54 protein-coding genes, 1 tRNA gene and 1 pseudogene (1 of these 56 running past the window's edge) are annotated in these 55847 nt (G+C 68.4%); 31 read left to right on the top strand and 25 right to left on the bottom strand.

All coding sequences use genetic code 11. The features are described 5' to 3' along the window. Positions 1 to 566 carry the beginning of an ATP-dependent DNA helicase RecQ gene (locus DEJ33_RS12920; RefSeq protein ID WP_258374809.1) on the bottom strand. 1588 nt of this gene lie to the left of the window's left edge, so only the first 566 of its 2154 coding nucleotides appear in the window; it begins with the start codon at positions 564 to 566; its stop codon lies beyond the left edge, outside the window. Between the two features lie 128 nt (positions 567 to 694). Beyond that, the gene (locus tag DEJ33_RS12915; protein WP_111078891.1) at positions 695 to 2170 is read right to left on the bottom strand and encodes a hypothetical protein; all 1476 of its coding nucleotides are present in this window, start codon (positions 2168 to 2170) and stop codon (positions 695 to 697) included. 70 nt (positions 2171 to 2240) lie between these two features. Between DEJ33_RS12915 and DEJ33_RS12910 the strand changes: the two genes are divergently transcribed. The 3 genes from DEJ33_RS12910 (at position 2241) to DEJ33_RS12900 (ending at position 3889) form a co-directional block, all read left to right on the top strand. Then, complete coding sequence (locus DEJ33_RS12910) at positions 2241 to 3077, top strand: endonuclease/exonuclease/phosphatase family protein (RefSeq protein WP_111078892.1); 837 nt, start codon at positions 2241 to 2243, stop codon at positions 3075 to 3077. Further along, entirely contained in the window at positions 3074 to 3676 is a 603-nt protein-coding gene (locus DEJ33_RS12905; RefSeq protein WP_111195177.1) for a hypothetical protein, read from the top strand. Before DEJ33_RS12910 ends, DEJ33_RS12905 begins: the two co-directional genes overlap by 4 nt. A 139-nt stretch (positions 3677 to 3815) precedes the next feature. Then, positions 3816 to 3889, top strand: a tRNA-Pro gene (locus DEJ33_RS12900). Between the two features lie 367 nt (positions 3890 to 4256). Here DEJ33_RS12900 and DEJ33_RS12895 read toward each other — a convergent pair. The 4 genes from DEJ33_RS12895 to DEJ33_RS17310 form a co-directional block, all read right to left on the bottom strand. Then, on the bottom strand, positions 4257 to 6356 hold the full coding sequence (locus DEJ33_RS12895; RefSeq protein ID WP_111078893.1) for a hypothetical protein: 2100 nt from the start codon (positions 6354 to 6356) through the stop codon (positions 4257 to 4259). Then, the gene (locus tag DEJ33_RS12890; protein ID WP_181432962.1) at positions 6353 to 7264 is read right to left on the bottom strand and encodes a site-specific integrase; all 912 of its coding nucleotides are present in this window, start codon (positions 7262 to 7264) and stop codon (positions 6353 to 6355) included. Before DEJ33_RS12890 ends, DEJ33_RS12895 begins: the two co-directional genes overlap by 4 nt. Positions 7265 to 7401: 137 nt before the next feature. Next, positions 7402 to 8160 (bottom strand): hypothetical protein, encoded by a 759-nt coding sequence (locus DEJ33_RS12885; RefSeq protein ID WP_111078895.1) that lies wholly within the window; start codon positions 8158 to 8160, stop codon positions 7402 to 7404. Between the two features lie 1110 nt (positions 8161 to 9270). Continuing rightward, the gene (locus tag DEJ33_RS17310) at positions 9271 to 9435 is read right to left on the bottom strand and encodes a hypothetical protein (protein WP_181432961.1); all 165 of its coding nucleotides are present in this window, start codon (positions 9433 to 9435) and stop codon (positions 9271 to 9273) included. 549 nt (positions 9436 to 9984) lie between these two features. Between DEJ33_RS17310 and DEJ33_RS16970 the strand changes: the two genes are divergently transcribed. Beyond that, a complete protein-coding gene (locus DEJ33_RS16970) occupies positions 9985 to 10167 on the top strand; it encodes a hypothetical protein (RefSeq protein WP_146234129.1) in 183 nt (60 codons plus the stop codon). Here the strand turns inward: DEJ33_RS16970 and DEJ33_RS12870 are convergent. Further along, entirely contained in the window at positions 10140 to 10613 is a 474-nt protein-coding gene (locus tag DEJ33_RS12870; RefSeq protein WP_111078898.1) for a VOC family protein, read from the bottom strand. The genes DEJ33_RS16970 and DEJ33_RS12870 overlap by 28 nt on opposite strands. A 269-nt stretch (positions 10614 to 10882) precedes the next feature. On the opposite strand from DEJ33_RS12870, the gene DEJ33_RS17780 reads away from it, so the two are divergent. Together DEJ33_RS17780 and DEJ33_RS12860 are read left to right on the top strand one after the other, a co-directional pair. Continuing rightward, on the top strand, positions 10883 to 11191 hold the full coding sequence (locus tag DEJ33_RS17780; RefSeq protein WP_181432960.1) for an NUDIX domain-containing protein: 309 nt from the start codon (positions 10883 to 10885) through the stop codon (positions 11189 to 11191). Positions 11192 to 11588: 397 nt separating this feature from the next. Further along, on the top strand, positions 11589 to 11861 hold the full coding sequence (locus tag DEJ33_RS12860) for a hypothetical protein (protein WP_146242627.1): 273 nt from the start codon (positions 11589 to 11591) through the stop codon (positions 11859 to 11861). A gap of 282 nt (positions 11862 to 12143) precedes the next feature. On the opposite strand, the gene DEJ33_RS12855 is transcribed toward DEJ33_RS12860, so the two are convergent. Then, positions 12144 to 12881: a DeoR/GlpR family DNA-binding transcription regulator gene (locus DEJ33_RS12855; RefSeq protein WP_181432959.1), complete on the bottom strand. Its 738-nt coding sequence runs from the start codon at positions 12879 to 12881 to the stop codon at positions 12144 to 12146. Further along, on the bottom strand, positions 12868 to 13785 hold the full coding sequence (locus tag DEJ33_RS12850; protein ID WP_111078902.1) for a ribokinase: 918 nt from the start codon (positions 13783 to 13785) through the stop codon (positions 12868 to 12870). Before DEJ33_RS12850 ends, DEJ33_RS12855 begins: the two co-directional genes overlap by 14 nt. Before the next feature lie 187 nt (positions 13786 to 13972). On the opposite strand from DEJ33_RS12850, the gene DEJ33_RS12845 reads away from it, so the two are divergent. From DEJ33_RS12845 to DEJ33_RS12835, 3 genes are all read left to right on the top strand, one after another. Then, positions 13973 to 14932, top strand: coding sequence for a sugar phosphate isomerase/epimerase (locus DEJ33_RS12845; RefSeq protein WP_181432958.1), 960 nt, complete (start codon positions 13973 to 13975; stop codon positions 14930 to 14932). Between the two features lie 109 nt (positions 14933 to 15041). Beyond that, positions 15042 to 16319 carry an MFS transporter gene (locus tag DEJ33_RS12840; protein ID WP_220034049.1) on the top strand — a complete coding sequence of 426 codons (1278 nt, stop codon included), beginning with the start codon at positions 15042 to 15044 and terminating at the stop codon, positions 16317 to 16319. Positions 16320 to 16928: 609 nt separating this feature from the next. Continuing rightward, positions 16929 to 17558, top strand: coding sequence for an NADPH-dependent F420 reductase (locus DEJ33_RS12835; RefSeq protein WP_146242625.1), 630 nt, complete (start codon positions 16929 to 16931; stop codon positions 17556 to 17558). On the opposite strand, the gene DEJ33_RS12830 is transcribed toward DEJ33_RS12835, so the two are convergent. After that, positions 17553 to 18227 carry a hypothetical protein gene (locus DEJ33_RS12830; RefSeq protein ID WP_111044989.1) on the bottom strand — a complete coding sequence of 225 codons (675 nt, stop codon included), beginning with the start codon at positions 18225 to 18227 and terminating at the stop codon, positions 17553 to 17555. The two genes, DEJ33_RS12835 and DEJ33_RS12830, sit on opposite strands and share 6 nt — an antisense overlap. 113 nt (positions 18228 to 18340) lie before the next feature. Further along, the gene (locus DEJ33_RS12825; RefSeq protein WP_111195176.1) at positions 18341 to 19090 is read right to left on the bottom strand and encodes an SDR family NAD(P)-dependent oxidoreductase; all 750 of its coding nucleotides are present in this window, start codon (positions 19088 to 19090) and stop codon (positions 18341 to 18343) included. Between the two features lie 233 nt (positions 19091 to 19323). Between DEJ33_RS12825 and DEJ33_RS12820 the strand changes: the two genes are divergently transcribed. After that, positions 19324 to 19911 (top strand): TetR/AcrR family transcriptional regulator, encoded by a 588-nt coding sequence (locus DEJ33_RS12820; RefSeq protein ID WP_111195175.1) that lies wholly within the window; start codon positions 19324 to 19326, stop codon positions 19909 to 19911. On the opposite strand, the gene DEJ33_RS12815 is transcribed toward DEJ33_RS12820, so the two are convergent. Further along, a complete protein-coding gene (locus DEJ33_RS12815; RefSeq protein ID WP_181432957.1) occupies positions 19871 to 21097 on the bottom strand; it encodes an MFS transporter in 1227 nt (408 codons plus the stop codon). The genes DEJ33_RS12820 and DEJ33_RS12815 overlap by 41 nt on opposite strands. Positions 21098 to 21293: 196 nt before the next feature. Here DEJ33_RS12815 and DEJ33_RS12810 point away from each other — a divergent pair, with 196 nt between their 5' ends. Genes DEJ33_RS12810 through DEJ33_RS17770 form a run of 3 tightly spaced genes read left to right on the top strand, consistent with a single transcriptional unit; the run spans position 21294 to position 22904 of the window. After that, on the top strand, positions 21294 to 22253 hold the full coding sequence (locus DEJ33_RS12810) for an alpha/beta hydrolase (RefSeq protein ID WP_111078945.1): 960 nt from the start codon (positions 21294 to 21296) through the stop codon (positions 22251 to 22253). Between the two features lie 56 nt (positions 22254 to 22309). Beyond that, complete coding sequence (locus DEJ33_RS17775; protein ID WP_181432956.1) at positions 22310 to 22648, top strand: GNAT family N-acetyltransferase; 339 nt, start codon at positions 22310 to 22312, stop codon at positions 22646 to 22648. Then, positions 22641 to 22904, top strand: coding sequence for a (4Fe-4S)-binding protein (locus tag DEJ33_RS17770; protein WP_111195172.1), 264 nt, complete (start codon positions 22641 to 22643; stop codon positions 22902 to 22904). The genes DEJ33_RS17775 and DEJ33_RS17770 overlap by 8 nt, the downstream gene beginning before the upstream one ends. Before the next feature lie 12 nt (positions 22905 to 22916). Here DEJ33_RS17770 and DEJ33_RS12795 read toward each other — a convergent pair whose 3' ends face one another. Continuing rightward, positions 22917 to 25652 (bottom strand): AAA family ATPase, encoded by a 2736-nt coding sequence (locus DEJ33_RS12795; RefSeq protein WP_220034483.1) that lies wholly within the window; start codon positions 25650 to 25652, stop codon positions 22917 to 22919. A gap of 63 nt (positions 25653 to 25715) precedes the next feature. Between DEJ33_RS12795 and DEJ33_RS12790 the strand changes: the two genes are divergently transcribed. Continuing rightward, complete coding sequence (locus DEJ33_RS12790; RefSeq protein WP_111044983.1) at positions 25716 to 26387, top strand: GntR family transcriptional regulator; 672 nt, start codon at positions 25716 to 25718, stop codon at positions 26385 to 26387. Positions 26388 to 26467: 80 nt separating this feature from the next. Further along, complete coding sequence (locus DEJ33_RS12785; RefSeq protein ID WP_220034047.1) at positions 26468 to 27397, top strand: NADP-dependent oxidoreductase; 930 nt, start codon at positions 26468 to 26470, stop codon at positions 27395 to 27397. Between the two features lie 66 nt (positions 27398 to 27463). On the opposite strand, the gene DEJ33_RS12780 is transcribed toward DEJ33_RS12785, so the two are convergent. Further along, positions 27464 to 28480 (bottom strand): LLM class flavin-dependent oxidoreductase, encoded by a 1017-nt coding sequence (locus tag DEJ33_RS12780; RefSeq protein WP_111195170.1) that lies wholly within the window; start codon positions 28478 to 28480, stop codon positions 27464 to 27466. 175 nt (positions 28481 to 28655) lie between these two features. Here DEJ33_RS12780 and DEJ33_RS12775 point away from each other — a divergent pair, with 175 nt between their 5' ends. The 4 genes from DEJ33_RS12775 to DEJ33_RS12760 all read left to right on the top strand — a co-directional run bounded on the left by DEJ33_RS12775 (position 28656) and on the right by DEJ33_RS12760 (position 32200). Next, entirely contained in the window at positions 28656 to 29222 is a 567-nt protein-coding gene (locus tag DEJ33_RS12775) for an RNA polymerase sigma factor (protein WP_111044980.1), read from the top strand. After that, positions 29219 to 29971 carry a hypothetical protein gene (locus DEJ33_RS12770; RefSeq protein ID WP_111078913.1) on the top strand — a complete coding sequence of 251 codons (753 nt, stop codon included), beginning with the start codon at positions 29219 to 29221 and terminating at the stop codon, positions 29969 to 29971. Before DEJ33_RS12775 ends, DEJ33_RS12770 begins: the two co-directional genes overlap by 4 nt. A gap of 250 nt (positions 29972 to 30221) precedes the next feature. Beyond that, entirely contained in the window at positions 30222 to 30881 is a 660-nt protein-coding gene (locus DEJ33_RS12765; RefSeq protein WP_258378167.1) for a GntR family transcriptional regulator, read from the top strand. Positions 30882 to 31063: 182 nt separating this feature from the next. Next, positions 31064 to 32200, top strand: coding sequence for a low temperature requirement protein A (locus DEJ33_RS12760; protein ID WP_181436600.1), 1137 nt, complete (start codon positions 31064 to 31066; stop codon positions 32198 to 32200). A 49-nt stretch (positions 32201 to 32249) separates the two neighbouring features. Here the strand turns inward: DEJ33_RS12760 and DEJ33_RS12755 are convergent, their stop codons facing one another. From DEJ33_RS12755 to DEJ33_RS12740, 4 genes are read right to left on the bottom strand one after another with little or no spacing between them, the layout of a single operon-like run. Beyond that, positions 32250 to 32912: an ABC transporter ATP-binding protein gene (locus DEJ33_RS12755; protein WP_111078915.1), complete on the bottom strand. Its 663-nt coding sequence runs from the start codon at positions 32910 to 32912 to the stop codon at positions 32250 to 32252. Then, positions 32909 to 33811, bottom strand: a complete 903-nt coding sequence (locus DEJ33_RS12750; protein WP_111078916.1) for an ABC transporter ATP-binding protein — start codon at positions 33809 to 33811, stop codon at positions 32909 to 32911. Before DEJ33_RS12750 ends, DEJ33_RS12755 begins: the two co-directional genes overlap by 4 nt. After that, positions 33808 to 36540, bottom strand: a complete 2733-nt coding sequence (locus DEJ33_RS12745) for a hypothetical protein (protein WP_111078917.1) — start codon at positions 36538 to 36540, stop codon at positions 33808 to 33810. The genes DEJ33_RS12750 and DEJ33_RS12745 overlap by 4 nt, the downstream gene beginning before the upstream one ends. Then, complete coding sequence (locus DEJ33_RS12740) at positions 36537 to 39593, bottom strand: FtsX-like permease family protein (protein ID WP_146242624.1); 3057 nt, start codon at positions 39591 to 39593, stop codon at positions 36537 to 36539. The genes DEJ33_RS12745 and DEJ33_RS12740 overlap by 4 nt, the downstream gene beginning before the upstream one ends. Positions 39594 to 39938: 345 nt before the next feature. Between DEJ33_RS12740 and DEJ33_RS16965 the strand changes: the two genes are divergently transcribed. Then, a complete protein-coding gene (locus DEJ33_RS16965; RefSeq protein ID WP_146242623.1) occupies positions 39939 to 40283 on the top strand; it encodes a hypothetical protein in 345 nt (114 codons plus the stop codon). Between the two features lie 475 nt (positions 40284 to 40758). On the opposite strand, the pseudogene DEJ33_RS17625 reads toward DEJ33_RS16965, so the two are convergent. Next, positions 40759 to 41114: pseudogene (locus DEJ33_RS17625) on the bottom strand (transposase); the annotation flags it as partial. A 44-nt stretch (positions 41115 to 41158) separates the two neighbouring features. Between DEJ33_RS17625 and DEJ33_RS12730 the strand changes: the two are divergent. Continuing rightward, complete coding sequence (locus tag DEJ33_RS12730) at positions 41159 to 41644, top strand: hypothetical protein (RefSeq protein WP_181432952.1); 486 nt, start codon at positions 41159 to 41161, stop codon at positions 41642 to 41644. Here the strand turns inward: DEJ33_RS12730 and DEJ33_RS12725 are convergent. Both DEJ33_RS12725 and DEJ33_RS12720 read right to left on the bottom strand, forming a co-directional pair. After that, on the bottom strand, positions 41619 to 42050 hold the full coding sequence (locus DEJ33_RS12725) for a VOC family protein (protein ID WP_258378165.1): 432 nt from the start codon (positions 42048 to 42050) through the stop codon (positions 41619 to 41621). The two genes, DEJ33_RS12730 and DEJ33_RS12725, sit on opposite strands and share 26 nt — an antisense overlap. Positions 42051 to 42069: 19 nt before the next feature. Next, positions 42070 to 42702, bottom strand: a complete 633-nt coding sequence (locus DEJ33_RS12720) for a TetR/AcrR family transcriptional regulator (RefSeq protein ID WP_111078920.1) — start codon at positions 42700 to 42702, stop codon at positions 42070 to 42072. Between the two features lie 85 nt (positions 42703 to 42787). Here DEJ33_RS12720 and DEJ33_RS12715 point away from each other — a divergent pair, with 85 nt between their 5' ends. Continuing rightward, a complete protein-coding gene (locus DEJ33_RS12715) occupies positions 42788 to 43198 on the top strand; it encodes a nuclear transport factor 2 family protein (RefSeq protein WP_111195168.1) in 411 nt (136 codons plus the stop codon). Positions 43199 to 43238: 40 nt separating this feature from the next. Next, positions 43239 to 43853, top strand: coding sequence for a hypothetical protein (locus tag DEJ33_RS12710; protein ID WP_111078923.1), 615 nt, complete (start codon positions 43239 to 43241; stop codon positions 43851 to 43853). 136 nt (positions 43854 to 43989) lie between these two features. On the opposite strand, the gene DEJ33_RS12705 is transcribed toward DEJ33_RS12710, so the two are convergent. After that, a complete protein-coding gene (locus tag DEJ33_RS12705) occupies positions 43990 to 44682 on the bottom strand; it encodes an SDR family NAD(P)-dependent oxidoreductase (protein WP_111078924.1) in 693 nt (230 codons plus the stop codon). Between the two features lie 181 nt (positions 44683 to 44863). Between DEJ33_RS12705 and DEJ33_RS12700 the strand changes: the two genes are divergently transcribed. After that, positions 44864 to 45721 carry a helix-turn-helix transcriptional regulator gene (locus tag DEJ33_RS12700; RefSeq protein ID WP_111078925.1) on the top strand — a complete coding sequence of 286 codons (858 nt, stop codon included), beginning with the start codon at positions 44864 to 44866 and terminating at the stop codon, positions 45719 to 45721. A gap of 158 nt (positions 45722 to 45879) precedes the next feature. Beyond that, the gene (locus DEJ33_RS12695) at positions 45880 to 46758 is read left to right on the top strand and encodes an SMP-30/gluconolactonase/LRE family protein (protein ID WP_181437309.1); all 879 of its coding nucleotides are present in this window, start codon (positions 45880 to 45882) and stop codon (positions 46756 to 46758) included. Positions 46759 to 46838: 80 nt separating this feature from the next. On the opposite strand, the gene DEJ33_RS12690 is transcribed toward DEJ33_RS12695, so the two are convergent. After that, on the bottom strand, positions 46839 to 48062 hold the full coding sequence (locus DEJ33_RS12690; protein WP_111078927.1) for an MFS transporter: 1224 nt from the start codon (positions 48060 to 48062) through the stop codon (positions 46839 to 46841). Between the two features lie 149 nt (positions 48063 to 48211). On the opposite strand from DEJ33_RS12690, the gene DEJ33_RS12685 reads away from it, so the two are divergent. Together DEJ33_RS12685 and DEJ33_RS12680 are read left to right on the top strand one after the other, a co-directional pair. Continuing rightward, complete coding sequence (locus DEJ33_RS12685; RefSeq protein WP_146242622.1) at positions 48212 to 48961, top strand: hypothetical protein; 750 nt, start codon at positions 48212 to 48214, stop codon at positions 48959 to 48961. A gap of 101 nt (positions 48962 to 49062) precedes the next feature. Continuing rightward, positions 49063 to 49611 carry a hypothetical protein gene (locus tag DEJ33_RS12680; protein WP_111078929.1) on the top strand — a complete coding sequence of 183 codons (549 nt, stop codon included), beginning with the start codon at positions 49063 to 49065 and terminating at the stop codon, positions 49609 to 49611. Between the two features lie 62 nt (positions 49612 to 49673). On the opposite strand, the gene DEJ33_RS12675 is transcribed toward DEJ33_RS12680, so the two are convergent. Beyond that, positions 49674 to 50138, bottom strand: coding sequence for a MarR family winged helix-turn-helix transcriptional regulator (locus DEJ33_RS12675; RefSeq protein WP_111078930.1), 465 nt, complete (start codon positions 50136 to 50138; stop codon positions 49674 to 49676). A gap of 409 nt (positions 50139 to 50547) precedes the next feature. Between DEJ33_RS12675 and DEJ33_RS17300 the strand changes: the two genes are divergently transcribed. Continuing rightward, positions 50548 to 50715 (top strand): hypothetical protein, encoded by a 168-nt coding sequence (locus tag DEJ33_RS17300; RefSeq protein WP_181432950.1) that lies wholly within the window; start codon positions 50548 to 50550, stop codon positions 50713 to 50715. A 57-nt stretch (positions 50716 to 50772) separates the two neighbouring features. Here DEJ33_RS17300 and DEJ33_RS12665 read toward each other — a convergent pair whose 3' ends face one another. Continuing rightward, the gene (locus DEJ33_RS12665; RefSeq protein WP_181437308.1) at positions 50773 to 52266 is read right to left on the bottom strand and encodes a PLP-dependent aminotransferase family protein; all 1494 of its coding nucleotides are present in this window, start codon (positions 52264 to 52266) and stop codon (positions 50773 to 50775) included. 57 nt (positions 52267 to 52323) lie between these two features. Between DEJ33_RS12665 and DEJ33_RS12660 the strand changes: the two genes are divergently transcribed. The 3 genes from DEJ33_RS12660 to rlmN all read left to right on the top strand — a co-directional run bounded on the left by DEJ33_RS12660 (position 52324) and on the right by rlmN (position 55460). Then, positions 52324 to 53040 carry a pyridoxamine 5'-phosphate oxidase family protein gene (locus DEJ33_RS12660; RefSeq protein WP_111195163.1) on the top strand — a complete coding sequence of 239 codons (717 nt, stop codon included), beginning with the start codon at positions 52324 to 52326 and terminating at the stop codon, positions 53038 to 53040. Between the two features lie 169 nt (positions 53041 to 53209). Beyond that, the gene (locus DEJ33_RS12655; protein WP_111195162.1) at positions 53210 to 54118 is read left to right on the top strand and encodes a C40 family peptidase; all 909 of its coding nucleotides are present in this window, start codon (positions 53210 to 53212) and stop codon (positions 54116 to 54118) included. A 109-nt stretch (positions 54119 to 54227) separates the two neighbouring features. Then, positions 54228 to 55460 carry a 23S rRNA (adenine(2503)-C(2))-methyltransferase RlmN gene (gene rlmN, locus DEJ33_RS12650; protein ID WP_110905192.1) on the top strand — a complete coding sequence of 411 codons (1233 nt, stop codon included), beginning with the start codon at positions 54228 to 54230 and terminating at the stop codon, positions 55458 to 55460. Positions 55461 to 55847 lie beyond the last annotated feature (387 nt).

Genomic DNA, 55847 nt, shown 5'->3' with positions numbered 1-55847 from the left:
CGGATGAGTTCGGCGAGGCGGCGGTAGTCCGGCCGGAAGTCGTGACCCCAGTCGGAGATGCAGTGCGCTTCGTCGACGACGAGCATGCCCATCCGCCCGATGAGCGCGGGCAGCTGTTCGTCACGGAACTTCGGGTTGTTCAGCCGCTCCGGGGAGACCAGCAGCACGTCGACTTCGTCACGGGCGAGGGCCGCCTGGGTCTCGGTCCACTCGTGCGCGTTCGCGGAGTTGATCGAGACCGCTCGGACCCCGGCCCGGGCCGCTGCGGCGACCTGGTCACGCATCAGGGCGAGCAGCGGCGACACGAGGACGGTCGGCCCACCGCCCCGACGCCGGAGCAGCAGCGTGGCGAGGAAGTAGACCGCGGACTTGCCCCACCCGGTGCGCTGCACGACGAGCGCTCGCTGCCGGTGCTCGACCAGCGCGGAGATCGCCTCGAGCTGCCCCGGGTGGAAGACCGCATCGACCCGGCCGGTCAGCGCCTGCAGGGCCTCCTGCGCCTCGGCCACGATGTCAGCAGACGGCACCGCAGCAGGCGGGACGGGGGAGGCAGCGGGTGAACTCATGCCCCCATGCTGTCAGGACCGACCGACGAACCCGGCCCCTCCCTCGCAGGCTCGGTCGGCGCGCCCCGCGCAACGCTTCGCGTCGCCGCCGAGCGGGGCGCGCCAGGCTGTGGAGAACCTGCGACCGTTCACTGGTAGGTGACCAGTGACGGCGTCGGTTGCACCTCGGACATGGTCTGCTCCGGCGTCAGCATCGGGGTGTCCTCGTCGAAGAAGTTCTTCCATCCCCAGTGCAGTCCGTCCGGGCCACCGTCGTGCAGCGCCTTCCACGTCGCCTGCTTGTCCGGCTGCGACCCCTGGCCGTCGACGTGCACGAGCAGGTCGAGTTCCGGGTGCGACGTGAGTGAACCGCGGTCCGTCACCATCGAGGACCGGAACTGGTGCAGGACGAGCGCCTTCGGCGGCAGCCCCTCACGACGGACGAGGCCGGCGAGCCACTCCGACACGCCGTTCACCTCCCGCGCGCTGACCGTACCGATCTGCCGGAGCGGGACCTGGTCCGGGCCGAGCCGCCACTCCGGGTCGAGCGCCAGCCACACGTCCGGCCGCGACAGCAGCGACTCGTACCGCTCCGCCTGCGCCAGGAAGTCGCTGCGCCCGGGCTGCAGGTCGATGATGGTCGGCATGCCCGCCCGGTGCGCGGCATCGACGTACGGCTCCAGGGCCGACACCGGCAGCTCGCGTGAGTAGTCGCCGTCGTCCCCTGCCTCACCCGCCGCCACCGTGGCGATCACCTCGAACGCGGGCGTCACGGGCACGTCGGACAGCCCGCGGTACTGCTCCGCCAGCTTCCGGGCCCGCGCGACACTCGCGGCCGGGTCCTGCTCGCCGAGGACGCCGAGCACCGGCGCCCCGGGCGCGCCGTAGAGAGCCGTGTACCGGTGGCCGTCGAACGGACGCTGCCCACCCCCGCCGATCCGGTACCCGGTCTGCGCGGCCCGGACCACCCACTCCGGATGGCCGAGGTCCGCGAACGACGCCCCGAGCAACAGCGTCGGCCGCCCCTGCGCACCGTGCAGCGCGCTGACGACCGCCCCCGACGCAGCCGGGTCCGACACGCCCGAGGGCATCTCCACCACCTGAGCGTCGGCAGCGCGGGCCGTCGCCACCGCGGCAGCGTCGTCCGACCGGTCCGCGACGAGCACCGTCTGCCGGGAGGCCCGGCCCGCCTCCGCCTGCCGGCCCACCTCCGGCACGTCCCGCTCCTCGATCTGCGTGTCGAGGGTCGCGTCGCCGAACGCCCGGTACCAGGACGCCCCGAGACGCTCGAGTTCGTCGGTCACGGCAGTGGTCGCCTTCTTCGATCCGGCGTCGACGAGCAGGGCCGGAACGTGCGCGCGGACCGCGGCGCTCGCCGCGTCGCGGACGGCATCGGCGTCTCCGGCGGGCGCGACGACAGCACCCGGCGCGGATCGGAAGAGGGCACGACTCGTCCGGACCGAACGGTCCGCGGCGGACCGTTCCGCCACCACGGTCACGGTGTCCGACGACGCTCGGGCGAGCGCCGGACGCGGGGTCGGAGCCGCACCCGAACAGGCCGTCACCCCGAGCACCAGACCGGTCACAGCGAGCGCGAGCAGGGCACGGACGGGTCGAGAACGCATCGGCCCACCCTAGGAGGCGAGCCGACGTCTCCCTGAGAAGGGCATCCGTGCCGTCTCGTAGAAGGGGAGCATGCACCGACAGGCCGACGACCGACCGATCATCGGGCCGGTGGCCGCTCCCGACCTGCACTGCATGACCCTCAACCTGCGCCGCAGCGTGCCCCGACCCACCGGCCACCCGGACTCGTGGGAACACCGCCGCGACGCCGTGGTGGCACTCGTCGCCTCCGAGGAGCCCACCGTGCTCGCCGTCCAGGAGGCCCTGCGCCCCCAGGCCGTCGACCTCGCCACCGGCATCGGGTCGCGCTGGGAAGCGGTCCTGCTCGGCCGTGACCGTTTCGGCGACGGGGAGGCCGTCGGGCTCCTGGTCGACACCGAGCGCTGCACCGTCGTCGAGCGCCGGTCGTGGGCGATGTCCCGCACACCCTTGCGCCCCGGCTCCCGCTCGTGGGCGACCGCCTTCCGCCGGCACGCGGTCGGCGCCGTCCTCGACGACCACGCGACCGGACGACGGTTCCTGGCACTGGCCACGCACCTCGACGTCGCATCGCCATGGGCCCGACTCCGCTCGGCGCAACTGCTCGGCCGGATCGTCGCCCAGTCCGGCCTGCCCGCCGTCGTGATGGCCGACTGCAACGCGCCGGCCGGGTCGGCACCGTGGCGAGCACTGGCGGAGGCGGGCATCACGGACACCTGGAGGCGAGCCTCCCGCCTGGAGACGGCGGAACTCGGCACGTACGCCGCCTACCGGGAGCCGCGCGCCGACAAGCCGCGCATCGACGGCGTGTTCGCCACCGCGGACGCCGTCGTGTCCCGCGCCGCGATCTCGACACGGCGGCCCGGGGGAGTGTGGCCGTCCGACCACCTCGCCGTGCACGCCGTGCTGTCCTTCCAGGCGACCGCGTGATCGACACCTTCGGGCCGACGTTCCTCCGACGGCCGCACGGCGCCGTCTGGGCCGCGGACGTCCTGCGCATCGTCACCCTGGTGAGCGTGCCCGTCGCCGCCGTCGGCTGGGGAGCGGTCGCGTTCGCCGTGACGACCCTCGCACTCCTCGGCACCGTCGTTCCGCGCATGCTCGGCCTGCGACCGACGTTCGACGCGGCCGTCGTGCTGCTCTGCCTGGTCGCCGCCTGGAGCAGCGTGCTCGACTGGTACACGACCGTGTTCCTCTGGGACAAGCTCGTCCACGTCATCCTGGTCGGGCTGCTCGCGGCGTTGCTCGTCGTGATCGCCTCGGACGCTGGCGTCGTCGTCTCGGCCCCGCGCGCCGGCGTGCTGCTGTCCGCCCTCGTGGCGCTCGCTGCCGGGATGGCGATCGGCTCGGTGTGGGAGATCGGCGAGTGGCTCGGGCACAACCTCGTCGACGACACGATCTTCGTCGGGTACGACGACACCATCGGCGACATGGCGGCGGACGGACTCGGGGCGTTGCTCGCCGGGTTCGCGCTGCCCTGGCTGTCGCGGGAGCGGCGGGTCGTCCAGCCGATGCACCTGCGGGGGTGACGCGCTCGGGTCCGTCGCCGTGGCGCGGTGGGGCTCCCGCTTCCGCTATGCTTGACGGGCTGCTCCACGCTCGGTCGGGTGTGGGGTGGGGCCCGCAGTCTCCCTCGTGGAGGCGGGGTCTGGGTCCTTTTGGGACTCGCGGGCTGTGGCGCAGCTTGGTAGCGCACTTGACTGGGGGTCAAGGGGTCGCAGGTTCAAATCCTGTCAGCCCGACCGAAGGGCCGTCGTAGTTAGTGTGTTAAGAACTCGACGGCAAAAAGAAGGCCCTTCCCGAATGTCTCCGGGAAGGGCCTTCTTCTTGCGCGGCAGCGGATCGATCCGGCTGGCGCAACACGATCATTGCGTCGTTGAGAACGTTCTGCGCCCGTCCAGCTCGTCGTCAGCCGTTTCCGGGCGCGCCGGAGCACCCCGAAAAGACGGGATCAGCGCGAGCCGGGGTACTCAGGGCCGGCAGCGCTGCGGCAGATGTCGCAACCGGAGCGCAGTAGGGGTCGGACAGACCGCTTGGAGGTTTGGGGTTCGGTGGAAGCGCGGCTGAGGGTGCTGAAGTCGCGGACCGTGGCGACGCGTTCGTTCGGGATCAGGTTCGAAGCGGCGTGCGCGACGTTGCCCTGAGCTCAGCTTTTCGCCGAGCACCTTCAGCTTTCTTCTCCCTGCGTCTGGCGAGTTCGACTTCGTCAGGAGCTCCACCGGGAAGGGTCGCGGTGTAGGGGTTGGCGTACTTGCGGTCTCGGGCACGCTGAACGGGTGGCGCCTGCGGGTTCTCTCGCCGGGACTCTTCTGCTTCTGCCTCGAGGAAGTCGGCGATGCGTCTCATGTTGAACGCGACCACCATGATCACGAGGAAGACGTACGCAGCAGCGAAGCCGCGGACCCTGCGACGGTCGTGGTCGTCGAGGTTGCCGTGGTGCGTGCCCTTCAAGCTGCCGTTCAGCGATTCAATCGAATTGCGGGCGTGACTGTGGAAGTCGTGCCATTCCGGTGACCGGTAGGCGAGCCCCTGGAACGCCGGGGGCATGTCCTCAGGGGTGAACTGGACGGAGTGCTGCTTGCAGATGTCGTCCATCAGCGCCCGGTCGGGCAGGTTGGGGTCGTCGTCCTCGATCTCCCACCGGTCTTTGCTGTTCGAGGCTGTCTTGAGCATCTCGCGGAGCGGGCAGATGACGGTCGGACTCTTGCCTGCGGCCGGGCACATCATGTTCACGTTTCCGCGAGCATCCGGCTTCGCTTTCGGGCGCAGTTCGAAGTACCGACGGTTGCCGCGTCGCTTGTGGTACGTCACGTCATCGATACGTCCCTGCATGCGATCCTTCGTGGCGTCGATGATCGACTTTGGAGTAGCCGGGCACATTGCCTTGCCCTCGACGAAGATGGCGCCGCGATGTCCGTCGCCCCACTTGCCTAGACGATCAATCCTGTAATCAGTGCTGGGCAGCCAGCCTCGTGCCGTCGCCGGGATCTGCAGGCGCGACGGGATGGCGTTCGCCCAGTACTCCTTGTCAGCGGCAGCGAGACCGGGCCGGTGGCCATTGTCCGCAATACGGATGAGCAGGTCCGCTGCGGTTTCTGCAACGCCCACGTTCGGCATGCTGAGCGCAGTCGCGAGGATCAACTTCGGGTGTCGCCCGAGGCCGATCCCATCGTCAACGCGCATGGCGATCGATGCCTGCCAACCGACCTTGGTCGTGGGTCTTCCGCTTCCGTACGCCGGAGCGGTGCCGGGCGCGCCATCCTGACGGTCCTCGGTCTCTCGGACGTAGTAGCCCGACCAGGAGTCGACAATTCCGGCTTTCGGCCGACCGGCGGCTTCGAGCGCACGCTGCTCCTGGATCTTCGCCGGAAGCCGTGACGCGGTGACGGTGCGGCTGAGCGGAGACGACATGAATGTCTGGTCAAAGGAGACGTTGACCTTCTCACGTGCGGATGCTCGACGGAGCCGTCGAGGCTGCATGTGGAAGGTCATGTTGACGAGCAAGTCCGCGAAGTCGCCCAGACGCTCGTACATCTTCTTCTCACGCTCGAGGTGGTGAGCTTCGTGCTCGGCGCGCTCTTGGGCGTGCTCCGAGTACGGACGGTTCTCGTAGCGGCTGTACGGGTAGGGGTCCATCAGACCGAGCATGCGCTGGAACGCGTTGCGGCAGTTCTGTTCCCAGTTCCGCTTGCTCTGCAGGCTCGGCTTGCTGTTCGGGTCGGGAAGCCCGAGGAGTTCCCGCGCGTCGTCGTCGATCTGGTTCTTGAAAAAGGAGCCGAGTTGGCGCATCCACAGGGGACGGTTGTCCAGCGCGAGCATGCACAGCCCGGTCAGCAGGGCAAGTCGATTGATGGTGGCCGGTCGACCACCTGCTCCGGGTCGACGTTCCTCCGAGTCGAAACCGTCGAGCAGGAGGTCCGCGCGGGAGGCGAGCAGGCGGCCGCGCATGCGCTTGACGTCGTTGAACGAGTACCGGCGGGCGGCTGCGACGGAGTCCTCGACCTCGTCCTGCTGGATGTCGAGACCACGCGCGTCCAGCATCTTGCCGAGCATCTCGAACGCGTCCGCGTAGAGCTCGTCGGACGGATCGGCCGAGGCGAGTGTCTGCTTCCGGTCAGCGAGCATGCGGGCGGAGGGTGCACCGGTTTCGTTGTCCGGGGTCGAGCGTTCTAGGAGGTCACCGACCGGGGGAGTGCCGTTCGTGATCATCGCGTCACCTCGCGGCCGCCGACGATGGCCTGCAGATGATCGGTGAGCGCGCTCGGCGCGGCGAAGGCGAAGTAGTCGTTAAGTGACGAGACGTTCGCCAGCCCGGCGAGGGCAGCGATGTAGGTGGGCGGAACGCCATTGTCGATCAGACCGACGATCCAGCCAGAGCGCAGCCGCAGGGGGCTCAGGCGTACCTCGGCGGGATGGTCTGAAACGAACGACTGGATCATTCGCGGCGGGTACTCGTCGAGGCGGTACCCGTGGAAGAGGTATTCCTCGGAGTGATCGCATGCAAGTTCGAGAGCGGATGCCCACTGTCGACGGGCGGGAACCCGACGAGCGCGTTCACCGGAGACGTTCACCCACCAGATGCCGTCGATCAATTCGACATCGGACCGCCGGCAAGATGCGATCTCCGCTGCCGTCAGGCCACAACCTGCGCCGAGCGCGAGAAGAGCCCAGGCGTTGCGAGCCTGCAGCTCACTGTTCATGCTGCCCGCCCAGGAAACGAGCTTCCCGAGTTCTGCGTTCGTGTACGGCTTCGAGCGGGTGCTCGGCGGCGGGGCAAGCCGCATCACCTGACGACCGGTGAGCCGTTCGGTGAGCGTCCCGAGGAACCGGGCGATGTCGAAGCGGGACACGTAGCGTATGTGGAGCGTGTCGGTGTTGAGGTAGCGGATGATCACGGAGGGACGAAGGAGAGCGTCGGCGGTCAGGTCGCCGCCGACGTTCGTGTAGACGGACGACACGAAGCCGTTCAGCATCGTCATCGCGCGCCGCGCGTCAGAGATCGACCGCGGCTCTGACGCACGAGCAAGGGCGATGACGTCGTTGCGGATCACTTCGTACACGTGCCTGTTGACCTGTGGTTGAAATTTCTGGATTCGTTGGTCGATGCGGTCGGCCATCGGGGGCTCCATCTGCTCCCGCGGCTGGGGTTCTCGCGGGCTGAGCCGAGCCCCTGACGGGCGGTTCGTGTTCTTGATCACGAGCGCCCTATACCGCGAGCCCCAACCCACCTGTGAGCTGAGGGGCTTTGCCCAGGTCAGGGACTGCTTCGGTACCGATCTAGCGCGGCGAACCGGGTGAGGCCAGCCTCACGCAAGAGGTCTGTGGTCGGTTGGCCCGCGCGGATCCTCCCCGCCAGCCAGGTGGCGCGCATCCGCACAACACGAATGTCCTCGGCGGTTCGATGTCGTTGCACGAAATCGGTGATCTGACCGACGTCCACGGAGTTGCGGCGACGCCTGAAGGCCCACTCGTCCCTGCCCGCCGCTACGACGCGATCAGCAAGCGGAGCGCGCCAGAGGCCATCGACGCTGACGGTGCGCTGGCGCCCTGAAGGAACGGTGACCAACGAGCCGTCAGGGCTGATGTCGCGCACGCGGAGGTTGAGTACCTCTCGAGCAGCGAGACCGCACCCGAGCCCCAATGCGAGGAGCACCCGCGCATCTGTCTGACGCGCGGGCGTGTTCTGTGAAGTTGACCAGGACCACAAGCGAGCGATGTCGGCGGTCGAGTACGGCGTCGTCGGCGCCGATCTGCCGATGGGCCGGAGGTCACGCTGAGAAGCCGTCCCCACGACGTTCGCGACCCGGAGAAGACGTCCTCGGAAGGTGTTGCGGCTTCCTCGCGCGTAGTCGGGCATCCCTGTGGCAACGAACTGTTCGATCACGGCTTGCCGGAAGACCTGACCAGGCTCGAGGTCGAGCCCCCGGTCCTGCCAGCACCAGAGAACGAACGGGGTGACCACTGGGTAGAGCAAACGCGGGTCGAGGTCGAGATGGTCGGCTGCGTCTTCCACGAGCGGTGTGAGGAAGGGCCCTACCGTGTCCCACCAAGGCAGTGCGAGCAGCGGCGTGTACGTCGCGGATGTGCGTTCTGGGTAGGACACAGGAGTCGGCCTTTCAGACGGTGGACGTCAGAACCGTAGTGATCCGCCCGTCCAAAGTCGTCCTGTTCTTGGCTCCAAGTGGGTCTGGATCAGCGCGCCTACCGGATCGAGCACCCGTCCGCGCATAGCGCTTTCGAGGCCGACCCGCGGGCTCGGAAAGGACCGCCGTGTCGACCCCGAACCCCCGATTTGTTCGCCTGCGCGACCGATGGGCAGCGATCGCGACCATGCCGGCCAACCAGCTCACCCCCGATCAGCGCCGCAGCCTCGACTACTACCTCGCAGACGTCGGTGAGGACCCGATACCCACGGCCTCCGTCCAGCGATGGGTGACGACGGTGCACGACCTCGACGCCTTCACGGCGGCGACTGGCCGGCTACCGTCCGCGAGCGCTGCTCGTCCACGCCCGCGAACCGAAGAGCAGCGCCTCGTCGACCGACTCGCCTACCAGCGCCGACCGTCGACGCGTGCGGGCATGACCGAGTACCAGCGGGCGCGACTCGAAATCCTGCCGGGGTTCACATGGGACCCGAGGGACGCAGTGTGGAAGTCCTGGTTGGATGCCCACCAACTCTTCTGGGAAACGGAACAGCGTCCTCCTCGTCGACGCTCATCCGACCCGATCGAGGCATCCATTGCACGTTGGGTCGCCCATCAGCGCAGTCGCGAGGGCCGGGGGCCTCCCAGCAAGCCGACTTCGAGAACTGCGTCAGGTCAGGTACCGCATCCTGTAGCACCATCGGTGCAGGTCGTTGGAAGCTTCAGTCCGTCTCCTATGAGCGGATGGGAAGTCTTCCTCCCGGTGCCCGGTGCCCGGTGCCCGGTGCCTGGTGCCTGGTGCCTGGTGCCTGGTGCCTGGTGCCTGGTGCCCGGTGCCCGGTGCTGTCGATTGAAAAGGCGCGATCATCATGCTCGGGGTGGTGGCAGTCTTCCTCGTGGACCGTCTACGGCCAGCGCAGCTCGCCAAGTGACTCCTCGGCGTCGATGCGCCTCAATTCGGTGTGCCGGTAGACGATCCGCTATTGGGCGGACCGCTGTGACCGCAGATCGCGCAGCTGCTTGCCCGCCGCGTTCTCATTCCATCTGGTGCGCTCGTGGCCGATGATCTGCTCATGGTCGCCGACGTGATCGACTTCCCGCTCACATCGCCACCGGTCGAAGGTGCTTACGCACTGCTTGATCATCAAGCAGCACCATAAGGCGCTGGAGGCGTCCCGCAGCACGATCGGCTAACGGTCACCCGATCGAACGATGCGACGTCTTCCGAGACTCGTAAACGGCAGGAGGAGCACTGGTCCCGCTCCCAGACCCATGCCCGTGAGAGCAACAGCTGTCATCGCCCAGTCACTCTCGGCGACGACTGCGCTACGGTCCGACGGTCCGACGAGCGTGCAGTCGGTGCCAAGCGGCCAGTACGACGGGGTGACACTGATCCCGACCTCCTCCTCGAACTCAGCACCCACAACAGCAGGGTCCGTCAGGCACCCAACTCCATCATCACCGCCGATAAGACGTCCCTGCGCTGCAACAACAGCACCCGCTAGCAGCACAACACCCACGACGACCGCTGTCGCGGCCAAGAACGAGAAGCGCCCCAGCTCATCAGCGGTGGTCGATTGCTTCGCGGGCTCATGGCCACCCAGTCAAGCCCATGGAACGGCCCGTTGGCCGATCGTCTTTCGGACGCAGGCCGTAACTCGAAGCCCGTCGTCGGGCGCCGGTATCTTCGTCTCATGACTCGACCGAACGCCGTATGGCTCGTGTTCCTGCTGCTTGGACTCGTGTTCGGCGCAGCCGCAGTCGTTCTCTTCACGACCGGCTCGGTCAACGTGTTCGCTTGGGTCACGCTCGCCTGCGCCGTCGTCATCCTCGCGAGCGCCGCGGTCGGCTATCGACGTTCTCGGCTCCGTCCTTGATCGCAAAGCGATCGGGACGCGGTGCGCGGTGCGACGAAGATGCAGAAGGGGTGCCCGGAAGGGTCAGCGAAGACAATGAGGGGTTCGTCGACATCGGCGGATCGATCATTCAAAACTGCCGCTCCGAGGCGTAGGGCGCGAGCCCGTTGCTGTTCGAGGGCTGCTGTCGAGTCCACGGTGAGGTCGAGGTGGAGCATCTGCGGGGGTGAGCCTGTCGGCCACTGTGGTCGTGGCAGGTCAGGAGCGAGTTGGAAGGCCAGGCGGCGAGTTCCGTCGTCGGCGGTCAGCACCAACCACTCGGGCTGCTCCGACTCGTCGGCGTCGGGTGCGTCACCATCGCGGTACCGGAGACCCAGGAGCGACCGGTAGAACTCGGCCAGCTCGCGCGGTGCAGGCGTGTCGATGACCGTCTGCAAGAGGTGTGGGACGTCGTCGGAGGAAGGCATGGCCCTGTCTACCGTCCGAACCGTTATCGGCTATCGAGACCGCCCTAGCGCCGTCGAAACGGCGACAAGATGTTTGGTCGAATCGAGTGACACGCGCGCCGTCGCCGAGACTCGCGAGCGGAGTTGGCGACAAGTAGTGAGTCCGTCGACTCAGTTTCGTGTGACTAGGCGGGTGAAAATGTCTGGAAGTTCTTCAGATTCTCAGTTCCGGCCTCAGTTTGTCTCGTATCGGCGTTGACCGCCAGCGTGACTGCTTATCGGAAGTCGTCGTGCACGACGAGCAGGTGCTCGTGATCCGACGGCTCAAGGACGGCCGGAGCTACTGCGTGCTCCCCGGAGGCGGCGTCGAAGAAAGCGAGAACCTACGTGAGGCCTCCCGCCGCGAATTCCGAAGCGACCGGGCTCGACGGCGACGCGGGCGAGCTGCTCGACGTCTCCGTAGGCAGCGATGTGCCTGCGGCGTACTTCGCGGTGCGGCTGACCTGCACAGATGTGTCACTCGGAGGACCGGAGCTACACCGAGCATAGGACTCCGACGAGTACGCCCCCAGCTGGGGCGCCGCGACCTCGCTCGATGATGAATACCTAGCGGGTTGGACGTCGTTTTTGGCGTCGGAGCGAAGATGACGGCAGTTGGCATCGTCGGACTCACCCGTCAGGACCTTTTCGATGACGTGCTACAGAGCCCTGCTTGAGATTTGCCTGCGGATCTGGTCATCTCCAAGGTGTATCCCAAGCTGCCAATCACGACGTACGTGCCTGTCTTCAAGTATCTCGTCGAGGCTGGTCTATGGACGGCTGGCTCATGGCAAGGAGGCTCTGCACTAGAGAAGGCCGCCAAGAGGCGGGCAGAGAGATATGCGGAGCTGTTCGCGAAGCTCGAGGAGCCGGGCGTTCTGTTGTCGGTGGCTGGTCGGCCACCGCAGCTCACTTGGGCCTGCTGAACAGACAGGGCCCCTTTTGCGTCGGATCACGATGAACGTCGATGGAACCGCATACCCGCTGGCGCAAGGCCAGGACCTGCACACGCTTGAAACGGCCGTTGTGGAAGCCGACCGCGCTCGCGCGGTCCTCGTAAAAGTCACCCTGTACGGCAACCGGTCGCTGGACGTGGTCGTCACCCCCGGTGTGCCGATCACGTTCGAGGTTGACGACGTCCCCGACGAGGACCGAGACGACGGCGACCTCTCCAGCCCCTTCAACGTTCCCGACTTCGACTCATTCGACGATCACTCGATCGAGGTGTGAGAGTTAGCCTCCACCCCGGCTGCTCGACGAGATGGCGACCTCAACTACGAGCTGACCCCACCACCCGCCGCGGGTGGTGGGGTGGGTGATCAACCCCTCGCCCCGCCCCGGGCGACCCCACGCACGGAACGAATCGGCGCTTTGGGATCGTCCCTGTTGCCGCCAGCGCCAGCAGCAGAGGGCCGTCAGTGCCACCTAGCGAATGGGTGACTGAGGGCGCTGCCGTTGGTCCCGTTCGTGGTCAGTCGAGTGCAGACGTCTCACGTGATGAGACCTTCCGTGTCAGGTGGCGATGACTGCGGCGCCTGCTGCGGACAGTACGTCTCCCTGTTTGTCGGTAATGACGGTGCAGTCGGCGAGGGGGAACGCGTGGCAGAGCGAGATGTGGTCGAACTTGCTGCTGTCGGCGAGGACGTACGTGTGCCGGCTATGTGCGTGCACGACTCGCTTCTTCGTCGCTTCGCGGATGTCGAAGGTGGTGACACCGGCATCCGCGTCGATGCCGGTCACGCCGATGAAGGCCTTGTCGAAGTAGAGGTCGTTGAGTTCACGGTCTGTGATGGGGCCGGCGACGGAACCGATGTCGGGCAGGAGGTCACCGCCGAGGACTGTCACCGTCACGGTCGGCGCGATGGGGAGCGCGAGTGCGTGCGTGTTCGACGTGATGACGTGCACGGTGATGCCGTGCAGCGCACGCATGACCTCTGTCGCTGTCGTCCCTGAGTCGAGGTAGATCGTGTCCCCGTCGCTGATGAGGGCGGCGGCCGCTTCTGCGATCGAACGCTTCTCGTCGGGGTTGATCAACGACTTCGCGGCAACGGGCACTTCGGTTGCTGCGTCTTCGAGCCGGATCGCCCCTCCACGGAGGCTGACGATGCGTCCGGTTTCCTCGAGCGCTTTGATGTCGCGTCGTACTGTCGATGGTGATGCGCCGGTGGCGTCGATCAACGCATCGATGGTGACCGGTTCTCCGGATGATGCTTGGTCGAGGATGAGCTGGTGTCGCTCAAAGGACTTCACGGCTGAGCACCTCGTGGGTAGGCATGCTGGACTGTGCTCCGAGACCTTCGACGGTGATCGACGCGACACGTGATGCGTCTGCCGCCGCGGCGAAGGGGTCGGCACCGCCGACGAGCGCGTGGGCGAAGGCTCCAATGAAGGAGTCTCCAGCGCCAGTGGAGTCGACGGCGTGGGTCGGGATCGCTTCAATGAAGACGACGTCCTCGCCGGTCGCAACATAGCAGCCTCGGCTTCCGAGGGTGAGGACGACGCTGGAGCAGTAGTCGCGCAGCCGGTCGACAGCTTCGCGCATGGCCCGGTCGTCGTGGACGTCGCCGAGGTCACGGCCGATGTAGGCGGCAGCCTCGTCTTCGTTGACGACGAACCATGCGCACTGACGGCTCACGCGGGTCGGCACCGGGCGAGCCGGTGCTGCGTTGTAGATCACGGGGGTACCTGCGGCCACTGCGAGTTGCACGGCACGCTCGTTCGCCTCCGCGGGGATCTCGTTCTGGATCACCGCAGCACCAGCGCCGGCGAACAGCTCCCGGTTCTCCTCGACCCACGCCGCGTCGACAGCACCGTTGGCACCCTCGAAGATCGTCGCGTAGACATCGCCTTCGCCGGTGACGTGAACGATGCCGAGTCCGTTGCCGAGATCGGTCGGACGCATGTGGCACTCGACGCCCTGACTCCGCAGGTTGTCGAGGCTGATCTGCCCGAGCTGATCACCACCGGTCGAGCCGATGAATCGCACCTGCGAGCCCAGGCGAGCAGCCTGCACCGCCTGGTTCGCTCCCTTGCCGCCGAAGGCTCCACGGAGATCCGATGCGACGTACGTCTCGCCCCGGCGTGGAAGCCGGTCCTGCGTGACGATGTAGTCGTAGTTCACGCTGCCGATGACCAGAACGTGACCGCTCGCCATGGGGACCTCCACCTCGTCGTGTCGCTGGTCGAAGCCAGCCGGTTCGTGCCATCCGCTGCGCTCAGCGCCGAGGACGGCCCGTCGAGCATACGACGCCGCTGACCACTGTTGTCAACCGAACCGCGTCCGCAATGACGCAGAACGGAAAAAGTTGACCACGGTTGTCATCCCTGTTACGTTCGCCGCCATGAAGTTCGCTACTCGTCTCAACTCATTCGTCAGCGGCGGCGACGTGTCCGCCGCCCTCCGCCGCGTCGCCGCGACCGACGCCATCGACTACGTCGACCTCAACTACCCCGAGCACTTCGAGAACCTCGACCCTGCCGCCATGAAAGCGCTGCTCGATGAACTCGGGCTTACCCTCAACGGGACCGCGACCCGGTTCCGGAAGCAGTTCGTCGCGGGCGAGTTCAGCAACCCGGACGAAACGATCCGTCGGGCTGCGATCGACCTCGCGAAGGAAGCCATCGACGCGTCTGCCACCTGCGGCAGCGACCTGCTCACCGTCTGGCTCGGCTTCGACGGCTATGACTTCACGTTCCAGAAGGACTACGCCAAGGACCTGCAGCGCATCGTCGAGGCGTTCCAGGAACTCGCCGACTACCGCCCCGACTTTCGCATCAGCATCGAGTACAAGCCCTACGAAGAGCGCGTGCACTCGATGATCAACAGCTTCGGCCAGACCCTCGACATCATCAAGCGGATCGACCGACCCAACCTCGGCGCGACGCTCGACTTCGCGCACATGCTCATGGCCGGCGACCAGCCCGGCTTCGGTGCCTCGCTCCTGCTCGAGGACGGCAAGCTGTTCGGCATCCACCTCAACGACGGCAACAACGCCCACGACGACGGCCTGCTGATCGGCTCGATCCACCCGTTCGAGACGATGGAGATGATCTACTTCCTCCTCCGCTACGAGTGGGATGGCGTCATCTACTTCGACACCTTCCCGATCCGGGAGGACGCGCAGGACGAGGCGGAGACCAACCGCGCCACCGTCGAGCTGTTCTTCGAGAAGGTGAAGGCCGTCGGCGTCGACCGCATCACGGACGTGATCCGGTCGCAGGACGGCATCGCCGCGCAGCAGCTCCGGAACGAGCTCCTCGGCATCGGCGCTGCCAAGTACGCCGCCGAACTGACGCGCTGAACACCCGGGCCGACCGGTGGCGGACTTCAGCCGGTCGGCCCGTCGCACGCCGAAGGCGTGCACCTGAACACACTTTCCCAATGACGTGAATTGAAAGGTCGGTTCTCACGTGAACCGTGTACTGGACCGTATCGGTCTGCCGAGCAACCTCATCTGGGGCTACATCGGCCTCGTGTTCTTCATGATCGGCGACGGAGTCGAGCAAGGCTGGATCTCCCCGTGGCTCGTCTCCCGGGGAGTCGCCGTGCCCGACACCGCGCTCCTGATCACCGTGTACGGCATCACCGTCGCGATCGCAGCCTGGCTCTCCGGTGTCCTCGTGCAGACGCTCGGCCCCCGCAAGGTCATGCTCATCGCCACCGGCGCCTTCGTCGTCGGCAGCGTCGGGTTCATCGGATACGGAGTCGCCGCGCTCGACTGGCCGGTCATGCTGGTCTGTTACGCGATCCGCGGGCTGGGCTACCCGCTGTTCGCGTTCTCGTTCCTCACCTGGATCAACTACAGCGCCCCGTTGGAGCGCCGTGGCATGGCCGCCGGCTGGTTCTGGTTCATGTTCTCCCTCGGCCTCAGCGTCGTCGGACCGTTCTACTCATCCATCGTGCTCCCGGTCCTCGGCCACATCGCCGTCCTCTGGACTGGCCTGGCCTTCGTCATCATCGGCACGATCATCGGTGTGTTCGTCAACAAGGCGACGATCCCGAAATCCGAACTGCACCCGTTCAGCGCCAAGGAACTGTCGAAGGCAGTCACCCTCCTCGGCCGACCGCGGGTCTCCGCCGGCCTGGTCGTCAAGACGATCAACGGGATCGCCCAGTACGGCCTGCCCGTGTTCATGCCGCTCTACCTCGCCACCTTCGGCTACACCACCACACAGTGGCTGCAGATGTGGTCGCTCGTCTTCACCGTTGCGATCTTCGCCAACCTGTTCTTCGGGTACGTCGGTGACAAGATCGGCTGGCGTCGCACCATCGGATGGGTCGGTGGTGTCGCCTACGCCGTCGTCCTCGTCGTCCTGTTCTTCACCCCGCAGGTCATCGGCCACAACGTCACCCTCATGACCCTCGTGCTCTGCCTCTGCGGCGTCACCATGGCCGGGTACGTCCCGCTCTCGGCACTGTTCCCGCTCCTCGCTCCCGACAACAAGGGCGCATCGATGAGCATCCTGAACCTCGGGGCCGGGTTGTCGACCTTCGTGGCTCCCGCCATCGCGGGCCTCTTCTACGAATCGCTCGGAGCCGGAGGAGTTCTCGGGATCTACGCCGGTCTCTACATCCTGAGCGCCGTCCTGACGCCGTTCCTCAAGACCCCGGACGAAGTCACCCGTTCGAAGCGCGGGTCGAGCGAAGCGGTCCCCTCAGCAGAAGCCGTGCCAGTCGCGCAGCAGTAACGAATCGCCGTGATCGGTTGACGGGGCCCGGACGCGTTGCGTTCCGGGCCCTTCCGCTTTCCGCGCGCAGTCGGTGTCCTCCTCGGGAGACGGGGATCACCGCGGTGGACAACCATGTCCTGCGTCGGAGGCGAGAAAGGCTGCCGCCCGCTGTAGTCGTCGGGTCGGCCGAAGTAGTCAGACAGTGTTGCATGAGGACTCAGTATCACGCTGGAGTCGATGACGCCGCTGGCGCTGCCGCTCTCTAGTACAAGCCCCGTACTTGTGGACGGTCATGGGCATCTCGACCGCGGCCTCGGTCGCAACTGCCATTTCGTCGTCCCCGGGTGCTGAAGGGTGGCACCGGTTGCGAAAGCTCGACGCTTCCTTCGATCCCGTCCGGACCGGCCAGTGCCTGCGAACTAGGACGGCACGCGTAGCCCGGTCCGGATCCGGCGGTCGGAGCTCTCTCTCTGTAGGTCACGATGAGCGTCAGCACGTCACGGCACTGGTATGGCTCGCCCTCGGTCGGACTGCCCCTAGTTCCGGTGCTGCGTATTGCGAACGAGCCGACGGGCTAATAGGCAGCAGTCGCGCTTCCTGGCGGCCTCCGTCTGCAACACTGTGTTCATGCGCATAGCTCTCCTGGGGACAGGTCGGTTCGCGACGGATTTCGCTCCCGCTCTCGTCCGCGCGGGTCATGACGTCATCTTCGGGTCACGGCACCGCAGGGAGGAACTCCTCGCTGGCGCGCTAGTGGTGTCCACTGCGGAAGCCATCGCTCGTGCCGACGTCATTGTTGTCGCGCTTCCCGGGGAGACAGCACTTGCGTTCTTGCCCGAGTTTGAGGAAGCGCTGCAAGGCAAGGTGGTTCTCGATGTGAGTAACGCCTTCACCTCTGATGGCGGCCTTCGCTTCCCCAACAGCAGTGTCGGCGAGCAGCTGCAGGACCTGTTGCCGTCGTCTCTGGTGGTGAAGTCGTTGAACAACATGGCTGGGTACATAGCTGGCGACCCGTCGGCGCTCAGCGAGACGACCGTGTTTCTGTCCGGCAACGACGAGCGCGCCAAACGTGTTGTGAGCGACCTGCTGGTCAGCATCGGGTGGAGCGAAGCGGCGCAGATTGACCTCGGCGACATCACGACTTCTCGAGCGGTTGAGCATCTCGGTTTGTTGTTTTGGGCACTAGTGCGGAAGTACGGCACAGGAGAGTTCAACTACCGCGTCGTGCTTGCCGACGGAGTCGCTGGTGGGTTATGAGCCGTTCGACTCGAGTTTGAGTAGATGCGAGTACTGCCGCTCCTGGTAGAGCCCGTGGACTGTGACCAGCACGAGCGTGGCACCGATACCGACTCCGATCGCCGTACCTGAGGACGTCGCTTTCGCGAGGAACAGCGCGACGCCAGCTCCGGCAACGATCGAGTTCACGCCCGCTATTGCCGAGGACAGGGTGAAGAACACTCCGCTCCACGAGCCGCGCCACCCGATCTCCAGCATCTCGTTTGGAGCTCGTGCCTCATCCGGGAGGGGGAAGTACGCAGCGGCTCCGGGGAGCAAGCTGCCGTACCAGCGCCGGATGCGTTGCATCGCGATGAGGGCTGCGACGTCCTCGAGTGAGGTCTGCACCAGGCGAACGTAGGTGAAGACGCCGAGCAACACGATCACGGGGATCACCACAGCGAGATAGCCGAGTGCGTACTCGGTCCTCGCGAGGAACCCGTAGGCGACGAGCGCACTGGAAAGTGTCATGAGGTAGATCGACGCTCTGGACGACGACTCGGATACAGTCACCCCGCGGACGGACTGGAGTACGAAGTGCTCCGTGAGGAGTGCGTTGAAGAACGCGAGCGGTCGATCTGAGAGAACAGCCGCGGCCTCCTCAGCGGGGGGAGGCGCATCAACTGGTTCTTCCGAGCGGTCCTCGTTCATGTGCGACCTCTGCTGTGTCCGGGCCCGAGCTGCAGGCCGGCGAAGATGGGGACGCCGCCCTGCTGTGCCGCTGTGAGCGGCGTGGCAGGGCGGCGTTGATGACGCGGCAAGCGTCAGATCTGGCTGGCGCCACCGTCTACGTAGAGCTCCGCGCCGGTGACGTAACTCGCGCGGTCGGACGCGAGGTACAGGACGGCGTCTGCGACCTCGTCCGCGCTGCCGAGTCGACCCATGGGCACGCCCGCGGCGAGACCCTCGAGGAGTGCGTCCGCCTCCTCCGGAGCGGAGGCGAGACCGCTGAGGCCGGGCGTGCCGATGGGGCCCGGGGAGACGACGTTCACGCGGACCTTCCGCTCGATCAGTTCCGCCGCCCAGCTGCGCGCCAAGGAGCGGACGGCGGCCTTCGTGGCTGCGTAGACGCTGAAGGCGGGGCTGCCCTTGACGTCGATGTTCGAGCCGGTCAAGACGATCGAGCTACCGACGGTGAGCAGTGGAAGCGCGCCCTGCACGGTCCGGATGACACCGCCGACGTTGCCATCAAAGGTGGACGAGTAGTGCTCCCAGCTGATGTCACCGAGGGCTGCGAACTCGCCGCCCCCAGCGTTCGCGAAGACGACGTCGAGTCCGGCGCCGTGCTCGCGGATGGCTGCGAAGAGGTTCTCGACGTCGTCCGCCTTCGTGACGTCTCCCCGGACAGTGGTGACTGCGTCACCGAGTTCCGCTGCCACGGTGTCCAGTGCTTCCTGCCGGCGGCCGGCCACGAATACGTGAGCACCCTCCTGGACCAGGCGGCGGACGACGGCGAGGCCGATGCCCGCGGTGCCGCCGGTGACGAGCGCTGTCTTGTTGGTGAAGTCTTCCATGGTGTTTCCTTCCGTCGCCCGGCCACCCGGGTTACTTACTGATTGGTACAGAACGAGAGAACACCATGGATCCTCGTCCTTGTCAAATCTGTACTGACTGGTACTGTTCGTGAGGGCTACACCCACTGTGGTGGGGACTGTCAGGTGGGCGAATCCGTCACCTGACGTACGGCAGGACGGTGCGTGCGAACCCGCGAGGGCGCCGCGCTGGCTGATTTTGGGAGGAGGCAGCCATGGCTGTAAGGGGAAGGCCGCGGTCGTTCGACTTGGATGATGCACTCGACCGTGCTGTGGAGGTCTTCTGGCGCCAGGGCTACAACGGGACGTCACTCGATGACCTCACGTCGGCGATGGGCATCAACCGCCCAAGTCTCTACGCGGCGTTCGGCAACAAGGAGTCGACCTTTCGCAAGGCGGTCGCGCGGTACGCGGAGGTCGACATGGCCTATGTCGAGGACGCTCTGGCCTGCTCAACGGCCAGGGCTGTAGCGGAGACCTACCTGACCAGCAACGCGATCGCTGTCACGACGCCAGGGAAACCAGCGGGCTGTCTGTCCATCCAGGGCGGTTTGGTTGCGGGAGAGTCCGACCAGGGGGTGGTCGACTTCCTCGCTGAGAGCCGCATGTCAGGCGAACAGCGGCTCATCGACCGGTTCAAGCGGGCTGTTGAGGAGGGCGACCTCGACGACACCGAGGTCCCGGAGGAGCTCGCGAAGTACGTGAGCACGGTGTCCGCCGGGCTGGCGGTGCAGGCTGCAGGGGGCGCCTCTCGCGCGGAACTCATGCTGGTGGTGCGACGGGCTCTTCGAGCGTTCCCCTGATCGGCGACGCGTTCTTCCGCCTGCCGAGTGTCAGAGCGGTGGTCGCGGCTGCGAGCTGGAGCACTGCAGCGCCGAAGAAGACCGCGTTGAGGTCGCCGAAGGAGATGACGAGGCCACCGACAGCCGACCCCAGCGCGATCGAGAGCTGCAGGAACGTCACCAGGACTGCTGACCCCGCTTCGGGAGCGTCGGGAACCAGCGAGATCGTCCACGACTGCAGCATGAACGGGTACGCACCCCAGAGCAGCCCCCAGGCGATGACGAGGACGATCGCGGCGACGGGCGAGGACTCGGCGAACGGGAGCAGCGCGAGGACGACGCTGAGCGCGACCGCTGCCGACCCGAACAGAACCGGGAACGACAGCCGGATGCGGCCGGCGATGAGGTTCCCGGCAAGCCCGACGATCCCGTAAGTGAGCAGCAGTGCGCTGAGCAGCGAGGTGCTGGAACCGTGGATCGCATCGAGGTACGCGCTGACGTACGTCGACGCCATCAACTGTCCGGTGATCGCCAACACGGTCACGATGAGAACGACGCGTGACCGAGGCCGGGCGAAGACGGCGGCGATCGCTCGCAGGGGAACCGCGGTCGAGGCTCCGCGGAGCGAGGGGAGGGTGATCGCTTGCAAGATGAGCACGGCGGCTGCAGCGACTGCGGCGCCGAGGAACGCACTCTGCCAACCGCTGCTCGCCGAGACAAGTTGACCGAGCGGGAGACCCAATACGGTGCCTGCGGAGATGCCAGCAAGCACGACGGAGGTCGCAACCCCGCTCTTCTCTGGGGCTGCCAGACGCACTCCGAGTGACGGGCCGACCGCCCAGAATCCGCCGAGCGACAGCCCGACGAGAACGCGTGCCACGAGGAGAACTCCGAAGTCCGGGGCGACCGTGGTGAGTAGGTTCGACGCGACGAGCAAAGCGGTCGTCGCGAGGACGAGGAGTCGACGATCCAGGTTGCGAACGAGAGCGACGATGAGCGGGGCTGACACTCCGGCGACGAGTCCCGGGACGAGTACCACTGCGCTGGCCGCGCCCAGGGACACTCCGAAGTGCTTCGCCAGTTCCGGGAGGATCCCGACGGGCAGGAACTCAGCAGCCACGATGACGAAAGCGCCGGCTCCGAGAGAAGCGATGGCTGCCCAACGGGTCCGTGGTCGGGTGGCCGGTTGGTCGTCGACCTCGGACATGGCGCCTCCTGGTGGCAGCAACTCGTGCAATGGGAACGACATCGAGTGTGCTGGAGCAGGTCGAGGCGGCGAATCCGTGACGTGACGTATGCGCGGGGGTCAGATACGTCACCTCACGGATTCGGCGAGCGGACCATTGTTCGATGCTGATTGTGTCGAGCAGACGCTCGACCTCACCCAGCAACAGGAGCACGTGATGTCTGGAAACCCCAAGAAGATCGCCCTCGAGCCTGCGGCGCAGGACTTCGTCGACGCGACTTCGATGCCCCCGTTCCTCTACCAGCTGCCGCCAGCCGAGGGTCGCAAGGCAGTGGACGCGGTGCAGGACGCGCCCATCTTCAAGCCCGACGTTGACGAGGAATGGATCGAGATCCAGGGCGGACCGACCGGTTCGGTGAAGGTCCGCATCGTCAAGCCCGCGGGGACGACCAGTAACCTGCCGGTGATCCTGTACGTGCACGGTGCCGGATGGGTCTTCGGTGACGCCCACACGCACGACCGTCTGGTGCGAGACCTCGCGATCGGCTCGGAAGCCGCCGTGGTGTTCCCCGAGTACGACCGTTCCCCGGAGGTCGGCTTCCCGGTCGCGCTCGAGCAGTCCTACGCGGCCGCTCACTGGGTCGCGACGGAAGGCGCTTCGAAGGGACTCGACGCGTCTCGGATGGCGGTTTCTGGCGACTCGGTGGGTGCCAACATGGCCATCGCCCTGACGCTCCTCGCTGCAGAGCGTGGAGACGTCGAGTTCCGCAAGCTCGTCGCGTTCTACCCGGTTACCAACGCAGCGTTCGACACCGCCTCCTACGAGGAGTTCGCGGAGGGCTACTTCCTCGCTCGAGACGGCATGAAGTGGTTCTGGGACCAGTACACGACCGATGAGGCGCAGCGGGCACTGCCGACCGTCTCCCCACTGCGAGCCTCGCTCGAACAGCTCGCCGTCGTTCCCGAGACGCTCATCATCACCGCGGAAGCCGACGTTCTGCGCGATGAGGGTGAAGCATTCGCAGCACGTCTTCGTGAAGCCGGCGTGAAGGCGACAAACGCCCGCTTCGGTGGAATCGTGCACGACTTCGTCATGGTGAACCAGCTGCACGACACAGAAGCGGCAAAGCATGCCGTGCTGCTGGCCACCGCCTCGCTGCGCGTCGCTCTCTCCTGACCGTCCGGCGGGGCTGCCACGCAGGCGGCAGCCCCGCCACAAGCATCGAGGCTCAGTTGACAACGCTCACCGTCGTCCACCGGTCAAACGAACACCGATACGTCGCGCTCCTCGACGGACGCGAAGTCGGCTTCACGCAGTACACACCCCAGGAAGGTCATCGCACGTTCATCCACACGGAAGTTGCCCGAGACGTTGAAGGCAACGGTGTCGGCGGTGCACTCGTCAGCGAAGCCCTACGGTCAGTGGTGGATGACGGGCTTCGGATCGTAGCGGTGTGCCCGTTCGTAGCGCATTTCGTGGCAACGCATCCGGAGTTCCAGCGCTACACCGACCCACGAAGCTCCACGCCGTCTGGGCCTCAAGACAGCACCACAGCAGGTGCTCATGGTTGACAGTGCGGTCCACCACTATCCCGCGGACGGAGTGATCGTGACGTGGGACGGGAGCATCTGCCGTCACTTCGCGGTCTGCGTCCGTCAACTGCCGGAGGTGTTCGACACTGCGAGACGCCCTTGGGTGCAGCCGGAGAACGCCGACCCGGCACGGGTTGTCGCCACGGTTCGTGCCTGCCCGTCAGGCGCCCTGCAAATCGAAGCCGCATCGGGAATGTTCGCCGCTTCCGGAGAGGGTGACGACTCCCACCAATGAGCAACGGGCGCCTCAGTCGCTCGTGGCTCCGCCCAACGCGTGCCGCAACTGCCCGCGGCTCGAGATACCGAGCTTCGGGAACACCTTGTACAGGTGCGTGCTCACTGTCCGGTGGGACAGGTAAACCCGGTCCGCTATCTCGCGGTTGCTCAAGCCTGCGGCGGCAAGCTGCGCGACCTGGAGTTCTTGAGGTGTCAGCTGTTGTACCGCCGTCGAAGGTGCGGTGGGTCGTGCGCTGACCTGACCCGCGGCCCGCAGCTCCTGGGTGGCGCGCTCGATGAAGGCTTGAGCTCCAACGGTCTCGAATTGATCCAACGCGGCGGTCAGTTGCGCACAAGCGTCTTTCCTCCGCTTCTGACGGCGGAGCCATTCGCCGAACAGGAGCTGCGTTCGCGCGACTTCAAGGGGAGATTCGCTGAGAGCGCCGAGCGCCAGAGCCTCGGCGAAGTACGACTCCGCCGCGTCGTCGTCGGCAAGAAGAGCGCGACTGCGAGCAACAAGCGCGCTGAGGAACGGCGAACGATACAGAGCCGCGGCAACAGCGGCCTCTTCCACGTTCTTGCGGAGGTCATCAGGACGACCCGCTCGAACTGCTGCTTCAGTGCGATCCGCGATCGCCCAAAGTGAGCGCGTGGGGTGCACGGTCATGTGCGTGTATTCGATGAGCGCGTCACGGTATCGGTGCTGCGCGAGTGCAACTGTGCCGGCCGCCCATCGCGCATCGGCGACGATCAACGCCATCTGGCTGTCCTGGGCGAGTTCCGCACTGCGCATCAGGGCGGCGGTCGCGGCCGCGAAGTCCCCGAGGAGCGAATGACCGCGGGCAGCGGTGGCGGCAGCCATGCTCTGCAGCAGCGGCTGATGCATCTCGTCGGTCATGCGTTCGGCGTACTCAGCGTCGGCAAGACCCTCACGGACCCGCCCTCGCAGCATGAGCAGGTGGGCGCGACCACGGATGGCCTGCATTTCGTCCGCAGGAGCGCCGCTTTTGTGGAATCCTTCCTGCGCCAGACCCCAGCAGGTCAGCGCTGTGTCGAGGTCTTGGAGAGACTCCGAAGCGATGGCCAACGAGACAAGTGCGAGGGGGTCGTCGGCGAGACGCGGAACAAGGTCAGGAAGGTCCCCTCGCGTCTCCGCCGCCTGACCGAGCGGTGCAAGCAACGCGAGTGCGACTGTCCGGAGTGGGTTTCGCTCGTCCTCGCGATCGAGCTTGTCGCGGAGGTCTTGCCATGAACTCACTGTCACGTGCTGGCTGCGCATCAGGACCGCCAGCACCCACAGGATCTTGATTCGGCGCGGCCCGTGTTCTTCTCCAGGCAACGAAGCGAGGACTGCAGCGATCTCGACCGCTCGGGGCACTGGCGCCCCTGCGGTCAGAGCGAGGATGACGCGGGAGAGGACGGCCTGCGTTCGTGTGTCCGAATCAGCCTCGGCCCAGTCGGCTCGGTTGAGCAGCTCAACGGCTTCACTGGTGAGGCCCGCGGATCGGGCTGATTCTGCGGCGAGCACCAGGCGTCGAGACCGTTGTGAAGCGCCGCGAGACACCATGGCGGCGCGCTCGAGCGCGAACGCAGCCTCCGGGAGGGCGCCACGTTCCGACGCGCGTCGGCCGACGGCTTCGAGTTCACCGGCGACGGTTTCGTCGCGCTCGATCGTTGCTGCTGCTCGGTGCCATACGGCGCTGTCGTGCCCGCTCATCGCTGATGCCAGGGCGAGGTGGGCGTCGACCCATTCGGTTGTCGAAGCAGCGTTCTCGGCGGCCGACCGGATCAACGGATGGCGGAAGCGAAGGTCGCTCCCATCGACAGATACGAGGTCGTTCTCCTCGAGCGGTCGGAGGTCCTCGAGCGTGAGGTCGAGTGTTCGCGCTGCGGACATGACGTCGTGGAAGTCTGCGCCATTTGCTGCTGCAATGAGTATGAGCAGGGATCGACTTCCGGAGGGGAGAGGGCCGAGGCGGTCCAGGAACGTTCGTTCGAGCCGCTTCGTGATCGGCAGGCGGGTTTGCAGTATGGAACCTGCCGGGCCGCGCTGACGAACGGCAGCGATGAACTCGCGAAGCGCTAACGGGTTGCCGGCGGACTCCTGAAGGATGCGGCGGCGAGCAAGGTCGCTCAGGTCGCAACCGAGCACCGAGACCAGTTCGCGTGCGTCATCATCTGACAAGCCGGCCAGATGGAGACGATCGAGTCCGAGAGCGGGCAGTGTGTCTGCGTCGACGCCGGGTCGCACCGTGCAGAGCACCGTGATGGGAACGCCCGAGACGTGGAGGGCGATGAAACTGATGACTGCGACGGTGGACCGGTCAAGCCACTGCAGATCCTCGATCGCCAGCACGAGTGGGTGTCTCGCGGCAGCTTCTTCGAGGAGCCCGAGCGCAGCCAAAGAGACGAGTAACCGATCCGGCGACGGCCCGTCGACCATCCCGAACGCCGTGAGCAGCGCCACCCGCTGACGGTTCGGCAGAGCGTCCACGTGAGGTAAGAGCGGATGCAGCAACTCGTGGAGCCCACCGTAACCGGAGCGTGTCGGTCCTTGCAGTCCGGTGGACGTCAGCCTCCGGGCCCCTCCTGCTTCCGCGGCCCTGACTGCGTCGGCGAGAAGCGCACTCTTGCCGATCCCCGCTTCGCCTTCGATGATGAGCGCACCACCGGAGCCTCTTCGTCCCACCAGCTCCAGAAGGAGCGCACGCTCCCGTGCCCTGCCGAACAACAGGGGTTCAGGAGTCTCGACGGGGAATGGAAGCACGGAGGAACCATAACTCGCGAACTCGACACTGTCGACAGAGTTGGTCGGGAGTAGACTGATGTCGTGAGCGAAACCAACGTGCAGCGGACCCAGTCGCTCACGGAGCAGGTGCACGCAGAGTTGAAGCGGCGCATCCTTGACGGGCGTCTGGCTCCTGGGAGCGAAGTACGCGACTCCGTCATCGCCAAGAGCATGGGCATCAGTCGGGTTCCGGTGCGCGATGCGTGCAATCTCCTCGTGCAGTCGGGATTGCTGTCGAAGCAAGAGCACCATCCCTACCGCGTGCGTGAGTTCTCAGAAGCTGACCTCGGCGAGCTTCAGCTCATCAGGTGGGGGTACGAGTCCGTGGCGGTGCGGCATCTGGTCAGAGCCCACGTCAATCCGCAGGGCGTCAGAGAACCCCTGGATCGCATGCGGGTCGCTGGCGAGGACGGTGACGGCGACGAGAGCGGGCAGGCGGACATCGACTTCCATCGCGCGCTGGTTCGGTCGACAGGGCTGCTTGAACTCACCCGCCGCCACGATTCCCTGATGACGCAACTGTCGCTGTCGATGCGGACGCTGCCGGCCTTCGTCGTTCCGACCCAGGAGTACCGGCACCGCGAGATCCTCGACGTGCTGCAGGAATCGCAAGCTGCATCGGACCCAGCGCCGATCCTCCGCCTCATGAGCACGCATCTGCTGACGGCCAGGAGTGACGTCGCCGAGAACGATCAGTTGCGCTCGAAGTCGTGACGGCCGTACGTCGACTGACGGATTCGGCAGCGGGCGTCCTTCTCGAAGCTTGAAGTAACGATCAAGCGCAGGAGGCAGCGATGACAGAACCGACCCCGCAAACGATGCGAGCGACAGTGGTGTCCGAGTACGGAGACCCAGAGGTGCTAGTGGTACGAGACGTCCCGCTCCCAGTACCAGGACCAGGCCAGGTCCGCATCAGCGTTCGAGCCGCCGGGATCAGCCCCACTGACCTTCACATCAGAGCCGGCGACCTCAGCGCGTTCTTCGCACTCCCTGAGCCAGCGATCCTCGGATTCGAAGCCGCCGGCGTGGTGGATGCCCTTGGGGACGGTGTCACCGGAGTGAGCGTCGGTGATGAGGTGGCCGCTCGACTTCCGCGGCTCGGCGGCTACGCGGACTTCGTGCTAGCCGATGCTTGGACACCGAAGCCGGAATCCGTCAGTTGGGAAGAGGCAGGGTCCCTGCCCACGGCTGCGGAAGCTGCGGTCGCGGCACTCCGCCAGCTCGGCGTGGCGAAGGGGGATCAGCTCCTGGTGCTCGGTGCGACCGGATCCGTCGGCTTGATGGCCGTGCAGCTGGCGCGGTCCATGGGGGCTACCGTCATCGGGTCAGCTCCTGAACGAGACCGTGCAGTGGTCGAGGACCTCGGGGCGTTGTTCCTTCCGGCCGGGACTCCGGTCGGTGACGCCCTGAAAGCGCTCGGAGTTGAGGTGGACTGGGTGCTCGACGCCATCTCTGCTGGTGGGTTGGAAGAGGTCGTCGACGCTGTCGGGGCGCCGGGAAAGATCGTCACGCTAACAGGTGCCGGAGCGCGCGGCGGTGTGCAGATGCTCGCTGACGGCGTCAACCGCGCCGCCGATGCACTCGACATGGCAATGCCGTTGCTGGCGTCTGGGCAGCTGAGGATGCGCCCCCGGGAAACGTTCCCGATGGCGCAGGCTGCAGCTGCGCACACGGCTCTCGAAGAACACCGGTCACACCGGAAGCTCGTGCTCGTCAACGACTGAACACTGTGAGGAGTGCGGCATCGGGGCGTGCCTCCCGATCCCGCACTCCTCAGGCCTGACCGACTACTACTTGTCGGCGAAGTGTGGTGCGACCTGGGTGCCGAGGAGTTCGATGCCCCGCATGACATCAGCATGCGGAACACCGGACCAGTCCATCTGGAGCCCGTACCGATCCGGGCGCGTCAGCTCAACCACCGGGCCAAGGCGGTCCACGATCTCCGAAGGACTTCCGGCGAGGATCGACCTCGCACCGCGCGTGAACTCGTCGTACTCCCCACGACCCGGTATCCGCCACCCCCGGGACTTCGCGCCGGCTTCCATGGTCGATCGCCAGTAGGGGAAGTACGTGTCTTTTGCCTGTTGCGAGGTGTCGGAGATGAGGCCGATGCCCGACATCGTCACTTCGAGGTCCCCGTGGCCCGCTTCCGCTCCGACTTCCCGGTACAGGTTCACCAGGGGCGCAAACCGCTCGGGTTCACCACCGATGATCGCGTACACGATCGGGAGACCGAGACTCCCCGCTCGAACCGACGATTCCGCGTTGCCGCCGGTGCCGAGAGACACCTTGAGATGATCACCGAACGGTCGCGGCCAGATGAACGCGTCCTCGAGCGGCGCGCGATGCTGACCCGTCCAGCTGACGGGGTTCTGTCGGTCGATCTGCAGGAGCAGGCCCAGTTTCTCCGCATAGAGAGCGTCGTAGTCGCCGAGGCTTGCCCCGAACAGTGGGAACGACTCCGTGAAGGAACCCCGCCCCGCGATGATCTCCGCTCGGCCCGAGGTGAGCTGATCAATGGTCGCGAACTCTTGGTACAGCCGAACAGGATCTTCGGTGCTGAGCACAGTGACCGCACTGCTCAGTGTGATCCGGTCAGTCACCGCAGCCGCGGCAGCCAGGACCGAACCTGGATGAGACACCGCGTACTCCGGAAGGTGGTGTTCGCCGATCCCGTAAAAACCCAAGCCGACGTCCTCGGCGAGTTGGATGCGCTCCAGCTGCTCCCGAAGCTGATCCCTCACGTGCTGCCGTTGACCCGACCCATCCTGCCTCAGGTCACCGAAACTCAAAATGCCGAACTGCATGTCGTCCTTCTTTCGATTGTGCATGCGAACGCATCGACTGCGTGGGTTGTTCCCGCTGCAGGGGCGCCGCCAGCCGGAGAAGGCGGGACGTTCGTTTCCTCGTCCCTCGTAGAGGTTGTGTCACTTGACGTGCGGGTGGACATGTACTGAATGAGACGTCACGGAAGGGGCGCCAATGAGAACACCATCACCACCACGCGCAGCGATCGAACGACGCTTCCGCGACCTGCACGCTGAGACGTACGCCGACCTCGTCCGCTTCGTTGAACGCCGATCCTTCGGCAACGACGCAGAAGATGTCGTCTCCGCGGTCTTCATGACGGCATGGCGTCGCATCGACGACATGCCGGAAGACGCCCGGCCCTGGCTGTTCGGGATCGCTCGGAAGCAGATGCAGAATGCTGCTCGCGGCGCAGCCCGGCAACGTGACCTCGATGTGGCCATCGCGGCTCACGCCGACTCAACAGTCGCCGACACCGCGCAAGCGTCATCGGCCCGGATCGACTTCGTCCGCGCCTGGCACCGGCTCGAACCCCGAGACCGGGAAACGCTCGCCCTCGTCGCATTCGACGGGTTGAACGCGGATCAGGCCGCAACAGTCCTCGGCTGCCGCCGCTCTACCTTCACCATGCGCCTCACCCGCGCTCGTCGCCGTTTGCGCGACGCCCTTGACGAGACGTCAGACCACGGCGCCGTCCCACACACACAACCCGACTTGGAGGCCATCACATGGAACGCATGACCGACCTGGACACCCTCACCACCCTCGACCCGGCGAAGAACCGAACCCTGAGCGACGCCGAGATGATCCGCGCCGAAGCCGACCTCGAACGCATCATCGCCACGCCGCCAGCTGCCGAAAGCAAGAAGCGCCGCCGCCGCCGGGCAGGCGTCGGCGCAGGCGCGCTGGGCGGCAGCATCGCCGCAGTCGCTGTCCTCGCTGTCTCGGTCGTCACCGGCGGGAGCGCCGCGTACGCCGACTGGACTGCCACTCCCAGCCCCGCGACGACGAAGCAGTCCGTCGCATTCGCCAACGACTGCGCCGAGAGCTGGGCTTCCCCGACAACCGTCGGCAACGACGACATCATCCTCGGCGAATGGCGCGGAGACGCGCAGATCGCCCTGGTGAAGAACGGTCAGAGCGTCCTCATGTGCAGTGGCGTCGACCCCAACGTGCCGGTGGGCTGGGAACGGCTCTACGACCCCGCAGTCTCAACGGAAGCCACCCCGACCTCGAATGGTCTCCGGATCTACGGCATCGAGACCAGCGGCGACGGTGCCGACGGGTACTCCTACGATGTCGGACGGGTGGGCTCGGACGTCACCGGAGTCGACGTCCGAACCTCCAAGGGCGTCGTGCAGGCCTCGGTCCAGGACGGATGGTTCGTCGCATGGTGGCCCGGCACCAACCAGGCAGACGCCAAGGTACTCGACGTTCACCTGCGCGGCGGCAAGACGGTGAGCGCGCCGTGGACAACGTGGAGCGAGTGAACATGGTCGTCGGCATCACACGCCGCCCCAGCGGATGTGACGACCCCAGCGGGATCGTCCTCCTCGACACGCAGCCCATCGACATGACAGTGCTGCTGAACATCCCCACCGCGGTGATGAACACGCGGGCTGCATAAGCACGACAGGCGGGTGATCTCACTGGGATCCCCGCCTGTCGCATCGCCACCACCACGCTGAGCGGTGTTCTCACTACTCTCAAGGCGTGGACGAAGACGCACTCGACTTCCCAATGCTCCAGAGCTCGACTCTGGGGCAGCGTGTGTTCGACGAACTCCGCGCTCGAATCCTCGACGGTCGGCTCCCCGCGGGAGCTGACGTGGCGGATTCCGTCATAGCTCGCGAACTGCACGTCAGCCGCGCGCCGGTCCGCGACGCGTGCAACCAACTCGTCGCAGATGGGCTCATGACCAAGCAGCAGAACTACCCGTTCCGAGTCCGAGAGTGGACCGAGGACAACCTCGTCGAACTCAACCTCATTCGCTGGAGCTACGAGACCGCTGCGGCCCGGTTCTTGACGGAGACAGAACGGCCGGTTCTCCCTGAAGTGGCGGAAGCCCTCGGCCGGATGGACGCCGCTGCAGCCGCGGGCGACCCCGCAGCGTCCATGCAAGCTGACATGCAGTTCCACTTCGCATTCGTGGAATCAACGGAGCTACCGGAACTCATCGCGCTGCACCGACGGGTGGGTGAGCGGGCGTTACTGGTGCCGATCCCCGCTGACCTGCCGATGAACGTCCTCTCCCTCCAGCGTCAACGGCACGAGCAGATACTTCAGGCACTCGCTGAATCGCGGAAGGCCGGCGACGTCGTCGCAGTGTCCACAGCGCTCAAACACCACATGCTCACCTACCGCACGCTCGCCGAACTCGCTGCCCAGGCAGGGAGCTGAAACGACCGCGGCTCCTCCAGATACGTCATCGTTCGGATGCGGCGGCGTGTCCAGTGCGGCAAGCTCCCCCCGAGGCGAGGAGAGCCAGCATCATGCTCGGGGGCCACCGGACACCACGATTCGGGTTCCGCACCGACCTACACCGGCCGGACGACGGAGAAAACGCCGACCGCGTCGGCTACATGGAGCTCTTCTTCGACCTGGTGTTCGTCTATGCGATCACTGCCCTGACACAGCTGCTGGTGCACGAGCAGACCTGGCACCGCCTGCTGGCCACCGTCCTTCTCGGTACCGCAATCTGGTGGACGTGGATCTCGACAGGGTGGGTCACGAACTGGCTCGATCCGAACCGTGGCCCCGTTCGGGGTCTGCTCATCAGCCTGATGGCCGCGAGTCTCGTGCTCAGCGGCACGATCGGTGACGTACTGCACGGAGGCGGAGCTGCGTTCGCGATCACGCTCGTCGTGATGAACCTCGGGAGGCCTCTGTTCGCGCTTCTCGCGCTCTGGCAGAACCGACGTGACGACGCCGCGAACTTCGTCAACCTCACCCTCTGGGTCGTCGCGTCGGCACCCTTGTGGGTCATCGGAGCGTTCACCGCGGAGCCACTGCTCTGGTGGACTCTCGCGGTGGTCGTGGACCTCCTCGGTCCGGTGATGCTCTACGCCGTTCCCGGCCTCGGTCACACCCAGTACCACGCATGGAAGATCCGGGGCGCGCACCTTGCAGAACGCGTCTCACTGTTCGTCCTCATCGCGCTCGGTGAGTCCATCGCGCTGATCGGCGAGCACATCGCCGAGGCACTGCCCGGCCCGCTCGCGCTGGTCAGCCTCACTGCAGCGTTCGCGCACACGGTGCTGCTGTGGTTCCTGTACTTCGACCGCAGCGAGTCACTCGGAAGCCGTCGAATCCGTGGCGCGGACCAGACCGGGGCGATAGCGAGGAACACGTACAGCTACACCGCCGCGCTGCTGGTCTTCGGCATCGTGCTGAGTGCTGCCGCGACCGACATCGCGTTCGAACAGGCGGGGGAAGCATCGACGCCTCCGTGGACTGCGGTTCTGCTCATCGGCGCGAACGTCGTCTGCCTGAGCGCGAACCTCCTCTTCCGGCTCTCGCTCAGCAATGCGCCGTTCCGCTCCCACGTCCCGGCATTGTTGGTGTCTCTTGCGCTCATTCCCCTGCACGGCGTTGTGCCGCCGTTGGCCATGGAGTGGGCGTTGGTCCTGGTCCTCGGAGTTGTCGTCGTGACCGACGCCGTCAGCGCACGGAGGCGCGACACCGACGAGGGGAACCTCGGACGCCCTGTCGAGCTGTGAGGGAGCGCGAGTGGGCCCCGCTGTTGAGCGCGGCTCTGCTCGCGCTCGCTCACCGCTCCAGTTCAACGACGCGAGTCGCGTGATCGAGGAAGGCGTCGTCGGACGTGGTGACGACCACGGCGAGCCCGGTGCGGTCGACGAGGTCCGCCACGACATCGACGATGCCCGCGGCCGTCGCACTGTCGAGCTGCGCGGTTGGTTCGTCCGCGAGCAGCAGGGCCGCGCCGCCGACCACCGCCCGGGCGATCGCGACCCGCTGCTGCTGGCCGCCCGAGAGCTCGTCGGGGAACTGGGCCTCGTGCCCCGTCAGCCCGACCTTCCGGAGCGCATCGACGACGGCGGCATCGCGGCGACGGGGTGAGACCCGGCGGATGCGCAGCGGCATCTCGACGTTCTCGGCGGCGGTGAGCACCGGCAACAGGGCGAAGTCCTGGAAGACGAACGCGATCCGGTCACGACGGAGCGCGCGGAGCCCGACCTCGTCGCGCTCACCGAGCGGGACGCCGTCGACGAGGACTCTGCCACGGGTCGGGACGTCGAGGCCGCCGAGTAGGCGGAGCAACGTGGTCTTCCCGGATCCGGACGCTCCGCGAACGACGACGAGTTCACCGCGGTCGGCAGTGAGGTCGACCGCGCCGAGCGCGCGGACCGTTCCCGCTGCCGTCTCGTGGTCGCGCCCCAGATCGACCGCGCTGAGCACCGGACCGGTCACCGGCGCAGTCCCGTCGCGTCGGCGTCCCCGCGGTGTACGGCGACGTGGTCGTCCTCGAGCGTCAACCGCACGAGGTCGCGCAGGCCGAGGGCCACCTGGAAGGACTCGGGCAGTTGGAGGCGGCCGGCGTCATCGATGACCGCGAACTCCTCACCGGAGGCACGTCCGACGTCGTCCCGGATGGTCTCGGTCGACGTGCGGCCGTCTCGGATGCGGACCGTCCGACGGACCTGCTCCGCCACGTCCTGGTCGTGGGTGACGATGAGCACGGTGACCCCTTCGTGTTCGTTCACGGCGCGCATGGCCGCGAGCACGGCCGTGGCGGTGTCCCGGTCGAGTGCCCCGGTCGGTTCGTCGGCGAGGAGCACCCGGGGTCGGTTCGCGAGTGCGACGGCCAGGGCCGCCAGCTGTTGCAGGCCACCCGGCAGCGTGCCGGGGAGCCGGTCGCCGTGCGCTCGCATCCCGACCAGGTCGAGGACCTCCTCGACGCGCTCGGCACGCGGCCGGCCGCGGACGCCGGCGATGGTGAGCACCGCGGCGACGTTCTGCTGCACGGTGAGGTACGCGATGAGGTTGCGTGTGGTCTGCTGCCACACGAAGCCGACACCGGTCCGGTGGAACGCCGTTCGGCCGCGTGCGGTGAGGGTGCCGATGTCGACCCCGGCGACGACGGCTTGCCCGGCGGACGGTGCGTCCAGTCCGGAGAGGATCGTCAGCAGGGTCGATTTCCCGCTCCCCGAGGCGCCGACGACGGCGACCATCTCACCCGGTCGCACGACGAGGTTGAGTCCTTGGAGGGCCTGGACTTCGACATCACGAGTCCGGAAAATACGGACCAGGTCACGGCAGACGACGTCCGCGGTGATCGCGACGGTGCTGGTGCTGGTGCTGGTGCTCAACGGTTCTCCCTGTTCCTGCGGTGCGATCCGCGTGGGCGGTCCCTGGTCGTCGTCCTCGCCGTGCTCGTCGTCGCGGTGCTTGTGGTCGGTTGGGCGCCGCCGGGAGGGTCGGGGCGTCTAGGCAGCGACAGGTGAACGGTGACGGCCAGGACGCCGACCAGCGACAACAGCGTCGCCGCGAGGACGATCCCAAACAGTGTCGGGTCGACGGTGACGGCTGGCCTGACGGCGCCGCCCGTGAAGGACCGGAGGTCGGCGGCCGGCAGCGTCAGGGCGACCACCGCGGCAGCGACGAGCACCGCCGTCACCGGGACCGCGACCAGCGTCGGCAGGCTCTCGACGACCGTGACGCGGCCGGTCCGGCGGCGCTCGAGACCGAGCATGTCGAGCAGTGCGGACCGCCGTCGACGGACCGGTGCGGTCAGGACGGCGTCGACCAGGAGCGCACCGACGCCGAACGCCCCGCCCAGCCCTGACGCGGCCGTGGCGATCATCCGCGCGCCGGGGATCCGCGGGTCCGCTGCGAGGGCACGCTCCGCGTCGGCGGCGACGGTGACCTGCGCACCGTGAGCCGCTCGGCGGACCGCGGTGGCGACCGCCGCGGCGTGGGCTCCGGGCGTCAGCCGGACGAGCACGCGGTCGACGCTTCCCGTCTCCGTGAGGTCCGCGGCGAAGCGGTCGTCGACGAGTACCCACCGCTTCGCCGCGGTGAACGGGACGGCGTTGGGCGCGGTGGCGACCACCCGGGTGTGTGTCGAGAGCACCTCAGACGCCCGGCCGGTGGCGGCGAAGAGGGTCCGTGAGACGAGGACGGGGACCGTGTGCCCCTCAGCCCGCCGGAGCGCATCCGGCGTCGGCAGGGCGCCGGGGATGCTGGCCTGGACCCGACGGAGCGTGGCGGTGTCGGCGACGAGCACGACTGCGGAGACGCTGCCGTGGGTGGTGTCGAAGGTGACTTCATCCGTCGTGGAAACGCCGACCGCGTCGCTGACACCTCGCACCGCCTTGATCCGTCTGACGTCGTCGACGTCCAGACCGTCGGCCGAGACCGACACGTCGGCCGCGACGGACCGCCGGGCTGCGTCGGCCACACCGTGCTCGAGCGTGCTGCCGACGACCGTCGCGAACAGTGCGACAACCAGCCCGATCACGGCGACCGCGAGCGGCACCGCCCCTCCCGGACCGGACCGCGACAACGCGGCACCGCCGAGGAACGTCCCGAGTCCACGACGACGGCGACCCCGCTCCGTGACGATCCGGGCGACCAGCGGCAGCACCCGGACCACGAGCAACGCGCCGCACGTCGCCAACGCGAGCGGGAGGACCGCCACCACCGGGTCCACTGCGCCGCCGGGCGCCGCCGTGTCGAGGCCATCACGCACAGTCACAGCGACCGAGGCGACTGTCACCGCGACGAGAACTCCCGCACCGGTCCAGCGCAGACGGGGCGAGGGCGTCCGAAGCCGATCGGTCGGCGCGGAAGCCGCCGCGGCCGCGCAGGACAGCAGGACCGTGAGGACCGTCGCACCGACGGCCGTCCCCGTGCCCCCCGGGGCGTCACCGGCGGACGACGCCGACACCAGCACCGCGAGCGCCCCACCGACCAGCGCCGCCGGTACCACTGCAGGGAGAACGAGTGCCGCCGCGATCATCCGGATCGTCGCCGGGCTCGCTCCGCGGGCGCTGAGCAGTTCGAGTTGCGGACGTGCACGTCGGAGCAGGAGTGCGGCGAGCAGGAACTGCAGGGCGACTACGGCGCCGGCAGGACCGGAGCCGAGCGCTGCGGCGAGGGTCCGCACCGTCGCGTCCCGAGCTGCCGAGGCGCGCAGTAACTGGGGGAGGTCGGTGGTGAAGACCGCTTTCTCCGCGGCGGTCGCGGGCAGTGGCTGACGGATGGAGAGGAACCTGCGGGTGTCCGAGATGAGCTGCGTCCGCATCTCTGCAGTGATCGAGTGCTGGTGCAACGGGAACCACGCTCGTCCGAGGGTCACTCGGCCGGTACCGGCCACCGCGCCGAAGGACCCGGGTGCGGTGTAGGCGCTTCCCGCGAACGCGGTTCCGCCGTCACTCGTCCCGGTGGCTGCCGGTCTGAGTGCGTCGGGTGTGTGGCCCCACGCCGGATCGTGTCGGTCGCGCGCCGTGTAGATCCCGGTCAATCGCAGCGTTGTCGTCCCTGTGGCGTCGCTTATGGTCCGCTCTTCGCCGACGTGCCACCCGATGGCCCCCGCTACGCGCTCAGAGACGATCACCTCGATGGCGCTGCTGTCCTTCGAAGGGGACGGAGCGCGGCCCTGGACGAACCGGACCCGTTGCGCGGCATCGGGGTCGCTGGCGAGCGCGACGGAGGCAGGCACCTTCGACGGCAAGGGGTCGAGCGCGGCGAAGGGGGTCATTGCCACCCACTGGCCGGCTCCCGTCGACGCGCGGAGCTCTGCGGGCATGCGGCGATGGTTGGCGGCGAGGTCTCCGGCGACGCCGTCGAACGCCTTCTGCGGGTCACCGCCGACGCTGTCCGGAGCGACGACGGCGAACGTCGCCTCGAGGTCCCGTTCGCGGTCCGTCGACCGGTGGAGGTCAGCACGGGTACCGGCGCTCGCGAGCGCGTCGAGCGCCGGCACGGCAGTGCCGCCGATGAAGGCGGCGATGAGCGTCACGGCCGCGATCACGACCAGCGGCTGACGGTGGATGCGCAGGATCCGCAGCGCGGCCCTCCAGGTCGCCGCCGTCACCCGTCCGCCTCCCCGGCGGTCGTCCGATCCATGCGTCTCGCCACGGAGCGCGCTGCGACGATGGCCGCGACGGCGGTGACGACCGCGATCGCGGCCGGCACCAGGAGGACGTCGCGGACGGCGGCTGTCGGCCCGACGTCCACCAGGCCGAGGGAGGTAGGGACGGAGCCGTGCGCGAACGGGGCAGCGGTGAGCGCGACCACGACGACCGCGCTGACGAAACCGAGTGCGAGCGCCACGACGACGGGTCCGCCGACCTCGGTGGCGCGTGCACGTGCGGCGGCTCCGGGCGCCACGCCGAGCGACCGGAGGACGACGGTCGGCGACGAGCGGCCGGTCACGACGGACACGGCCGCGATCACGAGTGCTGCCGACAGCGCCGCGAAGACGGCCACACCCACGAGTACGGCGCGAGCAACATCGACGATCCGTCCGGGATATGCCGAGGCGGTCGTCACGACGCTGCCCGGAACCGGCAGGGCACGGAGCACAGAAGCTGTCGTCGCAGGGAGATCCGAGCTCGCGATCCACGTCTCGTCGACCCGGGGCACGGTCCCGGGCGCGCCCTGGATGGCGCCGCCGCCCAGGACGGACGCGTCGGTGAGGGTCCGCAGGTCGGCGACAATCCCGGACTGTGAGGACGTCCCGGAGACGCGCGGGACGACGGCGGCGATTCGCGCACGCACCGCCGCGCTCGTCGAGGCAAGGGTCAAGTCCAGGTTGGTGCCGACCCTTGCCCCGAGGCTGGCCGCAGTCGCAGCGGTCACCACGACCGGGAGGCGCCCGGCGATCGCCGGCGCTCCGAGCCGCACGATCGGGGCCGCGGTCAGGTCCTCGACGTCGGCGGTCCCGACGGCGTCGTCCACTCCCAGGACCCGGGCGTGCAGTGCAACCCGCAGGCGTGCAGGTCTCGTGGCGGGGCTCACGGTGGCGTCGACCTCCGCCGGTCGGACGGAGAACGTCAGGGTCGGTGCCACCGCCAGGACTCGCCAGCGGTGGTCGGCGGGCAGCGTCGCCGTCAGGGTCGTGCTGGTGCCGGTCGGCATCTGTTCCCCGTCTGCACCGGCGAGCGTGAAGGACCGCACGACACCGGAACTGTCACCAACCCAGAGCGAGTACCGCAAGGAGCCGCGGGCGTCGACGCGCTCGACGCCGTTGAGCGTCGGTACCGCGCTGCGGACGACGACCCGCACCCGCGTCGTGCCAGCCGGCAGTGGCACGCCGGCGACGTCGTGATGCAATGCCGCCGCATTCCGGGCGTCCAAGGACGGGACCGCGAGGGGCATCACCGACCTCGGAAGCGCCGTGAAAGGGATTTCGGAGCCACCGGTACGGACCGTATCGGTCAGGACCGGTCCGATCGCGGTCGCTCCGTCCAGTGGGCGGTCGATGCCCTGGTCCGGGGTGTCGTCGGAGACCACGGCATCGCCGTCGGACACCACACGCACCTCCGGCCCGACCACGGCCATCGCCGTCACCCGTTCGACCCGGGCGCTCGTCGCCGCGAACCCGGCCGCGAAGCCACCGGTGGACACAGCGATCACGACGATGACCACAACGGGTGCAACGGTCGACCACCCACGGGCCAGTCGGCGCACGGTCAACGCAGGCAGAAGGCGCCGCGTGCGCCGGACGCCGCGCGCTGCGACCCGGGAGGCGACCAGGACCGCGAGGGCGGACACCGCGGACCCGGCGAGCACCACGACGACCGGCGCCGCCGACGCGACCGGGTCGAGGACGAACCCATCCCCGGTGACGCGGCCCGGCGCGCTGGCGGACCCGAGCCGCCACACGGTGAAGCCCGCTGCTGCGGTGAAGAGAACCGCCGGGGCGGCGGTCCACCAACCGGCCCGTCCCGCTCCGTCGCGCTGCCCGAGACGGAGCGCCGCCCCGCCGTTCGACAGTACGGCGACCAGCACGACGAGGAGCACCACGAGGAGCACCCGAGCTGGATCCACCACAGCCCCGCTCACCGAGCTGCCGCCGACGCCGAGGAGGACCGCGGCGACGACCAGCACGGTCCCGGCCGCGGCGCCGAGCAGACCGACGCCCAGCCCCTCGAGCACAGCCCACCGGAGTCGTTGGCCGACGGAGGCTCCGCGCGCTGTCAGGAGCCGGTCCTCGGCCTCCCGCGACCGGGCGACGAGCGTCACGAGGAGGATGACGGTCAACGTCCCGACGACCGCAATCACCGCCATCGCGACGGTGACGAGCGCCGTCTCGGTCCGCACCGACGCCTGGACCTCCGCCAACGTCGCGTCCAGCGTCCCGGAGACGTCGGCGCCCGCCAGGACGGAGCTGCCACCCGACGCGGCCGTCGTCACGGCGGCGATTCCACGACGAACGTCCTGCACGTCCGCCGGCGTCAGGAGTCCCGCGGACGGCGTGATGGTCCACGTGGCCCTTGCTGTGCCGGTGACCGCAACCAGGTCGTCCGCCGCGACGACCAGGGGCCCGACGGCGTCGCCGTCTCGCCCGGAACCCACATCGGAGGCGCCGAACCAACGGGCAGCACCGGGGTCGTCGGCCCGCCAGGTCCCGACGATCAGCACGTCAATGGGCTCGTCCGGGTCGCCCACGGCGATCGTGCTGCCGACGGTCACGCCGAGCCGACGGGCTGCGTCTACCTGCAGCACCCCGGCAATCGCGCCGGGGGACCCCTCGCCGACCCACTCGCCGGCCCTCAGTCGTGCCACCCGTGCAAGGTCGGGAATCGCTGCGATTTCCACCGCCCGACCGTCGACCAGGTCCGCGGTGGAGTGGGTACCCCGGACGACGTCGACACTGTGGCGCGGGAAGTGCTCAGTGATCGCCGCGGCGACGGCATGGGCCTGCTCCGTCGCTGCCGTGTCGAGGTCCTCCTCGACGCGGACCGACGCGGCACGTGCGGGCTGGTCATGGACGAAGGCGGTGGATCCGGCGGCGGATACCGTGTCTACGGCTGCAGTCAGCAGGAGCGGGAGCGCGGTGAGGGCCGCCAGGACGAGCGCGAGCGGGACGAGGAACCGCCACCGCGCGAGTGAACGACGGAACAGCAGGGACGGCAAATCCATTCGCCGGGGACGCACCTTTCCACCGTTAACGACGAGGATGAAATGAGTTCCCTCGCGCTGAAACGTAGTCGCAACGACGGTAGTGACAGCGGCAGGTGCCCGAATGCGTCAGATGACGTATGTGTGCTGTCCTTCTCGCGCTCGAACATGCTCGTCTGCTTGGAACGTCGGTCGCAGCGGCGGACACGGAAGCTGACAACGCCGCGTCGCGTCCTCACCAGAAGCGGCCTCGCAGAAGTGGGACGAAGCGGGTCGCTCGTTCTCTGAGAACGTGACCTGACCGTTTGGTAGCCGATCGGCATCCGAACGGTCTTCATCAGCTTCCCGTGGCCCCTGGTACAGCTCGTGGCCGACGCCGAACGTCGGCTAGCTCTACGGCGTGACGCCGAGGCGTACTTTGAGTGGGACGGCGTATCTGATCACGACTCCGAATGGGAACGCCGTGCTGAGCATGCACAACGAGATGAGCTGATGATGCTGCGACGGATGCTGATGGTGGGAGTGGTGGTTGCAGCTGCTGGCCTGCTCAGCGGGTGTGGCAACGGTACGTCTGCCGGCGACGTTGGCGATCAGACGGTGACTCCGGCGCCGCTGACATCTGTTGGTCCGAAGGGTGACCCCTCGTCGTCCTACTGGACGGATGAGCGCGTGGAATCTGTCGAGCCGGAGGACATGCCGACTGCCGGCTGACGTGGCAGAAGCACGAAACGAGTCGCCCCTTCCCTGGGGCGGCTCGTTTTGCGTTGCCCCGGCGTTTGGGCGCGCTGGTTCAGGTGCAGTGGGAAGCAGCGTTGGTCAAGTCCCTTGCGACGACTTCGAACTCGCCGCGTCCGGTGCTCTCGAGTTGGTGACCGCTGTGGACCCGTACGGTCTCGCGCCGGGAAGTGATGACGGAACCCCGGGGGACGAATACGCACCAGAGGCCATGGCCTTGGCCGGGATCCTGCTCGAGCACGGAAACGTCACCGTGCAGGAGGTGGAAGGCATCTGGTCGCGCTCGTTCTCCGAGTCCTTGACTGCTCGGCTCGGATCGTCCCGCGTCGCGGAGTTGGTTCGCGATCTCAACTCGCTCCGGCGCACGGACCGCTGAACGATCCTCGTCAGGACAAAATTGTGAGGAGCCGGTGCGGATGGTGGGGATCATCGCGTCACGGACCGCGTCGGCGCCGTGCCCGTCAGGGAGATGCAGCAGCAGCACGTACCGGGTGGTGCGCTCGACGAGGGTGCCGATCGCGCTCCTGGCGTTGATCCCGATGATCAGATCGCCTTCCCAATGGCCGGGAACAGCTCGGTCGTCGGCCTCGGCAGGGCGAGCTTCCGCGGTTTCGGCCGGCGCGCTCGTGCCCGGCATCGCTTCTCGGCGGAGTACGGCCGGTAGCTCCCGCCGGCCGCGGCGTTCCTCGTCAGCTCACGACTGATCGTCGACGGCGCCCAACCGAGTGCTTTGGCGATTGCACGCACGCCCTCACCGTCCTGGCGTAGGTCTGCGATCTGCAACCGCTCTTCTTGGCTCAGGTATCTGCCGGAGCGGGGCTGGTGAGCGAACGGGTTTCGCGGATTGGGAGATGCAGGCACGCGTCGTCGTGGAGAACCTCCGACTCGAGGCTGGCCGGAACTCGCACGACCCTGCAACCCAAGCCCTCGTCGGCGAGCTGACGATCGCGAGCAGTGAGTTCGCCGTCTGGTGGCAGGAACACCGAGTGTTCCAACGCACCCACGGCGACAAGCGGTTCCGCCATCCGATCGTCGGAGACCTCACCCTGCAGTACGAATCCGTCAGCCTGCCCGGCGACCCCGACCAGACGCTCTTCCTCTACACGGCCGAGGTCGGTACCGAGCACCGCGAGGCCCTCGACCTCCTCAGTAGCTGGGCAGCAACCGCGGGCGTCGACGGATCACGGGGACACGAGTGCGAACTCCAGCGGCACGAGCGGCACCTGGTCATCGGTTCGTCACCGTCGGGAGAGGCTGCGACATCGGACCGTGCGCGTGCAGGATCCACCACCGAGACGGGAGTGGCCCCGGTCAGGACGAACCCGAGCCGCCGCTGATCACCGCTCGCCGGGACTCTCGTGCGACCTCGGTTCCCACAGCTCCAGCGGCAGACCCTCCGGATCGTGGACGCGGACGAAGCCCGTACTCCGTCTCCCACTCAGGCCGGCGCTCGACCGCGACACCCGCTGCCTCCAGCCGGGCGACGAGTTCGTCGAGCGCTTCCACCCTGAGGTTGATCATGAAGGGCTGGTCGAGTGCGAAGTACTCATCGTCGGCACGGAACGGTGCGAAGACGGTCATCCCCGCGTCCTGGTGCCACACCGTGTCCGCTCCGGCGTCGACACCGAGGTACTTCCGGTACCAAGCCGCTCGCGCCTCAGGGTCGCGGCTCCGGAAGAAGAGCCCACCGATGCCCGTCACACTCATGTCGAGCACCGTAGTGGTGTCCTGGTCTGTGCGCATCGCAGAGCGGTTCATTGCTTCAGTGCGTCGGCTCTGCGGGAGGCACTGCGAGGGCACGGCGGAACGCATCGGCTGTCGTGGTGACGAGGTCGGCGGGGTCCGTGGCCAGGATGCGGCCGCTGGAGTAGCAGGCCACCGCGAGTTGCCCCGCGATGGTGGCGACGTCGAGCGGGGCGTCGTGCTCGAGGAGCACTCGTGTGAACTCCTGCGCGATGTACTGGTGCTTCACCGCTTCGCGCGCCCGCAGTTCCTCGTGTGCGTCGACGAGCAGGACGTGGCGTCGGTAGGCGGCGAGATCGGTGGTGGCCTGAGCGCACAACCGGAGGACGAGCGGTTCGAGTGCGCGGAGCGCCCCTGCGAGTGACGCCACGGACTGCCGAGGATCCCACGCCGTGGACGTCGTGGTGCCGATCGCGTCGAACACGGCCTGCTCCTTGGCGAAGACGACCTCGGTCTTGTCCCCGAAGTGCCGGAAGAACGTGGTCCGCCCCACCTCCGCACGCTCGGCGATGTCCGTGACCGAGACCGCATCGAAGCCCCGCTCGGCGAACAGAGCATCGGCCGCCTCGATGATCCGACTCCGCGCTGCGAGCTGCTTCCGCTCGACCAGGGTCAGCGAGGCCTTCTCCGCACCAGCGATCTGTTCTGCCATGAACCGATCGTACCGCCATCATCGCACTTGGTCCCGATCGGTACCGTGTGTGTTACGGTACCGAGTACCAAACAAGGAGGAGCTCATGCTCACTGTCGAAGACCGCTCCCAGATCTCCGAGACGCTCGCCCGTCACGCGTTCGTGGTGGACGAGAACCGGTTGGACCAGCTCGGGGAGGTGTTCACCCCGGACGCGACCTACGACATGACGAGCTCGGGGATGGGTGCGTTCCAGGGTCTCGATGCACTGCGGGCCGCCGCGGGGCAGCTGTTCGCTTCCGGACACGCGCCGTTGTCGCACTTCGTGACCAACATCGTCATCACGGAGACCCGAGGGGCGACGGCATCAGTGCGCTCGAAGGGGCTGATGATCATGCACGACGGCGCCGTGCACGGGGTGGTGTACGACGACACGGTCGCGCTGCACGAGGGTCGCTGGTTGATCGCGAGCCGCGTCATCCTGCCCGTCCGCACTGCTTCCGGTGGTGAGCACTGATGCGTGCACTGACCTGACCCCCGTCTGGCATCGTCGAGCCATGCGACCGTCGACGATCCTCCTGGCCCTGCTCACCGGTGTGTTCGGCGCGGCCACGATCGTCCTCGCGCTCCTCGTCGGAACCGATGACACGCAGGTGCTGCTCCAGGTGCTCCGGCTCGGCGGCCTCGTCACGATCGGCTTCGGCGCCGGCCTCGTCATCACGGTGGGCAACCGTCGTCGCCGGGAGCGTCTCCAGCGGAAGAGCGAGGTGAGCCCGGGCACGTTCTTCGTCGACGCCTACCCCACGGGTTCGACCTACGACGAGCTCGACGCCTGGCGCCCGGGCCTCCGGGTCTGGTTCCCGTGCGACCTCGGCTTCGACCGGAACGGCATCACGGCCTGGCCGGACGACGGCGGCGGGGCGGGGATCCCGATCGCCACACGGCAGGAGGTCACCGGCCTCGAGGTGTTCAGTGACGGGACCCCGCTCGGCAGTACGAACCGGTGGGGGATCGCGATCGCCCTCGCCCCGAGCGAGGCCGTGTCGCGGGACGCCGGCACGGCGACCGTGCACCTCTGGATGCTCGATGACCAGCAGAACCACGACGAGTACGCCATGCGGCGGACGATCTCGAAGATCGAGACGGCCCTCGCCGGGAGGCCGACCGCATGACGGGTCCGCCGGGCTCTCCTCGGGCACGGGGATCTCGAAGCGGTTCCGCGTCCCGCAGGTCGCGCCCCTCCAGGCGACTCCCTTCCTGGAGGGACGCGACCAGCCCGCCTCGCCCGTCACTCGGGCACGTCCCTCGTCACCAGGGCAGGACGCCCTCGCGGTCGGTCACCGTCCCGGTCGGCGTGTCGGAACCGAGGGTCGCGATGCGGACCGCGGCGTCGGCACCCTCGGAGACGCTGTGGCCGAGGTGCCCGGTGAACTCCGTGGCGGTCTGTCCCGGGTCGACGGCGTTGAAGCGCACGTCGGGTGTGGTCTTGGCGTACTGCATGGTCAGCATCGTCAGGGCCGTCTTCGAGGACCCGTAGGCGGCGAAGGGGTACTGGGACTCGACACGGTCCGGGTCGTGGACCAGCGTGAAGGACCCCAGTCCGCTGGTCACGTTGACGACCGACGGAGCCTCCGCCAGCCGGAGGAGCGGCAGGAACGCGTTGGTGACACGGACGACCCCGAACACGTTCGTCTCGTAGACGGTGCGGAGTTGCTCGACGGTCATGTGCTCGGGAGCGGTGACGTCGCCCAGGATCCCGGCGTTGTTGACGAGCACGTCGAGGTGCCCGGCCTGCTCGCGGACCGTGGCGACCGCCGACGTGACGGACGTGTCGTCCGTCACGTCGAGTTGCACGAACGAGGCGCCGAGGGCCTCGGCAGCCTCGCGGCCGCGATCGGCGTCACGGGCTCCGATCCACACGGTGTGGCCGGCGCCGACCAGGCGTCGTGCGGTCTCGCGGCCGAGGCCCTTGTTGCCGCCGGTGATGAGGGTGGTGGTCATGATGCTCCCTGGTTCTGCGGGCAGCGGATCGAGCCGCTGCGGATCGGAGTCCAGGGTGTGCGGAGGCGACGATGGTCAGCCAGGGACGGATCGTGCTACCCGACGCCCGAGCGTCCCAGGCCCGGCTGCCTGGGACGAGCGGTACCAGGCTGCGGACCTGCGATCGGCGGATGATGGGGCCATGCCCGCTGACGACGACACCCTCGCCCAGCTGCTCCGCGCATGGCGAGGACGGCTGCTCCCGGCGGACGTCGGGATGGAGTCCTCCGGGCAGCGGCGGACGACGGGCCTCCGCCGTGAAGAGCTCGCGCAACTCGCCGGCGTCAGTGTCGACTACGTGATGCGACTGGAACAGGGGCGCTCGCGGACGCCGTCGGCGCAGATCGTCACGTCGCTCGCCCGGGCCCTGCAGCTCGACCGCACGGAGACCGACCTCCTCCACCATGCCGCCGGCCTCGCTCCGCCCCGGACGGGGACGGTCTCGCACCACATCCCGCCGGGTGTGCAGCGGATGGTCGTCCGCATGGCCGACCTGCCCCTGGCGGTGTTCGCCGCGGACTGGACGCTGCTGCACTCCACGCCGCTGTGGCAGGCCCTCTTCGGGGCACCGTCGACGCGCAGCGATCCGAATCAGAACCTCATCGTCCAGACGTTCATCGACGACAGCATCGCCGACGTCGCGACCGCCCACGGCGGCCCCGACAGCTTCGAACGTGCCCTCGTCGCCGACCTCCGCCGGACCGCAGCCGTGCTGGACGGTGACACCCGGCTCCGGGCCTTCATCGCCCGGGTCCGCGCCGAGAGCCCGCGCTTCGCCCTGCTGTGGGACGAGGGGCGTGCGGCCGCTCACCGTTCGATGGTGAAGACCGTGCACAGCCCGCTCGTCGGGGACGTCACGCTCGATTGCGACGTCCTCACCGTGCCCGACTCCGACGTGAAGCTCGTCGTGTACTCCACGACCGAGAGCGGCACGGACGCGGAGAAGCTCGACTTCCTCCGTGTCCGTGCCGTCCATGCGGCGTTCCCCACCGAGGCCTGACCCTCGGGACCTGCTCGTCGCGATCGACAGCGCCGGTCACAGCTGGCGGCGGTGACCACGTGCCGGACCGGCCCTCGGCGTTTTCGAGTTCCAGCTGTCGACGAGCAGCCCGGACACATGCTGCGATCGGGCAGTGGGGCGGCTGGCATGCTGGCCTGGTGCACATCACCCTGGACTCCGCGACCGACGTCGTCACCGGCATCCGCTTCCCCGAGGGGAACCGCTGGCACGAGGGTCGGCTCTGGTACTCGGACATGCACACCGGCGAGGTCTTCTCGATCGACCCGGACGGCGGCGCGGACGCCGCTCCCCGTCTCGAGGCCACGGTCGCCGGGCAGTCGTCCGGCCTCGGCTGGCTGCCGGACGGTCGCCTGATCGTCAGCTCGATGGAGTCCCGCACGGTCGTGGCCGTCGAGGATGACGGCGCGACGAGCGTCTTCGCGGACCTGTCGTCGGTCGAGTCGTCGCTCGTCAACGACCTGGTCGTCGACCCCGAGACCGGCCGGACCTACATCGGCGCGTTCGGCTACGACCTCTACGCCGGCGAGGAACTCCGTCCGGGTCCCCTCTACGTCATCGAGCAGGACGGGTCGTTCCGCCTGGCGGCCGAGGGTCTGGTGTTCCCGAACAGTGCGAACGTCCTGCCCGGCACCTGCACCCTGGTGGTCAGTGAGACGTGGGGCGGGAAGCTGACGGCGTTCGACATCGAACCCGACGGGTCCCTGACCGGGCGCCGCGAGTGGGCAGCGCTGCCCGAGGGCGTCACCCCCGACGGCAGCACGGTCGACGCCGAGGGTGCGATCTGGGTGTGCTCGGTCGACACGGGGGAGTTCCTCCGGGTCGTCGAAGGGGGCGAGGTCACGGACCGCATCGACGCTCCCGGTCGGTGTGCGATCGACTGCGCCCTCGGCGGCGAGGACGGGCGGACGCTGTACCTGGCGACGGCGGACAGCTACGACCCGGCGACCACGGCCCGGACGCACGCCGGACGGATCAGTGCGGTGCGGGTTCCGGTGCCCGGCTCGCACGTCGGCTGAAGGGCTATCGCACCGGGACGGAGTCGCGCCTCCCGTCCGGCTCATGCTTCCCGTCCGGCACCGCGCCGTCCGGGACCCGTTCAGTCCGCCGCTGCGGTCGCAACCGGTCCGGTCGCGGGTGCGGGTGCGACCCCGGGCACGGCGCTCGACCGTCGCGAGCCGAGCGACAGGAGCACGACCGCGCCGATGACCGCGACGGCACCGGCGAACCAGAAGTCGGCGGCGAGCCCGAAGCCCGTCACGGCCACGCCCCCGACCACGGAGCCGGCCGCGATCGCCAACTGGATCGTCGTGACGAACAGGGCCAGACCGCTCTCCGAACCGCCGGGGGACGCGGTCGACATCCACGTCTGGGTCCCGAGCGGCAGGGCGCCCCAGACGAAGCCCCACACGACGAGCAGGGCGAACACCCCGACGACCGAGTGCGCCGCGAGGGGCAGCATGACGACGGCGGCGGCCAGGACGATCTTCGACACCCCGATCGTGCCGATGACGTTCCGGCTCAGCGTCACGCCCGCGACGAAGTTCCCCGCGATGCCGGCGACACCGAACACGAGCAGCGCCAGCGTGACGGTGTCCGGGCCGACGCGCACGGACTCCTGCAGGTACGGCGCGACGTAGGTGTACGCGGCGAACTGGGCGACGAAGAGGAACGCCGTCGCGATGAGCCCGACCCGGGCGCGCTGCACCCGGAGCAGTCCGCCGAGCGTCGCGAAGCGCACCCGCTGAACCGACGGGATGCGCGGCAGCATCGCGAGCTGCAGCACGAGTGCCACGATGCCGAGCGCGCCGCCGATGACGAACGCCAGCCGCCAACTCGCGAGCGACGACACGAAGGCGCCGAGCGGCAGGCTCACCACCGTCGCGACCGAGACCCCGGCCGTGATCAGCGACGTCGCTCGGATGACGGACGCCGGCGGGACGAGGCGGCCCGCGATCCCGGCCCCGATCGCCCAGAACCCGCCGATGCCGACCCCGAGCAGCATGCGTGCGACGAGGAGGACCCAGAACGTCGGGGCCAGTGCCGCCAGCGCGTCCGCGACCACGAGCAGGACCGTCAGACCGAGCAGCACGGTCCGACGATCCAGTCGCGACGTGGCGACGGTCACGACCGGGGCGGCGACCGCGCCGGTCAGGCCCGTGAAGACGACCATGAGGCCAGCCGTGCCGATGCCGACGTGCAGGTCGTCGGCGATGGCGGGCAGGAGCCCGATGGGCAGGAACTCCGAGAGCACGAGGACGAACGAGCCGAGGGCGACCGACAGGACGCTGAGCCATCCGCGTCGATCCGCTGGTGAGGTCATGGACGCGACAAGCGCGCTCCGGCGCCGTCCATTCCGGTGTGACGGTCGCTGCCCGTCGTCCCCGGACCGAGACGCGCTCGGCTGCGGCGGGCCTCCCGGACGCCAGCGGCCGAGGTGGGCAGGATGGAAGGAGGGGACAGGGGGAACACATGACGGGTCCAGCAGTGCCGTGGCCGGACGAGGAGCACGCGGGGGCGAGGGCGGCCGAGCCGTCGGCGGGGCCGGGTGCGGGCTCGTGGGTGTTCGCGACGATCGTCCTGGTCGCCGTCGTCGTGGTCAACGCTGCGCTCCTGAGCCTGCCGTTCGGGCGGCTCCTGCGACTGCCGGAACCCCTCGGCCAGGCGGTCCTGGGGCTGGTCTTCGGCGGTGTCCCCGTCGCGGCCGTCCTCGCCGGACTCGGCATGCTGGTCGCAGGGCCGGCGCAGCGGCTCGTGCACGTCGGGGTCGTCCTCGTGTGCATCCCGCTGTCGATCGGTGCCAGCCTGAGCCTCGGGCTCGGACTGAGCTTCGGCCCCGGCGGCTTCGTCGGGGCGCTGGTGTTGTTCGGCATCGTCCTGGCCTTCGTGCTGGCCCTCGCGCGTCGGGCGCTCCGACGACCGGCGCCGCACTACGCCTCGAACGACCTCGCGGCCCGCGATCTTCAACTGACGCGCCTGGTCGTGTGGGGCTGGGTGGTGGTGGCCCTCGCCTCGTCGGTGCTGTCGACCGGGCCGTTCTTCCTGCTGACCGGCCTCGTCGCAGGGAACCCGTACTCCTTCCCGCCGGTCCTCCTGCTCCCGGTGGTCCTCGCCGTCATCGTTGCGTTGATCGTCGTCCGCCGACGGGATCTGCGGCGGCACGCGGTGTCGGAGGCCGACGCGGACCCACACGTCGACGCGTGTCCGGAGGTCGGGGCGTGACCCGACCTGCTCGACCCGGGCACCCCGGGCGGCGGCCCGCTCGTCGTCGACGTCCTCGCCGACCGGCCCAGCCGCTCACCTGGCGTCGGTTCGGAGCCGGGGTGTGGCAGCTCCTGCCGAACCTGTTGGGTTACTTCGGCACGCTGGGCCTGATCGTCACGGCGTTCGGGCTCGGTCCGGCGGTCGCGGCGCACGACCAGAACGTGGAACTCCATCGCATCGGGGTGCGCGCCACCGCCGAGGTGGTAAGCGTCCGGAAGCAACACCACCACGGTCGGCACAGCAGTTGGGACGAGTGGATCCCGACCACACAGCAGACCGTCGACGGGTGGAGCAGCACCACCGAGCTCGAGCGGTACTCGTCGCGCGACGAGGACGCCTTCCACCGCGGACAGCGGTTCGCGGTGCTCGTCGACCCGGGCGATCGGGACTCCGTGGTGCCGGCGTCGGACGCTGCGCGTGACCGGAACACCCGCGCGCTGCACCGGTCGGTGGGGGTGGCGATCAGCAGCGTGGTCTTCCTGGGCGTCGGCGTGCCGGTGGTGGTGCACCGTCGGCGACACGACCCGAAGCTGCGGCGGCGTCGGGAGAAGGCCGCTCGGCAGAAGGCGCGTGCGCGTGCGACGCGGGAGAAGGCCGAACGGGGCTGAACTCGGACGGGGCTGAACCCGGACAGAGCTGAGCTCGGACGGTCAGCGCTGCCGCGAGGACCTCACCCGCCGAAGCCCGAGATCTCCTCGAGCAGCGGTTCGTGCATGGCCCGTCGGAGCACCGCGGCTCCGGCGAACACGGTGGCGCGCTCGTCCTCCCCGAGGCTCGCGAGCAGCCCGACGATCTCGACGCGACGGCGCTCCATGACGTCGGCGACCAGCGCGCGACCCTGATCCGTGGCGCCGACGAGCACCTCGCGGCGGCTCTCCGCGCTCGGCAGTCGTTCGACCCAGCCGTCCGCGACGAGCCGGTCGACGTTGCGGGTGAGGGTGGACGGCCCGACCGCCAGTCGTTCGGCCAGGTCGCCGGAGCGGGTCGGGCCGAGGGTGGTGACGAGGACGATCAGGCGGAACTGCGGGACCGTGACGTCCTCGAGCGCCGGGGCCAGGGACCGTGCGACGACTCCGAGGAGTCCTCGCGAGGCTGCGAGCAGTTCGTCGATCCCCTCGGGAGGTGCATCAGACATGCGACCATCCTGCCGCCCGCGACGGCCCGGACGCACATCCGCGGCGAGCAGAGGCGCCACACAGCCCGAGGCGCCGAGGCCGAGGCGCCGCGGAGCCCGAGGCGCCGCACAGCCCGAGGCGCCGCTGAGCCCCCGAAACGCCGACGCGATGCCCAGACGCCGCCGAAGTCCGCGGCGTCTCGGTCGTTCAGGGGCGTCTCGCAGTGACGCCGGCGTCTCACCGCAGCGGCGTCGTCCGCATGGCGCTGTCTTCCGGTGCAGTTCACCCGGCCGCCTCCGACGTCACGTAGCGTCCCCGCCAAGAAGAGAGTTCGTCTCGCGTCCCGCAGTCCGCGGGTGGTCGCAGGCCCCGTCTTCCGGAGCCGGACATCGCCAGCGGAGGGTGGGCGCCGTGAACAGGGAGCACGCCATGACGAAGTACGAATCGAACCACGACGTGGAGCCGCTCCACGTCACCACCTACCGTTCGGCCCGCAAGGCGGCGCGACGGGGCTGGGCCATCCCGGCGGACATGCCGGTCCCGTCCTTGGACGACCTCTGGCGCACCGGCACCACGGAGCGCGTCCGCCGACGGTGACCGACCGCGTGCGTCCTCGACGTCATCCGTGACGGCCGGGAGGCTGCACCACTCCGGTCAGGTCGCCACCGGTCCGCGGATCGCCGCGAGCACCACGTCGAGCGCCCGGTCGAGTTCCGGCAGCGTCACCGCCCCGTAGCCGAGCACCACCCCGTACCCGAGCGCGATTCCGTACCCGAGCGCCGCCCCGGGGCCGGACCGCTCGGTCTCGTAGTCCGCGAGGTCTGCCACGAGGACCCCGGCCGCAGCCGCCTGCGCCGCCACGTCCGCGCCGGACGGAACGGCCGCACCAGCGCCCGTCACAGGCGCACACGCCGCCGGAGCCGGCCACGTCAGGACCGCGTGCAGCCCACCGGTCAGGGCACGAGCCTCCAGGCCGGGGACCGCGCTGTCCGTCAGCCGGAGCGCGATCCGCTCACGGCGGTGCGTGTAGTCCCGCCGGACCCGGCCCAGGTGCCGCCGGTACGCGCCGGTCCGGAGCAGGTGGGCGATCGCGACCTGCACCGGCTCCGCAACGACGGCGCCACGCGACGTCCGAGCGGCGACGACCGCGTCACGGAGCGGACCGGCCGAGCCCGGCAGGACGACGTAGGCGCACCGCAACCGCGGGTCGAGGGTCTTCGAGAACCCGCCGAGGTGCACGACCACCCCCTCGGTGTCGAGCGCCGCGAGCGCCGGAACGGGTGTGCCACGGTGTCTGAGCTCGGAGTCGTAGTCGTCCTCGACGACGACCATCCCCGCCACGGCGGCCTGCGTGAGGAGCGCCCGCCGGTGGCCGACCGGCATCACGGACCCGAGCGGGTACTGGTGCGTCGGCGAGACGACGACCGCGTCGGCCGACGTCGTCGCGAGGACCGCCAGGTCGATGCCGTCCGGCCCGACCGGCACGGCGACGAGTTCCGCGCCCGCACTCGTCAGCGCGCGGTGGCCGGAGCGGTAGCCGGGGTCTTCGACCGCGATGCGCGGGGCACGACCGAGCCGGGACCGGAGTGCCTCGACGAGCAGCGAGAGTGCCTCCGAGGTCCCCGCCGCGACCACGACGTCGGACACCGGCGGGCTGAAGCCGCGCGCCAGACCGAGCTGCGCGACGACCTGCTCCCGCAGCGCGGGGAGGCCCAGCGGGTTCGACAGTTCGTTGCGCAGCGGTGCCTCGGCGGCAGCCCGCCATGCCGCCCGCCAGTCCCGCGGGCTGATCGCGGTGACGGCGGGGATCCCCGGCCGACAGTCCAGCGGCGGCCCCGGGCGGGAGGCACGGTCCACGTTCGTCCCGCCGCCCACCCGGGGACCCGGGTCCGCGTCGGACGCGACCGGCCGGGTCCCCGCGCCGGAGGCCGCGCCCCCGACCACCCGTGCAGCGGCCCCGTGACGCGTCCGGATGTAGCCCTCGCCGTCGAGCTGCTCGTACGCCGCCACCACGGTCCCGCGCGCCACCCCGAGCTCGGCCGCCAGGGCACGAGTGGACGGCAGCGGGTCGTCGGCGCCGAGCGTCCCGTCGTGGACCAGTCGTCGGACCCGGGCGACGACGGCGGCCACCTTGCTCGACTGGTCCACTCGAACTGCCCCGATCTGGTCTACGTGCTGATCCAGTCCCGACCCTAGCGTCGAGGTGTGCCCACCGACGACGCCCTGCCCTCCCTGACCGTCCGACGCCTCCGCGACCGCCAGCAGACCGACCCCGAGGCCCTCCGCCAGGTCCTCGCCGAGGGCTTCGTCGCCCACGTCGGCCTGGTCCGCGACGGCTTCCCGATCGTGCTGCCCTTCCTCTACGGCGTCGGCGACCTCGGTGCCGGACCGGTCCTGCTGCTGCACGGCTCGACCGGCGGCGGACTCTTCCTCGACGCCGGCGCGAACGGCGTCCCCGTCTCGGCCACGATCACCCACGTCGACGGCATCGTCTTCGCCCGCTCGACCTTCGACAGCTCGGCGAACTACCGCAGCGCGATGGTGGTCGGACGGGCCACCGTGGTGCCGGCCGAGCTCCGGGCGGACGCGCTCCGCCAGGTGTCCGACCACCTCATGCCGGGTCGTCGGGCGGAACTGCGCGAGATGACCGCGAAGGAGGTCCGCCAGACCCAGGTCCTGCAACTCCCGCTCGACGCCGCCAGCGTCAAGGTCCGCGCCGCCGGTGTGGGGGAGTCACCCGACGACGGCGAGGATCACCGCACCTGGGCCGGCGTCCTGCCCGTCGCACTCCGGGCGGGGGCACCGGTGCCCGGCGCGCTCGCCGCGGACGCGGCAACCCCGGTCGATGCCTCCGTGGTCGCGCTCGCCGCACGACTCGACGCGCTCGCCGAGGGACGGGAGGCCCGGCTCGCCTCCGCGTGACGAGTTCCGCCGGTGAGACGCGTCGGGTCGGCGTCATCCGTGGGGCCGGCGAGCCTGTGACGGACCGCAGGTTCGCGGCCCGGTTCCCCAGGCGAGATCAGGTTCGTGACCAATACGTTATCTTCCCGAGTCGCCGCTCAGACCGGGCGCCTCGGACCCGGAAGGAACCATGGGACGCCACGCTCTGCCCGCACTCGACGACGACCGTCGAGCCGCACCCGTCCCGACCTCCACACCCGGACCGCGCACCCGTGGCCGCCGCTCCGCAACGGGTCCGGGCCTCGCCCGCTCCACCTTCGTCGAGCACCGCCGCCCGGCCCGCGTGGTCGCGCTCGCTCCCACCCGAGCCGTGCAGCCGACGACGAACGCCTTCGTCTCACGGAACGCCGCACTCCGTGCCGAGCGCGTCGCCGACCCGCGCCACGTCCGCCGCGCCGCGAACGCCAAGCGTGCCGCGCTGCTCCTCGCCCCGGCGCTCGCGATCACCTCGACCCTGTCGCTGTCGATCCCGGCGGAGGCTGCGACGGCCGTCCCCGCTCCGGCGACCACCACCACGTCGCAGGACCTGCAGACCTACACGGTCGCCCACGACGTCCAGGTGCCGATCGTGTCCTCGGACGGTGTGACGACCACCTCGATCGTGTCGTACCCGACCCTGGTGCTCCGCTTCGGCGTGACCGAGACCCAGGCGAAGTCGGCACTGTCGGCTGCGCTCTCGGCCGGCGGCGACCGCGCCACCGTGCTCCAGACGGCACTGCAGTACCTCGGCGACCCCTACGTCGAGGGCGGTGCCAGCCATGCGGGCATCGACTGCTCCGGGCTGACGATGGTGGCGTACCAGGCGGTCGGCATCCAGCTCGCCCACTACGTCCCGACACAGGACGCCGCTGCGACGACGGTGCCCGAGTCCGAGGCGCTGCCGGGCGACATGGTGGTCTACGACGACGAGGACCACGTCGGCCTGTACCTCGGCCAGGGGCTCGTGCTCCAGGCACCGCACCCGGGCGAGGTCGTCGACATCGTCCCGATGTACCCGGCCGCGCACCACTTCAGCCGGCTCCTGCCCACCGGTTCCTGAGCGGCGACCACCCGTACCCGGACCAGGACTCGGACCCCCGGGGCGGCGACCACCTGACGGGCCGGACCGGCGCGCTCGAGGGGTTGCGGGCCTCCCGTAAGCTGGAGTGATGGCCACCGACACCCGCACACCGTTCGAGGAGCAGCGCTCTGCCCGCCCGCAGGTGCGCCCGCGCACCGAAGGATGGCAGCAGGCGACCGGGACCGACGGTCGGCCGCTGCTGCAGTTCGCGTCCCCGAAGCGGGGCAAGCCGCCGGTGCACCTGGCGGACCTGACGGTGGCAGAGCGCGAAGCCAAGGTGAAGGAACTCGGGCTGCCCGGGTTCCGCGCCAAGCAGCTCGCCACCCACTACTTCACGCACTACACGTCCGACCCGGCGAAGATGACCGACCTGCCGGCGGCCCAGCGCGAGGAACTCGTCGCCGGGATGCTGCCGCCCCTGCTGACCGAGACCCGTCGTCTCGAGACCGACAAGGGCGACACGATCAAGTTCCTCTGGAAGCTGCACGACGGCGCCCTGGTCGAGTCGGTGCTCATGCGCTACCCCGGTCGCATCACCCTCTGCGTCTCGTCCCAGGCCGGCTGTGGGATGAACTGCCCGTTCTGCGCGACCGGACAGGCCGGCCTCACCCGGAACATGTCGACGGCCGAGATCATCGAGCAGATCGTCCGCGCGAACGCCGCCATCGCCGCCGGGGAACTCGGGGGAGACCCGCGCAAGGGCGGGCAGGACCGTGTCGACGCCGAGCGCGTGACGAACATCGTGTTCATGGGCATGGGGGAGCCGCTGGCGAACTACAAGCGCGTGATGGACGCCGTGCGGATCATGGTCGCTCCGCAGCCGAACGGCCTGGGCATGAGTGCCCGCGGCATCACGATCTCGACCGTGGGGCTGGTGCCAGCGATGCTCAAGCTCGCGGAAGAGGACATCCCCGTGACCTTCGCGCTCTCGCTGCACGCACCCGACGACGAACTCCGTGACGAGCTCATCCCGGTGAACTCGAAGTGGAAGGCCGACGAGGCGATCGACGCCGCCCACAACTACTACGTGAAGACCGGTCGGCGAGTGTCGATCGAGTACGCGCTCATCAAGGACATGAACGACCACGCCTGGCGAGCTGACCTGCTGGCGGAGAAGCTCAACAAGCGTGGGAAGGGCTGGGTGCACGTCAACCCGATCCCGCTGAACCCGACGCCCGGCTCCGTGTGGACGTCGTCCGAGGTCCACGTGCAGGACGAGTTCGTCCGCCGACTCAACGCCGCCGGCATCCCGACCACCCTCCGCGACACCCGCGGCAAGGAGATCGACGGTGCCTGCGGGCAGTTGGCCGCGGCCGACTGACGGAGCGTTCTCGATGCCGGTCGCCATGGCGACGGGTCTGCCAGGAGGCGCGGTGCGGGTTCGCACCGCGCCTTCCGGCGTTCCTGGGGGCGCGTACCCATGACCCCGCGTACAACGCGACACGCCCGGGTGTCGAGCTGGCTTGGTGCTGCCGTTCACCCGTGCGTAAAGTAATCACTCGTTGCCGCTGAGGCGGAGAACGGAACGGCCGAGACACTGACCGGGTCACTGACCTGGAAGATGCAATCCGGCCCCGTGCTTCCCCGGGCAACGAACCAGCCTCTCTGGCGTGACATCGTGTTGGTGTTGTGTGGGGAGTGCGTCTGGTCCTTGAGAACTCAACAGCGTGCACATTGTCAATGCCAATTTTATTGACCTCGTGCTCGA

It is taken from the genome of Curtobacterium sp. MCPF17_047 (assembly GCF_003234045.1).
GTDB lineage: Bacteria > Actinomycetota > Actinomycetes > Actinomycetales > Microbacteriaceae > Curtobacterium.
The sequence above is the reverse complement of the archived record's forward strand: the minus strand, read 5'-3'. Positions and strand labels throughout refer to the sequence as shown.

Excerpts from the sequence above, each read along its gene's own strand:
- DEJ33_RS12915 (WP_111078891.1), bottom strand. The coding sequence starts at position 2,170 with ATGCGTTCTCGACCCGTCCGTGCCCTGCTCGCGCTCGCTGTGACCGGT.
- DEJ33_RS12910 (WP_111078892.1), top strand. The coding sequence starts at position 2,241 with ATGCACCGACAGGCCGACGACCGACCGATCATCGGGCCGGTGGCCGCT.
- DEJ33_RS12895 (WP_111078893.1), bottom strand. The coding sequence starts at position 6,356 with ATGATCACGAACGGCACTCCCCCGGTCGGTGACCTCCTAGAACGCTCG.
- DEJ33_RS12890 (WP_181432962.1), bottom strand. The coding sequence starts at position 7,264 with ATGGCCGACCGCATCGACCAACGAATCCAGAAATTTCAACCACAGGTC.
- DEJ33_RS17310 (WP_181432961.1), bottom strand. The coding sequence starts at position 9,435 with ATGATCAAGCAGTGCGTAAGCACCTTCGACCGGTGGCGATGTGAGCGG.
- DEJ33_RS16970 (WP_146234129.1), top strand. The coding sequence starts at position 9,985 with ATGACTCGACCGAACGCCGTATGGCTCGTGTTCCTGCTGCTTGGACTC.
- DEJ33_RS12870 (WP_111078898.1), bottom strand. The coding sequence starts at position 10,613 with ATGCCTTCCTCCGACGACGTCCCACACCTCTTGCAGACGGTCATCGAC.
- DEJ33_RS12860 (WP_146242627.1), top strand. The coding sequence starts at position 11,589 with ATGAACGTCGATGGAACCGCATACCCGCTGGCGCAAGGCCAGGACCTG.
- DEJ33_RS12850 (WP_111078902.1), bottom strand. The coding sequence starts at position 13,785 with ATGGCGAGCGGTCACGTTCTGGTCATCGGCAGCGTGAACTACGACTAC.
- DEJ33_RS12845 (WP_181432958.1), top strand. The coding sequence starts at position 13,973 with ATGAAGTTCGCTACTCGTCTCAACTCATTCGTCAGCGGCGGCGACGTG.
- DEJ33_RS12835 (WP_146242625.1), top strand. The coding sequence starts at position 16,929 with ATGCGCATAGCTCTCCTGGGGACAGGTCGGTTCGCGACGGATTTCGCT.
- DEJ33_RS12830 (WP_111044989.1), bottom strand. The coding sequence starts at position 18,227 with ATGAACGAGGACCGCTCGGAAGAACCAGTTGATGCGCCTCCCCCCGCT.
- DEJ33_RS12825 (WP_111195176.1), bottom strand. The coding sequence starts at position 19,090 with ATGGAAGACTTCACCAACAAGACAGCGCTCGTCACCGGCGGCACCGCG.
- DEJ33_RS12820 (WP_111195175.1), top strand. The coding sequence starts at position 19,324 with ATGGCTGTAAGGGGAAGGCCGCGGTCGTTCGACTTGGATGATGCACTC.
- DEJ33_RS12815 (WP_181432957.1), bottom strand. The coding sequence starts at position 21,097 with ATGTCCGAGGTCGACGACCAACCGGCCACCCGACCACGGACCCGTTGG.
- DEJ33_RS12810 (WP_111078945.1), top strand. The coding sequence starts at position 21,294 with ATGTCTGGAAACCCCAAGAAGATCGCCCTCGAGCCTGCGGCGCAGGAC.
- DEJ33_RS17770 (WP_111195172.1), top strand. The coding sequence starts at position 22,641 with ATGGTTGACAGTGCGGTCCACCACTATCCCGCGGACGGAGTGATCGTG.
- DEJ33_RS12785 (WP_220034047.1), top strand. The coding sequence starts at position 26,468 with ATGACAGAACCGACCCCGCAAACGATGCGAGCGACAGTGGTGTCCGAG.
- DEJ33_RS12780 (WP_111195170.1), bottom strand. The coding sequence starts at position 28,480 with ATGCAGTTCGGCATTTTGAGTTTCGGTGACCTGAGGCAGGATGGGTCG.
- DEJ33_RS12775 (WP_111044980.1), top strand. The coding sequence starts at position 28,656 with ATGAGAACACCATCACCACCACGCGCAGCGATCGAACGACGCTTCCGC.
- DEJ33_RS12770 (WP_111078913.1), top strand. The coding sequence starts at position 29,219 with ATGACCGACCTGGACACCCTCACCACCCTCGACCCGGCGAAGAACCGA.
- DEJ33_RS12765 (WP_258378167.1), top strand. The coding sequence starts at position 30,222 with ATGCTCCAGAGCTCGACTCTGGGGCAGCGTGTGTTCGACGAACTCCGC.
- DEJ33_RS12760 (WP_181436600.1), top strand. The coding sequence starts at position 31,064 with ATGGAGCTCTTCTTCGACCTGGTGTTCGTCTATGCGATCACTGCCCTG.
- DEJ33_RS12740 (WP_146242624.1), bottom strand. The coding sequence starts at position 39,593 with ATGGATTTGCCGTCCCTGCTGTTCCGTCGTTCACTCGCGCGGTGGCGG.
- DEJ33_RS12730 (WP_181432952.1), top strand. The coding sequence starts at position 41,159 with ATGCAGGCACGCGTCGTCGTGGAGAACCTCCGACTCGAGGCTGGCCGG.
- DEJ33_RS12725 (WP_258378165.1), bottom strand. The coding sequence starts at position 42,050 with ATGCGCACAGACCAGGACACCACTACGGTGCTCGACATGAGTGTGACG.
- DEJ33_RS12720 (WP_111078920.1), bottom strand. The coding sequence starts at position 42,702 with ATGGCAGAACAGATCGCTGGTGCGGAGAAGGCCTCGCTGACCCTGGTC.
- DEJ33_RS12715 (WP_111195168.1), top strand. The coding sequence starts at position 42,788 with ATGCTCACTGTCGAAGACCGCTCCCAGATCTCCGAGACGCTCGCCCGT.
- DEJ33_RS12710 (WP_111078923.1), top strand. The coding sequence starts at position 43,239 with ATGCGACCGTCGACGATCCTCCTGGCCCTGCTCACCGGTGTGTTCGGC.
- DEJ33_RS12705 (WP_111078924.1), bottom strand. The coding sequence starts at position 44,682 with ATGACCACCACCCTCATCACCGGCGGCAACAAGGGCCTCGGCCGCGAG.
- DEJ33_RS12700 (WP_111078925.1), top strand. The coding sequence starts at position 44,864 with ATGCCCGCTGACGACGACACCCTCGCCCAGCTGCTCCGCGCATGGCGA.
- DEJ33_RS12690 (WP_111078927.1), bottom strand. The coding sequence starts at position 48,062 with ATGACCTCACCAGCGGATCGACGCGGATGGCTCAGCGTCCTGTCGGTC.
- DEJ33_RS12685 (WP_146242622.1), top strand. The coding sequence starts at position 48,212 with ATGACGGGTCCAGCAGTGCCGTGGCCGGACGAGGAGCACGCGGGGGCG.
- DEJ33_RS12675 (WP_111078930.1), bottom strand. The coding sequence starts at position 50,138 with ATGTCTGATGCACCTCCCGAGGGGATCGACGAACTGCTCGCAGCCTCG.
- DEJ33_RS17300 (WP_181432950.1), top strand. The coding sequence starts at position 50,548 with ATGACGAAGTACGAATCGAACCACGACGTGGAGCCGCTCCACGTCACC.
- DEJ33_RS12655 (WP_111195162.1), top strand. The coding sequence starts at position 53,210 with ATGGGACGCCACGCTCTGCCCGCACTCGACGACGACCGTCGAGCCGCA.
- rlmN (WP_110905192.1), top strand. The coding sequence starts at position 54,228 with ATGGCCACCGACACCCGCACACCGTTCGAGGAGCAGCGCTCTGCCCGC.